The sequence below is a fragment of the Caulobacter vibrioides genome, from assembly GCF_002858865.1.
Taxonomy (GTDB): Bacteria; Pseudomonadota; Alphaproteobacteria; order Caulobacterales; family Caulobacteraceae; genus Caulobacter; species Caulobacter vibrioides.
Genome location: NZ_PJRR01000016.1, coordinates 164,449 through 216,317, shown reverse-complemented (window position 1 = coordinate 216,317; position 51,869 = coordinate 164,449). Strand labels below are relative to the sequence as shown.

At 66.8% G+C, this 51,869-nt stretch carries 63 protein-coding genes and 1 pseudogene (2 of these 64 only partly in view); 26 read left to right on the top strand and 38 right to left on the bottom strand.

Annotated elements, in window-relative coordinates:
• Both thiE and CVUC_RS13070 read left to right on the top strand, forming a co-directional pair.
• A protein-coding gene (gene thiE, locus CVUC_RS13075) for a thiamine phosphate synthase (RefSeq protein ID WP_096034349.1) crosses the window boundary here: on the top strand, nucleotides 1-408 show its 3' portion. The gene continues 237 nt to the left of window position 1, outside the view; only the last 408 of its 645 coding nucleotides appear in the window; its start codon lies beyond the left edge, outside the window; it ends in the stop codon at nucleotides 406-408.
• 88 nt (nucleotides 409-496) lie between these two features.
• Nucleotides 497-904 carry a hypothetical protein gene (locus tag CVUC_RS13070; protein WP_010921098.1) on the top strand — a complete coding sequence of 136 codons (408 nt, stop codon included), beginning with the start codon at nucleotides 497-499 and terminating at the stop codon, nucleotides 902-904.
• On the opposite strand, the gene CVUC_RS13065 is transcribed toward CVUC_RS13070, so the two are convergent.
• The 3 genes from CVUC_RS13065 to CVUC_RS13055 are packed head-to-tail and all read right to left on the bottom strand — an operon-like array spanning nucleotide 896 to nucleotide 2,759.
• Nucleotides 896-1,771 carry a sigma-70 family RNA polymerase sigma factor gene (locus CVUC_RS13065; protein ID WP_096034350.1) on the bottom strand — a complete coding sequence of 292 codons (876 nt, stop codon included), beginning with the start codon at nucleotides 1,769-1,771 and terminating at the stop codon, nucleotides 896-898. The two genes, CVUC_RS13070 and CVUC_RS13065, sit on opposite strands and share 9 nt — an antisense overlap.
• The gene (locus CVUC_RS13060; RefSeq protein ID WP_096034351.1) at nucleotides 1,768-2,307 is read right to left on the bottom strand and encodes a hypothetical protein; all 540 of its coding nucleotides are present in this window, start codon (nucleotides 2,305-2,307) and stop codon (nucleotides 1,768-1,770) included. Before CVUC_RS13060 ends, CVUC_RS13065 begins: the two co-directional genes overlap by 4 nt.
• Nucleotides 2,304-2,759 carry a hypothetical protein gene (locus CVUC_RS13055; RefSeq protein WP_096034352.1) on the bottom strand — a complete coding sequence of 152 codons (456 nt, stop codon included), beginning with the start codon at nucleotides 2,757-2,759 and terminating at the stop codon, nucleotides 2,304-2,306. Before CVUC_RS13055 ends, CVUC_RS13060 begins: the two co-directional genes overlap by 4 nt.
• A 171-nt stretch (nucleotides 2,760-2,930) precedes the next feature.
• On the opposite strand from CVUC_RS13055, the gene CVUC_RS13050 reads away from it, so the two are divergent.
• The 6 genes from CVUC_RS13050 to CVUC_RS13025 all read left to right on the top strand — a co-directional run bounded on the left by CVUC_RS13050 (nucleotide 2,931) and on the right by CVUC_RS13025 (nucleotide 9,222).
• Nucleotides 2,931-3,731: an inositol monophosphatase family protein gene (locus CVUC_RS13050; protein WP_164468229.1), complete on the top strand. Its 801-nt coding sequence runs from the start codon at nucleotides 2,931-2,933 to the stop codon at nucleotides 3,729-3,731.
• 155 nt (nucleotides 3,732-3,886) lie between these two features.
• Nucleotides 3,887-4,957 (top strand): glycerophosphodiester phosphodiesterase, encoded by a 1,071-nt coding sequence (locus tag CVUC_RS13045; RefSeq protein WP_096034353.1) that lies wholly within the window; start codon nucleotides 3,887-3,889, stop codon nucleotides 4,955-4,957.
• Between the two features lie 87 nt (nucleotides 4,958-5,044).
• Entirely contained in the window at nucleotides 5,045-6,346 is a 1,302-nt protein-coding gene (locus CVUC_RS13040; protein ID WP_164468230.1) for a hypothetical protein, read from the top strand.
• A gap of 26 nt (nucleotides 6,347-6,372) precedes the next feature.
• Complete coding sequence (locus CVUC_RS13035; protein WP_096034355.1) at nucleotides 6,373-7,500, top strand: helix-turn-helix domain-containing protein; 1,128 nt, start codon at nucleotides 6,373-6,375, stop codon at nucleotides 7,498-7,500.
• 122 nt (nucleotides 7,501-7,622) lie between these two features.
• Entirely contained in the window at nucleotides 7,623-8,405 is a 783-nt protein-coding gene (locus CVUC_RS13030) for a MipA/OmpV family protein (protein ID WP_096034356.1), read from the top strand.
• Between the two features lie 10 nt (nucleotides 8,406-8,415).
• On the top strand, nucleotides 8,416-9,222 hold the full coding sequence (locus tag CVUC_RS13025; RefSeq protein WP_205687777.1) for a CPBP family intramembrane glutamic endopeptidase: 807 nt from the start codon (nucleotides 8,416-8,418) through the stop codon (nucleotides 9,220-9,222).
• Nucleotides 9,223-9,226: 4 nt separating this feature from the next.
• Here CVUC_RS13025 and CVUC_RS13020 read toward each other — a convergent pair whose 3' ends face one another.
• Nucleotides 9,227-11,080, bottom strand: coding sequence for an ABC transporter ATP-binding protein/permease (locus CVUC_RS13020; RefSeq protein ID WP_164468231.1), 1,854 nt, complete (start codon nucleotides 11,078-11,080; stop codon nucleotides 9,227-9,229).
• Between the two features lie 124 nt (nucleotides 11,081-11,204).
• Here CVUC_RS13020 and rpmE point away from each other — a divergent pair, with 124 nt between their 5' ends.
• The gene (gene rpmE, locus CVUC_RS13015; protein ID WP_004616338.1) at nucleotides 11,205-11,435 is read left to right on the top strand and encodes a 50S ribosomal protein L31; all 231 of its coding nucleotides are present in this window, start codon (nucleotides 11,205-11,207) and stop codon (nucleotides 11,433-11,435) included.
• A gap of 104 nt (nucleotides 11,436-11,539) precedes the next feature.
• On the opposite strand, the pseudogene CVUC_RS20850 reads toward rpmE, so the two are convergent.
• Nucleotides 11,540-11,691: pseudogene (locus tag CVUC_RS20850) on the bottom strand (hypothetical protein).
• Nucleotides 11,663-12,151 carry a YcgN family cysteine cluster protein gene (locus tag CVUC_RS13010; RefSeq protein WP_096034359.1) on the bottom strand — a complete coding sequence of 163 codons (489 nt, stop codon included), beginning with the start codon at nucleotides 12,149-12,151 and terminating at the stop codon, nucleotides 11,663-11,665. Before CVUC_RS13010 ends, CVUC_RS20850 begins: the two are co-directional and overlap by 29 nt.
• 54 nt (nucleotides 12,152-12,205) lie before the next feature.
• Here CVUC_RS13010 and pbpC point away from each other — a divergent pair, with 54 nt between their 5' ends.
• Nucleotides 12,206-14,407 (top strand): multimodular transpeptidase-transglycosylase PbpC, encoded by a 2,202-nt coding sequence (gene pbpC, locus CVUC_RS13005; RefSeq protein ID WP_101685831.1) that lies wholly within the window; start codon nucleotides 12,206-12,208, stop codon nucleotides 14,405-14,407.
• A 202-nt stretch (nucleotides 14,408-14,609) separates the two neighbouring features.
• Here the strand turns inward: pbpC and CVUC_RS13000 are convergent, their stop codons facing one another.
• The 3 genes from CVUC_RS13000 to CVUC_RS12990 are packed head-to-tail and all read right to left on the bottom strand — an operon-like array spanning nucleotide 14,610 to nucleotide 17,033.
• On the bottom strand, nucleotides 14,610-15,323 hold the full coding sequence (locus CVUC_RS13000; protein WP_096034360.1) for an aspartate/glutamate racemase family protein: 714 nt from the start codon (nucleotides 15,321-15,323) through the stop codon (nucleotides 14,610-14,612).
• Nucleotides 15,324-15,372: 49 nt separating this feature from the next.
• Nucleotides 15,373-16,098: an ABC transporter permease gene (locus tag CVUC_RS12995; protein ID WP_096034361.1), complete on the bottom strand. Its 726-nt coding sequence runs from the start codon at nucleotides 16,096-16,098 to the stop codon at nucleotides 15,373-15,375.
• The gene (locus CVUC_RS12990; RefSeq protein ID WP_096034362.1) at nucleotides 16,098-17,033 is read right to left on the bottom strand and encodes an ABC transporter ATP-binding protein; all 936 of its coding nucleotides are present in this window, start codon (nucleotides 17,031-17,033) and stop codon (nucleotides 16,098-16,100) included. The genes CVUC_RS12995 and CVUC_RS12990 overlap by 1 nt, the downstream gene beginning before the upstream one ends.
• A gap of 100 nt (nucleotides 17,034-17,133) precedes the next feature.
• Here CVUC_RS12990 and CVUC_RS12985 point away from each other — a divergent pair, with 100 nt between their 5' ends.
• Nucleotides 17,134-17,634: a DUF2975 domain-containing protein gene (locus CVUC_RS12985; RefSeq protein ID WP_096034363.1), complete on the top strand. Its 501-nt coding sequence runs from the start codon at nucleotides 17,134-17,136 to the stop codon at nucleotides 17,632-17,634.
• Nucleotides 17,634-17,873 carry a helix-turn-helix domain-containing protein gene (locus tag CVUC_RS12980; RefSeq protein ID WP_096034364.1) on the top strand — a complete coding sequence of 80 codons (240 nt, stop codon included), beginning with the start codon at nucleotides 17,634-17,636 and terminating at the stop codon, nucleotides 17,871-17,873. The genes CVUC_RS12985 and CVUC_RS12980 overlap by 1 nt, the downstream gene beginning before the upstream one ends.
• Here CVUC_RS12980 and CVUC_RS12975 read toward each other — a convergent pair.
• Nucleotides 17,870-18,955, bottom strand: coding sequence for a 5-(carboxyamino)imidazole ribonucleotide synthase (locus CVUC_RS12975; protein ID WP_010921115.1), 1,086 nt, complete (start codon nucleotides 18,953-18,955; stop codon nucleotides 17,870-17,872). The two genes, CVUC_RS12980 and CVUC_RS12975, sit on opposite strands and share 4 nt — an antisense overlap.
• 5 nt (nucleotides 18,956-18,960) lie before the next feature.
• Entirely contained in the window at nucleotides 18,961-19,452 is a 492-nt protein-coding gene (purE, locus tag CVUC_RS12970; RefSeq protein WP_010921116.1) for a 5-(carboxyamino)imidazole ribonucleotide mutase, read from the bottom strand.
• A gap of 230 nt (nucleotides 19,453-19,682) precedes the next feature.
• Between purE and CVUC_RS12965 the strand changes: the two genes are divergently transcribed.
• From CVUC_RS12965 to CVUC_RS12955, 3 genes are all read left to right on the top strand, one after another.
• Nucleotides 19,683-20,396, top strand: a complete 714-nt coding sequence (locus CVUC_RS12965; protein WP_010921117.1) for a GGDEF domain-containing protein — start codon at nucleotides 19,683-19,685, stop codon at nucleotides 20,394-20,396.
• 142 nt (nucleotides 20,397-20,538) lie between these two features.
• Nucleotides 20,539-20,898 carry a response regulator gene (locus tag CVUC_RS12960; RefSeq protein ID WP_010921118.1) on the top strand — a complete coding sequence of 120 codons (360 nt, stop codon included), beginning with the start codon at nucleotides 20,539-20,541 and terminating at the stop codon, nucleotides 20,896-20,898.
• A 67-nt stretch (nucleotides 20,899-20,965) separates the two neighbouring features.
• The gene (locus CVUC_RS12955; protein WP_164468232.1) at nucleotides 20,966-22,690 is read left to right on the top strand and encodes a M61 family metallopeptidase; all 1,725 of its coding nucleotides are present in this window, start codon (nucleotides 20,966-20,968) and stop codon (nucleotides 22,688-22,690) included.
• A 29-nt stretch (nucleotides 22,691-22,719) separates the two neighbouring features.
• Here the strand turns inward: CVUC_RS12955 and CVUC_RS12950 are convergent, their stop codons facing one another.
• Genes CVUC_RS12950 through CVUC_RS12940 form a run of 3 tightly spaced genes read right to left on the bottom strand, consistent with a single transcriptional unit; the run spans nucleotide 22,720 to nucleotide 24,104 of the window.
• Nucleotides 22,720-22,950, bottom strand: coding sequence for a YdcH family protein (locus CVUC_RS12950; protein ID WP_024265933.1), 231 nt, complete (start codon nucleotides 22,948-22,950; stop codon nucleotides 22,720-22,722).
• A gap of 58 nt (nucleotides 22,951-23,008) precedes the next feature.
• A complete protein-coding gene (locus CVUC_RS12945) occupies nucleotides 23,009-23,560 on the bottom strand; it encodes a TIGR02444 family protein (RefSeq protein WP_096034365.1) in 552 nt (183 codons plus the stop codon).
• On the bottom strand, nucleotides 23,487-24,104 hold the full coding sequence (locus tag CVUC_RS12940; protein ID WP_096034366.1) for a UbiX family flavin prenyltransferase: 618 nt from the start codon (nucleotides 24,102-24,104) through the stop codon (nucleotides 23,487-23,489). Before CVUC_RS12940 ends, CVUC_RS12945 begins: the two co-directional genes overlap by 74 nt.
• Before the next feature lie 129 nt (nucleotides 24,105-24,233).
• Here CVUC_RS12940 and CVUC_RS12935 point away from each other — a divergent pair, with 129 nt between their 5' ends.
• Nucleotides 24,234-24,407 carry a YdcH family protein gene (locus CVUC_RS12935; RefSeq protein ID WP_024265934.1) on the top strand — a complete coding sequence of 58 codons (174 nt, stop codon included), beginning with the start codon at nucleotides 24,234-24,236 and terminating at the stop codon, nucleotides 24,405-24,407.
• 80 nt (nucleotides 24,408-24,487) lie between these two features.
• On the opposite strand, the gene CVUC_RS12930 is transcribed toward CVUC_RS12935, so the two are convergent.
• The 3 genes from CVUC_RS12930 to CVUC_RS12920 form a co-directional block, all read right to left on the bottom strand.
• The gene (locus tag CVUC_RS12930; protein ID WP_015923245.1) at nucleotides 24,488-25,201 is read right to left on the bottom strand and encodes a DUF1013 domain-containing protein; all 714 of its coding nucleotides are present in this window, start codon (nucleotides 25,199-25,201) and stop codon (nucleotides 24,488-24,490) included.
• Between the two features lie 164 nt (nucleotides 25,202-25,365).
• Nucleotides 25,366-26,166, bottom strand: coding sequence for a hypothetical protein (locus CVUC_RS19740; RefSeq protein WP_125469940.1), 801 nt, complete (start codon nucleotides 26,164-26,166; stop codon nucleotides 25,366-25,368).
• Between the two features lie 174 nt (nucleotides 26,167-26,340).
• The gene (locus CVUC_RS12920) at nucleotides 26,341-27,315 is read right to left on the bottom strand and encodes an NAD(P)H-quinone oxidoreductase (protein WP_096034368.1); all 975 of its coding nucleotides are present in this window, start codon (nucleotides 27,313-27,315) and stop codon (nucleotides 26,341-26,343) included.
• Between the two features lie 75 nt (nucleotides 27,316-27,390).
• Between CVUC_RS12920 and CVUC_RS12915 the strand changes: the two genes are divergently transcribed.
• Together CVUC_RS12915 and rcdA are read left to right on the top strand one after the other, a co-directional pair.
• Complete coding sequence (locus CVUC_RS12915; RefSeq protein ID WP_096034369.1) at nucleotides 27,391-27,597, top strand: DUF1192 domain-containing protein; 207 nt, start codon at nucleotides 27,391-27,393, stop codon at nucleotides 27,595-27,597.
• Between the two features lie 181 nt (nucleotides 27,598-27,778).
• Nucleotides 27,779-28,288 carry a protease adaptor protein RcdA gene (rcdA, locus tag CVUC_RS12910; RefSeq protein WP_010921127.1) on the top strand — a complete coding sequence of 170 codons (510 nt, stop codon included), beginning with the start codon at nucleotides 27,779-27,781 and terminating at the stop codon, nucleotides 28,286-28,288.
• 10 nt (nucleotides 28,289-28,298) lie between these two features.
• Here rcdA and CVUC_RS12905 read toward each other — a convergent pair whose 3' ends face one another.
• Nucleotides 28,299-28,976: a COQ9 family protein gene (locus CVUC_RS12905; protein WP_010921128.1), complete on the bottom strand. Its 678-nt coding sequence runs from the start codon at nucleotides 28,974-28,976 to the stop codon at nucleotides 28,299-28,301.
• A 181-nt stretch (nucleotides 28,977-29,157) separates the two neighbouring features.
• Between CVUC_RS12905 and rpsU the strand changes: the two genes are divergently transcribed.
• Nucleotides 29,158-29,391, top strand: a complete 234-nt coding sequence (gene rpsU / locus CVUC_RS12900; RefSeq protein ID WP_024265935.1) for a 30S ribosomal protein S21 — start codon at nucleotides 29,158-29,160, stop codon at nucleotides 29,389-29,391.
• Nucleotides 29,392-29,466: 75 nt separating this feature from the next.
• Here the strand turns inward: rpsU and CVUC_RS12895 are convergent, their stop codons facing one another.
• Genes CVUC_RS12895 through CVUC_RS12880 form a run of 4 tightly spaced genes read right to left on the bottom strand, consistent with a single transcriptional unit; the run spans nucleotide 29,467 to nucleotide 33,678 of the window.
• Nucleotides 29,467-30,897, bottom strand: coding sequence for an ABC transporter permease (locus CVUC_RS12895; protein ID WP_096034370.1), 1,431 nt, complete (start codon nucleotides 30,895-30,897; stop codon nucleotides 29,467-29,469).
• Nucleotides 30,894-31,811 (bottom strand): ABC transporter ATP-binding protein, encoded by a 918-nt coding sequence (locus CVUC_RS12890; protein WP_010921131.1) that lies wholly within the window; start codon nucleotides 31,809-31,811, stop codon nucleotides 30,894-30,896. The genes CVUC_RS12895 and CVUC_RS12890 overlap by 4 nt, the downstream gene beginning before the upstream one ends.
• A gap of 37 nt (nucleotides 31,812-31,848) precedes the next feature.
• Complete coding sequence (locus tag CVUC_RS12885) at nucleotides 31,849-32,805, bottom strand: alpha/beta fold hydrolase (RefSeq protein ID WP_096034371.1); 957 nt, start codon at nucleotides 32,803-32,805, stop codon at nucleotides 31,849-31,851.
• Nucleotides 32,806-32,865: 60 nt separating this feature from the next.
• Nucleotides 32,866-33,678: a M23 family metallopeptidase gene (locus CVUC_RS12880; RefSeq protein WP_096034372.1), complete on the bottom strand. Its 813-nt coding sequence runs from the start codon at nucleotides 33,676-33,678 to the stop codon at nucleotides 32,866-32,868.
• A gap of 346 nt (nucleotides 33,679-34,024) precedes the next feature.
• Here CVUC_RS12880 and CVUC_RS12875 point away from each other — a divergent pair, with 346 nt between their 5' ends.
• Nucleotides 34,025-34,378: a UrcA family protein gene (locus CVUC_RS12875; protein WP_024265937.1), complete on the top strand. Its 354-nt coding sequence runs from the start codon at nucleotides 34,025-34,027 to the stop codon at nucleotides 34,376-34,378.
• 139 nt (nucleotides 34,379-34,517) lie between these two features.
• Here CVUC_RS12875 and CVUC_RS12870 read toward each other — a convergent pair whose 3' ends face one another.
• The 7 genes from CVUC_RS12870 to CVUC_RS12840 all read right to left on the bottom strand — a co-directional run bounded on the left by CVUC_RS12870 (nucleotide 34,518) and on the right by CVUC_RS12840 (nucleotide 40,354).
• Nucleotides 34,518-35,936: an NAD(P)(+) transhydrogenase (Re/Si-specific) subunit beta gene (locus CVUC_RS12870; RefSeq protein ID WP_096034373.1), complete on the bottom strand. Its 1,419-nt coding sequence runs from the start codon at nucleotides 35,934-35,936 to the stop codon at nucleotides 34,518-34,520.
• Nucleotides 35,937-35,964: 28 nt separating this feature from the next.
• A complete protein-coding gene (locus CVUC_RS12865) occupies nucleotides 35,965-36,300 on the bottom strand; it encodes a proton-translocating transhydrogenase family protein (RefSeq protein WP_010921136.1) in 336 nt (111 codons plus the stop codon).
• Between the two features lie 25 nt (nucleotides 36,301-36,325).
• Entirely contained in the window at nucleotides 36,326-37,468 is a 1,143-nt protein-coding gene (locus CVUC_RS12860; protein ID WP_164468233.1) for a Re/Si-specific NAD(P)(+) transhydrogenase subunit alpha, read from the bottom strand.
• Between the two features lie 118 nt (nucleotides 37,469-37,586).
• The gene (locus tag CVUC_RS12855) at nucleotides 37,587-37,817 is read right to left on the bottom strand and encodes an aa3-type cytochrome c oxidase subunit IV (protein ID WP_010921138.1); all 231 of its coding nucleotides are present in this window, start codon (nucleotides 37,815-37,817) and stop codon (nucleotides 37,587-37,589) included.
• Nucleotides 37,818-37,880: 63 nt separating this feature from the next.
• Nucleotides 37,881-38,882: a glycosyltransferase family 9 protein gene (locus CVUC_RS12850; RefSeq protein WP_096034374.1), complete on the bottom strand. Its 1,002-nt coding sequence runs from the start codon at nucleotides 38,880-38,882 to the stop codon at nucleotides 37,881-37,883.
• 71 nt (nucleotides 38,883-38,953) lie between these two features.
• Nucleotides 38,954-39,877 carry an alpha/beta fold hydrolase gene (locus CVUC_RS12845; RefSeq protein ID WP_096034375.1) on the bottom strand — a complete coding sequence of 308 codons (924 nt, stop codon included), beginning with the start codon at nucleotides 39,875-39,877 and terminating at the stop codon, nucleotides 38,954-38,956.
• Nucleotides 39,878-39,880: 3 nt separating this feature from the next.
• Nucleotides 39,881-40,354 (bottom strand): PaaI family thioesterase, encoded by a 474-nt coding sequence (locus CVUC_RS12840; RefSeq protein ID WP_010921141.1) that lies wholly within the window; start codon nucleotides 40,352-40,354, stop codon nucleotides 39,881-39,883.
• A gap of 96 nt (nucleotides 40,355-40,450) precedes the next feature.
• On the opposite strand from CVUC_RS12840, the gene CVUC_RS12835 reads away from it, so the two are divergent.
• Both CVUC_RS12835 and CVUC_RS12830 read left to right on the top strand, forming a co-directional pair.
• Nucleotides 40,451-40,951: an RNA polymerase sigma factor gene (locus CVUC_RS12835; protein WP_096034376.1), complete on the top strand. Its 501-nt coding sequence runs from the start codon at nucleotides 40,451-40,453 to the stop codon at nucleotides 40,949-40,951.
• The gene (locus CVUC_RS12830) at nucleotides 40,941-41,540 is read left to right on the top strand and encodes a hypothetical protein (protein ID WP_096034377.1); all 600 of its coding nucleotides are present in this window, start codon (nucleotides 40,941-40,943) and stop codon (nucleotides 41,538-41,540) included. Before CVUC_RS12835 ends, CVUC_RS12830 begins: the two co-directional genes overlap by 11 nt.
• A 111-nt stretch (nucleotides 41,541-41,651) precedes the next feature.
• On the opposite strand, the gene CVUC_RS12825 is transcribed toward CVUC_RS12830, so the two are convergent.
• From CVUC_RS12825 to CVUC_RS12815, 3 genes are read right to left on the bottom strand one after another with little or no spacing between them, the layout of a single operon-like run.
• Nucleotides 41,652-43,007: an ABC1 kinase family protein gene (locus CVUC_RS12825; protein WP_096034378.1), complete on the bottom strand. Its 1,356-nt coding sequence runs from the start codon at nucleotides 43,005-43,007 to the stop codon at nucleotides 41,652-41,654.
• A gap of 6 nt (nucleotides 43,008-43,013) precedes the next feature.
• Nucleotides 43,014-44,804 (bottom strand): M3 family oligoendopeptidase, encoded by a 1,791-nt coding sequence (locus CVUC_RS12820; protein ID WP_096034379.1) that lies wholly within the window; start codon nucleotides 44,802-44,804, stop codon nucleotides 43,014-43,016.
• Nucleotides 44,805-44,845: 41 nt separating this feature from the next.
• Nucleotides 44,846-45,217 (bottom strand): MmcQ/YjbR family DNA-binding protein, encoded by a 372-nt coding sequence (locus CVUC_RS12815; RefSeq protein WP_096034380.1) that lies wholly within the window; start codon nucleotides 45,215-45,217, stop codon nucleotides 44,846-44,848.
• 151 nt (nucleotides 45,218-45,368) lie between these two features.
• On the opposite strand from CVUC_RS12815, the gene CVUC_RS12810 reads away from it, so the two are divergent.
• Nucleotides 45,369-46,835, top strand: a complete 1,467-nt coding sequence (locus CVUC_RS12810) for a sigma-54-dependent transcriptional regulator (RefSeq protein ID WP_096034381.1) — start codon at nucleotides 45,369-45,371, stop codon at nucleotides 46,833-46,835.
• Nucleotides 46,835-46,936, top strand: coding sequence for a hypothetical protein (locus tag CVUC_RS12805; protein ID WP_010921148.1), 102 nt, complete (start codon nucleotides 46,835-46,837; stop codon nucleotides 46,934-46,936). Before CVUC_RS12810 ends, CVUC_RS12805 begins: the two co-directional genes overlap by 1 nt.
• 29 nt (nucleotides 46,937-46,965) lie before the next feature.
• On the opposite strand, the gene CVUC_RS12800 is transcribed toward CVUC_RS12805, so the two are convergent.
• The 5 genes from CVUC_RS12800 to ykgO form a co-directional block, all read right to left on the bottom strand.
• On the bottom strand, nucleotides 46,966-47,430 hold the full coding sequence (locus tag CVUC_RS12800) for a hypothetical protein (RefSeq protein WP_164468234.1): 465 nt from the start codon (nucleotides 47,428-47,430) through the stop codon (nucleotides 46,966-46,968).
• A 296-nt stretch (nucleotides 47,431-47,726) separates the two neighbouring features.
• Complete coding sequence (locus CVUC_RS19905) at nucleotides 47,727-48,062, bottom strand: hypothetical protein (RefSeq protein ID WP_024265939.1); 336 nt, start codon at nucleotides 48,060-48,062, stop codon at nucleotides 47,727-47,729.
• Nucleotides 48,063-48,109: 47 nt separating this feature from the next.
• Nucleotides 48,110-48,379, bottom strand: a complete 270-nt coding sequence (locus CVUC_RS12790; protein WP_010921151.1) for a DUF2312 domain-containing protein — start codon at nucleotides 48,377-48,379, stop codon at nucleotides 48,110-48,112.
• A gap of 101 nt (nucleotides 48,380-48,480) precedes the next feature.
• A complete protein-coding gene (locus CVUC_RS12785) occupies nucleotides 48,481-49,098 on the bottom strand; it encodes an HAD family hydrolase (protein WP_096034384.1) in 618 nt (205 codons plus the stop codon).
• Complete coding sequence (gene ykgO, locus CVUC_RS12780) at nucleotides 49,098-49,223, bottom strand: type B 50S ribosomal protein L36 (RefSeq protein WP_004616427.1); 126 nt, start codon at nucleotides 49,221-49,223, stop codon at nucleotides 49,098-49,100. The genes CVUC_RS12785 and ykgO overlap by 1 nt, the downstream gene beginning before the upstream one ends.
• Before the next feature lie 209 nt (nucleotides 49,224-49,432).
• Here ykgO and CVUC_RS12775 point away from each other — a divergent pair, with 209 nt between their 5' ends.
• Nucleotides 49,433-50,734 (top strand): lytic murein transglycosylase, encoded by a 1,302-nt coding sequence (locus CVUC_RS12775; protein ID WP_096034385.1) that lies wholly within the window; start codon nucleotides 49,433-49,435, stop codon nucleotides 50,732-50,734.
• Here the strand turns inward: CVUC_RS12775 and CVUC_RS12770 are convergent.
• Nucleotides 50,724-51,569 carry an aldose 1-epimerase gene (locus CVUC_RS12770; protein WP_096034386.1) on the bottom strand — a complete coding sequence of 282 codons (846 nt, stop codon included), beginning with the start codon at nucleotides 51,567-51,569 and terminating at the stop codon, nucleotides 50,724-50,726. The genes CVUC_RS12775 and CVUC_RS12770 overlap by 11 nt on opposite strands.
• Nucleotides 51,570-51,687: 118 nt before the next feature.
• On the opposite strand from CVUC_RS12770, the gene CVUC_RS12765 reads away from it, so the two are divergent.
• Nucleotides 51,688-51,869 carry the start of a winged helix-turn-helix domain-containing protein gene (locus CVUC_RS12765; RefSeq protein ID WP_096034387.1) on the top strand. It continues 1,048 nt past the right edge of the window, so only the first 182 of its 1,230 coding nucleotides appear in the window; it begins with the start codon at nucleotides 51,688-51,690; its stop codon lies off the right edge, out of view.

Below are 51,869 nucleotides of genomic sequence, written 5' to 3'. Positions count from 1 at the left end.
CCCGTCGACGGCGTACATGTCGGCCAGTCCGACATGGCGTGCAGGGACGCTCGCAAGCTGATGGGCGATCGGATGGTGGGCGTCACCTGCCACGACAGCCGACACCTGGCGATGGAGGCCGCCGAGGCCGGCGCCGACTATGTCGCGTTCGGCGCCTTTTTCCCGACGAGCACCAAGGACGCGCCGACCCGGGCCGAGCCCGACATCCTGACCATCTGGCAGGAGACGATGGAAACGCCCTGTGTGGCCATCGGCGGCATCACCGTTGAGAACGCCTCAGGCCTCGCCACGGCCGGGGCCGACTTCCTGGCGGTTTCGGCCGGCGTCTGGTCGTACGCCCAGGGCCCCGACGCAGCGGTCGCCGCTCTGAACGCCGCGATCGCCGAGGGTCTGGCTGCGCGTAAGTAGTCCCGAATAACAACGGTATCTTGTGACGCGCCGCACATCGTCCTAGCGTCCGCCTCAGCGAACAAAAAAGCAGGGGGAGACGCAGATCATGAAGCGGCTCGTAGTGTGTTTGCTTGGCGTACCGATCCTGGCCCTCGCCACGGCCGCGATCGCGGAGAACTGGAAACTGGCTCCCGGCGAGACCAAGACCTATTACGACGAAGACTTCAGCCGGGTCGATCAATCGACCGGGCTTGTTGTCACCCGTATCGCCGAGGGCAAGGCCAACGGCCCCTATCGCAACTGGCCCGCCTCCAAGGGCCCCATTCTGATCTTCGCGCTCGACTGCGCGGCGGACAAATGGATGGACCTGGGCATGGACTTCGACGGCACAAAGGGCCTGCCCAAGGGCTGGCGCCAGGAAGCCAAGATCGACGACATCTCCGGCGCCGTGGGCAAGGCCGGCAAGCTGTTGTGCGAGGCCAAGGAGAGCCTTCCCAAGGTCGAGCTACCCTAGCCCAAGGGCCTGCGGATCCAGGTGGGCCAGCTTCTCGGGATTGCGAACGGTGTAGACGGCGACGATCCGTCCTGCATCGACCTCAAGCCCGACAGTCTGGAAAACAGAGCCGTCAACGGCCAGCACGAAGCCAGGCTGGCCGTTGACGCGCGCCAGCCTGACCACGGTGTCGGAGGGCGGCGGCCACTTGCGCCGAACGCCCAGGATCAAGGCGACCGCCTTGGCCAGCCCCCGGACAGGGTTCAGGTTCGCGCTGGCCAGGCCGCCGCCGTCGGCGTGCATGACGACGTCCTGCGCCAGCAGGTCGCGAAGCGCCGCCTCATCGCCCGTCATCACCGCCTCGAAAAAGGCGGCCGTCAGGCGACGCTCCTGATCGACGCTCGGCTGATGTCGCGGTCGGTCGCGGCGGACGTGTTCGCGCGCCCGCGAGGCCAGGCGCCGGCAGGCGGTCTCGCTGCGCCCCAGCGTGGCGGCGATCTCGGCGAAGGGCGTATCGAAAACGTCGTGCAGCAGAAACGCCGCGCGCTCCAGAGGCGTAAGACGCTCCAGCGCCAGCAGAAACGCCACGGATAGATCCGCGTCGCGGCCCGCGTCGAAATCAGGATCGACCACCGGCTCAGGCAGCCACTCGCCGACATATACCTCGCGTCGCGCCCGGGCGGACTTCAGGCGATCCAGCGCCAGGCGCGTGACCACCCGGCTGAGGAAGGCCGCAGGTTCCTGGACCTCAGAGACATCGACCCCACGCCAGCGCAGCCAGGCGTCCTGAACGACATCCTCGGCCTCGGCGCGCGATCCCAGCATACGGTACGCAAGGCCGGTCATAGCCCGCCGCCGCGTCTCGAAGATGGTCTCCGCGACCGTCATGTCCGAACCGTCACCAAATCGCCGCCGACCTGCACGCGGGAACAGGTCTTGCCGTGCCCCATCGCGTACTTGACCGTCGGATAGACCCGCGATGCGGCGATGGCGAGCGCGATCGCCGACAGCCCTTGCGGCCCCCAGCGCGCGAGCACCGCATCGCGTAGGGCGTCCGCGCGGTCCAGATCCTTGTCCAGCGACGCCTTTGCGAACTGATAGGCGAGCGCGGCGTCCGCGCCCATGCCCGCTATATCTCCCGCCAGCACAGCCCTGAGCACATCGGAAGGCGCCTGGTTTTCCTCGGCGATGCGCACGCCGATCTGCACGCACGGCCCACAATCCTCCGACAGCGTGGCGGCTAGGCCGGCGGCGGCCAAGGCCACCGGCGGCGCCCCCTCACGATAGCTCGCCAGCGTGCGCACGCTCTGCAAGGCCCAGAACGCCTTGGGGCTGGCCGCCAGAAGATCGTGCATATAGGCGCCGTCATAGTCGTAGCGCCCCTCGAAGCGCCGGAGCATCGTCGCCAGGATCATCCGGATCATTTCTGCTCCCCTTTCGAGGGTTGGAACGCGGCGATGGCGAGCCAGATCGTGGCCGCCGTCGGCAGAAACACGCCGGGGAAATCACGCGCCAGCAGCGGCCAGGGCGCGCCTGCGCCGCAGAAGGGCGTGACCAGATGGATCATCGCGTGAAGCCCTTGGAACGTCGCGGCGACCACCACCGCGCCAGCATGGCGGCGAAGGTTCCAGGCGCCCAGAGCCGTGGCGACGCCGCAGGCCAGATAGGCCGCGCCGACATCCCGAACGAAATGATCGTTGAACGGACCGGTGAGAACCACGCCCGGCACGGCCAGATACCAAGGGTAGGGCGCGGCGAGCATCACCGCGCCATTTCCCAGGAAAAGGACCGTCAACCCTATTGCGAAACTGCGTCTCATCGCCGTGCCTCCAGCCGATATGGGATACAGACGACGAAGGGGGGATCGATGTGACACGGCGGACGAAGATTTCCTGGGGCGGACCGTTAAGCCTGTTGAATCAACGGCGACTTGCCTTCGCGCCTGTGGACGACTAGGTTCCGCGCCCGTTCTTTCACACCGTCGACCTACCGCTCCGCCGCCGGACTTTCCGGCGGGCGTCGACGGCTTCTTGAGGATAGCCCGCCCGTGCCTACGCCCTCCGCCCTGCTGAACGTGATGATCGAAGCGGCTCGGAAGGCCGCCCGTGGCCTGGCTCGTGACTTCGGCGAAGTCACCGAACTGCAGGTCTCCAAGAAGGGCGCGGCGGACTTCGTCACCAACGCCGACATCAAGGCCGAACAGACCCTGTTCGAACTGCTGACCAAGGCCCGTCCCGGCTACGGCTTCCTGGGCGAAGAGCGCGGCATGGTCGAAGGCACCGACAAGACCCACACCTGGATCGTCGACCCGCTGGACGGCACCACCAACTTCATGCACGCCATCCCGCACTTTGCGGTGAACATCGCCTTGCAGCGCGAGGGCGAAGGCATCGTCGCCGGCGTCACCTACAACCCCATCACCAACGACCTGTTCTGGGTCGAAAAGGGCAAGGGCGCCTTCCTGGGCGCCGAAAAGCGCCTGCGCGTCGCCGCCCGCCGCCACCTGGACGAGGCGATCCTCGCCACCGGCGTGCCGTTCGCCGGCAAGCCGGGCCACGGCCAGTTCCTGAAGGAGCTGCACCAGGTCAGTCAGAAGGTCGCCGGCGTCCGTCGCTTCGGCGCGGCCTCGCTGGACCTGGCCTGGGTCGCCGCGGGTCGTTTCGACGCCTTCTGGGAGCGCAACCTCAACAGCTGGGACGTCGCGGCCGGCGTGCTGATGATCCAGGAGTCGGGCGGCAAGATCACCACGATCGACGAGAACGACCACGACGTCGTGCAGGGCAAGTCGATCCTGGCCAGCAACCAGGACCTCCACCCGCAGATCCTGGAACGTCTGCGGGCGGCGTAGAAACCTGTCATCCCGGGCGAAGCGCAACGCAGACCCGGGACCGCGACAGGCGTATAGGGTCCGACGGTCCCGGCTCGGCGCGCTTCGCGCTTGGCCGGGATGACAGTTTTCAAGGTCTAGCCAAACCGTCACATCCGCGCGCTAAATCGCGGGCCATGACCCTGCTGACCCGTCGCGCCCTGACCACCGCCGCCCTCGCCGGCACATTCATCCCGGGCCTGGCCCGCGCCCAGAGCCGCAAGCCGATCGTCATCGGCCACCGCGGCTGCAGCGGCGAGCGCCCCGAGCACACGGCCCTGGCCTATGAGCGGGCCATCGAGCAGGGCGCGGATTTCATTGAGCCGGATCTGGTCCCGACCAAGGACGGACACCTGGTCGCCCGCCACGAGAACGAGATCGGCGGTACGACCGACGTCGCCAGCCGTCCGGCGTTCGCCGCCCGCAAGACCACCAAGACGATCGACGGCGAGCAGATCACCGGCTGGTTCACCGAAGACTTCACGCTGGCCGAACTGAAGACCCTGCGGGCCCGTGAACGCCTGCCGCAGCTGCGCCCAGCCAGCGCCGCCTTTGACGGTCAGGCCCAGATCCCCACCTTCGAAGAAGTGTGGGCGATCGCTCAGGCGGGCTCCAAGCGGACGGGCCGCACGATCGGTGTCTATCCCGAGCTGAAGCACCCGACCTATTTCGCCGCGATCGGCCTGCCGACCGAGGCGCGCCTGGTGACCAAGCTGAAGGCGCTGGGCCTGAACTCGGCCACCGCCCCGGTGTTCGTGCAGTGCTTCGAGGTCGCCCCTCTGAAGCGACTGCGCGCCCTGACGTCGGCGCGCCTGGTGTTCCTGGTCGACGCGGAAGGCGGGCCGGCCGACCAGCCGGGCGTCAAGTACGCCGACCTGATCACCGCCCAGGGCCTGAAGGACGTCGCGGTCTATGCCGACGGCCTTGGCCCCAACTGGAAGCTCGTCGTGCCCCACGACGGTCAGGCTCTGGGTGCGCCGACCACCCTGGTCCGCGACGCGCACGCTGCCGGCCTGGCGGTGCACCCCTGGACCGTGCGCTCGGAGAACGCCTTCCTGCCGGTGAGCCTGCGCAAGGGCGACCCCGCCAGCCCAGGCTTCCTGGCCCAGCATGGCGACTCCGAGGCCGTGCTCAAGGCGCTCTATGCGGCGGGCGTCGACGGCGTGTTCAGCGACTTCCCGGCCCTGGCGGTCGCCGCGCGCGGCTGACGTCCGGCGGATCTCTACGGGCTCTTGCGCAAGCTAGGCGCGCCGGTGCAGCGTGCGCCCGCTTTGAAGTCGCATGCGAGAAACGCCATGAAGATCCGTCACGCCGCTTCTGCGGCCGCGCTTGCGGTCGCGCTTGTCTTTGGCGGGCCCACGCTGGCCTCGCCGGGCTCGGATCTCTTGGACCGTATCGCCGTCGACTTCGTGCGCATGACGCTGGAGGCCGGCGAGCGCGAGCCCGGCTATGTCGACGCCTATTACGGTCCGCGCGAATGGCAGGATTCCGCCAAGCTGGCGCCGCGCCCGGTGTCGGTGCTGCGCAAGGAGGCCGACCGCCTGCAGATGCTGCTGGCCAAGGTCCCCGACAAGGACCTGACCGCCGACCAGCGCCGCCGCAAGCTGTTCATGCGCGGTCAGCTGAAGGCGGCCCAGACGCGGCTGGCCATGATCGCCGGCGACAAGTTCAGCTTCGAAGACGAGGCCGAGGGTCTGTTCGGCGTGCGCCCGGTCCTGAAGCCGTTGAAGAGCTATGATCCCATCCTGGCGCGCCTCGAAAAGATCGTGCCCGGCAAGGGCGATCTGGCCGCCCGGGTCGACGCCTTCCAGAACCGGTATGTGATCCCGACCGACAAGGTCGATGCGGTCATGAAGGCCGGCATCGCCGCTTGCAAGGCCAAGACCGAAGAACACCTGAAGCTGCCGACGGGCGAGCGCTTTGACCTTGAGTTCGTCACCAAGAAGCCCTGGAGCGGCTACAACTGGTACAAGGGCGACGCCAAGAGCCTGATCCAGATCAACACCGACCTGCCGATCTATATCAGCCGCGCCTTGGACCTGGGCTGCCACGAGGGCTATCCCGGCCACCACGTCCTGAACGCGCTGCTCGAACAGAAGCTGACCAAGGAGAAGGGCTGGGTCGAGTTCAGCGTCTATCCGCTGTATTCGCCGCAGTCATTCATCGCCGAAGGCTCGGCCAATTTCGGCATCGAGCTGGCCTTCCCCGGCAAGAGCAAGACCGCCTTTGAGCAGGAAAGGCTCTACCCGCTGGCGGGCCTGGATCCGAAGACCGCGCAGGCCTTCGACGCGCTGCAGCAGGCCAAGGCGGCGCTCTCCAGCAGCGGCAACACCGTCGCGGCCCTCTACCTGTCTGGCAGGATGACCAAGGAACAGGCTGTCCAGGCGCTGATGAAATACAGCCTCTATTCGCGCGGCGGGGCCGAGAAGCGGGTCTCGTTCATCGAGACCTATCGCTCGTACGTCATCAACTACAACATCGGCCAGGACATGGTCCGCGCGCACGTCCTTCGCGCCGGCAAGACCGATGACGCCCGCTGGAAGGCCATGGAGCGCCTGCTCAGCGAACCGACGACGCCGGCGGATTTGGCGAGATAGGCCTCGCAACAGCAAGAGGCATCGTGATGACGTTCGACGCTCCGGCGCTGATCCTATCGTCCGCGACGGCGGCCATCGGCCTGTTTGCAGCGGCGCAGCTGGGTCTGCGGCGCGACTGGCGGACTGCACCGGCAACGGCGCTGGCGATGTTCCTGCTGCTGAGCGGTCTGTCGGGAATCGACCTGCTGTTGGACCGCACCGGGATCTATGCCGCCCATCCGTGGACGACCGGCATTCTGTGGGCGCTCTCGCTGTTCCAGGGACCGTCAATCCTGGCCTATGTGCTGGCTATGACCGGCGAACCGGAGCGCTGGACGCAGGTCCGCGTCTGGCGGATCGCTTGGCCGGCCGGGGTCGCGGCTTTGCTGGCGTCGCCGTTCTTCCTGCTGCCCGCCCCGACGCGACTGGCGGTCTACAGTGGCGCCGGGGTGGGGACGGACGTGCTGGCCGGCGCGCTCCAGCTCATCTTCGTCGCGCTGTTCCTGGGGGTCACCCTGGGTTACCTGGCCGCCGCCCTGGTGGTGCTCAGCCAGCACGTGCGGCGCGTGCGAGACCTTTTCTCGAACCTGGAGGATCGGACGCTGAGCTGGCTGCGAGCGCTGGTGCTGCTGATGCTGACAGCTTGGGCCTGGGGCGCGGTCAAGTCAGTGCTGGCGATCGGAGCGAATGCTTCCTGGCTGGACGTCGCCGCCGCCGCCGTCGAACTGGGCTGGACCGCCGCCATTGGCCTCTTCGGCCTGTCGCAGAAGCCGATCTATAGCCAGGAAACTGAGACGCCCAACGTCCTGCCACCGGCCGAGAAGTACGCCCGCTCGGCGCTACCCGAGGCCCGCCAGGTCGAGATCGCGGCCAGGCTGGAGCAGGCCATGCGCGCCGAGCAGCTGTATCGCGATCCGCTGCTGTCGCTGAGCGCCCTGGCCGGCCGCGTGGCGATCACGCCCAATCACCTGTCCCAGACTCTGAACGATCACCTGGGCCAGAGCTTCTTCGATTACGTCAATCGCTGGCGGGTCGAAGACGCGGTGGGGCGGATCAAGGCCTCGGACGAACCGATCCTGGCCATCGCCTACGACGTGGGCTTCAACTCGCGCTCCACCTTCAACGCCGCCGTCAAGAAGCACACCGGACAGCCGCCCAGCGCCTTCCGGCCCTGATCGCGCGACGTCCGAACCGTCAGGCTCGGAAGCGCTGAGGCTTCGAGCCTACCCGTCCGGACGACGGCGAGCGGCCGCCCCTTCATGACCGTGACTGTCCTGCTCATTGCACGAGAACAGTCATGATCCGCTATTTCGCTATCGCCGCCTGCGCCCTGGTCCTCACGCCCTTCGCGGCGCGGGCCCAGGAGGCCGAACAGCCGCCCGAACGCCTCTTCCTGCTGGGGGCCGGCGTCTACGCAACCACCAACCCCTACGCCTCCGCCAAGAAGAAGACCCAGACCGGCGCGCTGCCGCTGTTCGTCTATCAGACGCAGCGCTTTACCGCCGACCTGTCGGGCCTGGCGGTCACCGCCTGGAGTAACGACCATTTCAAGCTGGAAGGCCGAGTCGCGCCGCGCTTCCAACTGGTCGATCCCAAGGACACGCGAGACTTTTCCTTCCTACAACGCGACGCTGGCGTTGATCTGGGCGGACGGCTCAGCGCCGCCGCGGGCCCCGCCACGCTGAGTTTGGAATATCTGCGCGATGTCACGGACCAGGCCAAGGGTCAGGAAATCAACCTGGATCTCGCCTTCTCTGCCAGCCCGCTGGAAAAGCTATCGGTCGATGTCGTCGCCGGCGTTTCATGGAAGGACGAGAAGCTCGCCACCTGGCTCTACGGCCTGCGCGAGACCGAAGTCGGCAAGCTGCGCGCCTTCGAGTACGGCCGCACAGCCAGGGCCGCGTCGGGTGGTGTGTTGGTCCCCTCGCTGGGCGTCCAGGCCCGCTACCAAGTCACCGACCGCCTCTTCGTGATCGCCGCCGCCGAGGTGGAACTCTTCGACAACGACATCACCGATAGCCCGCTGATGGCCAAGGACCATGCCAGCAGCGGCTTTGTCTCTGTGGTCCGTCGGTTCTAGGGCCAACGCCATGCGATCGCCCTTCGTGCCGATGTACTTTCCCGCCCGCTTCGCCCGGCCTGCGACCCTCGCGTGGGACAGCTTCAAAATTCTTCTGATCTGGGCTGCGGCGACGGGGCCGATGGCCATCCTCGTATGGGGCGTCGCGCCGCAACTGATCAGATCCGACGATCCAATGCCTGGCCTGGTCTTCTGGCGATTGGTTGTCGCCGGAATGGTCTGGCAGCTGGTCCTGTCGCTGCTCATCCTAAAGCTGGAGGGCGTCCCATTCCGCCCCTATACCCTGGCGCGGCGGCTTTGGCTGACAAGCCCGATCTGGCGACCGAGCGGAAAGCCGATGGTGCTGGCCTTCCTGTTGGTCCCAGCCTTCGTCGCGCTGGGCTTCGTCGGCGATGATCTGGTGACGCGCCTCTTCCAGGCCACGCCGATCGGGCTGCATCTGCTGGAGATGGCCCCAGCCTACGCCGACATAAGAACCCTTGATGTTCCGGCCGCGAGCGGTCGTTGGGACATCTTGGGTTTGGCGCTCGTCTCAAGCCTCTTCAACTACCTGCTCGGCGAGGCGCTACTCTTCCACGGGGTGCTGCTGCCGCGCATGGAGAAGGCTTGGGGTCGATGGGCCTGGCTCGGCAACGGCCTCCTCTTCGCCGCCTACCACGCCCACAAGTTCTGGCTGATGCCGGGCCTTGTCATCAGTTGCCTGTGTTACAGCCTTCCCGCCCAGGCGTTCCGGAGCAACTGGCTGGCCGTGCTCATCCACGGACTCGAGGGCGTTGTCTTGATCGTCGCGGTCACCGCGGTGATCCTTCAACCGTGACCCCTTAGGCCGCCTCGACCCCGAACTGCAGGCGGGCCAGGCGGGCGTACAGGCCGCCCTTGGCGAAGAGTTCGGCGTGGGCGCCCTGCTCGACGACGCGGCCCTCTTCCATGACCACGATGCGGTCGGCCTTGAGCACGGTGGCCAGGCGGTGGGCGATGACCAGGGTGGTGCGGCCTTCCATGGCCGTGGCCAGGGCCTGCTGCACCAGTTGTTCGCTCTCGGCGTCGAGAGCGCTGGTGGCCTCGTCCAGCAAGAGGATCGGGGCCTCGCGCACCAGGGCGCGGGCGATCGCCAGGCGCTGGCGCTGGCCGCCCGACAAGGTCTTGGCGCGCTCGCCGACCGGGGTGTCGAAGCCCTCGGGCAGGGCCGAGAGGAAGCCGGTGGCCTGGGCCGCGTCGGCGGCGGCGCGCACCTGCTCGTCGGTCGCGTCGGGGCGGCCAAAGCGGATGTTGTCCATCGCCGACCCCGAGAACAGCGGCGAGTCCTGGGCGACCAGAGCCATGCGGGCGCGGACCTCGGCGGGTTCGGCGTCGCGCAGGTTCACGCCGTCCAGAAGGATGCAACCGCTCTGGGGATCATAGAAGCGCAGGAGAAGCCGCAGGACGGTGCTCTTGCCCGCGCCTGAGGGGCCGACCAGGGCCACGGTCTCACCGGGCTTCACCCGAAGATCAAAGCCGTTCAAAGCAGGCAGATCGGGCCGTCCCGGATAGGCGAAGACGACGTTCTCGAAGGCGATCTCGCCCTGCGCCGGAACCGGCAGGGTCTTGGGCTGCGGCGGCGCGGCGATGTCGGGCTTGGCGTTGAGCAGCTCGGAGATACGGTCCATGGCGCCCGAGGCCTTCTGGACGTCGCCCCAGACCTCGCCCAGAGCGCCGATCGAGCCGGCGGCCATCACCGCCAGCATGGCGAACTGGGCCAGGGTGCCGCCGGTCATCTCGCCGGCCAGCACCAGACGCGCGCCGGTCCACAAGAGCAGGGTGATCCCGCCGAAGGCCAGGGTGATGACCATCGCGGTCATGGTGGCGCGCGTGGTGATCCGGCGGACCGAGGCCTTGTAGGCCGCCTCCACCGCCGCGCCGAACCGCCCCGACGAGGCCGACTCGCGCCCGAAGGCCTGCACGGTCTCCAGCGCGTCCAGGCTCTCGCCGGCATAGCCCACCGCATCGGCGAACCTGTCCTGAGCCGTCACCGTCAGCTTGCGCACGCGGCGGCCGACCAGGAACATCGGCGCCAGGATCACCGGCACCATCAGCACGATGAAGCCCGCCAGCTTGGGCGAGACCACCGCCATGGCGGTCAGCCCGCCGATCAGGTTGAGGATGTTGCGCAGGGCGATCGAGATCGACGCCCCGACCAACTGCTCGACCAGCGCCACGTCCGTCGTCAGTCGCGACAGAACCTCGCCCGTCCGCGTCTTCAGGAAATAGGGCTGATCCAGGCTCAGCGTATGGCCATAGAGCTTGCGTCGAAGGTCGGCCACCACGCGCTCGCCCAGCCGGGTGATGAAGAAAAACCGCAGCGCCGTGGCCAAGGCCAGCACCAGGGCGACCGCGCCCAGGCCGACAAAGGCGCTGTTGATCGCCGCGTCCTGTCCCTTGGAAAAGCCGTGGTCGATCACGTTCTTGAACGCGTAGGTCAGTCCCAGGGTCGCGGCCGTCGAGAACAGCAGGAAGAAGCCGGCCGCCAGTCCATCACCCTTGTGGGCGATGACGAACGGCAACAGGTGGGCTAGGGGACGAATGTCCTTACGGCGCGGCCGACGGGCCCCGGCCTCGGTCATGCCCTGGACCAGTTCGGCTCCCGCGCCGGGGCGACCTTCGACCTTCTGGTCGCCGCTGTTCGCGTCAGTCATCAACAGTCCCTTGCCAAAATCGCGCGGGTTCTTTATAGCCGCGCGTCTTCGAGGGCCACCCCGCGCGTGCGCGAGATGGCGCTTACCCCATTCTCACTCGCCGGCTTAGTCGGTCTGGATCGCCGCCATGAAACAAGACATTCACCCCGACTACCACTTCATCACCGTCACCCTGACCGACGGTTCGAGCTACAAGACCCGCTCGACCTACGGCAAGGAAGGCGCGAATCTGGCGCTCGACATCGATCCGCGCACCCATCCGGCGTGGACCGGCGGCAACGCCCAGCTGATGGACCGCGGCGGTCGCGTCTCGCGCTTCAACGCCAAGTTCGCCGGCTTCACCGGCAAGAAGGCCTAAGCACCCTTCTCGCCGTAAGGGCGACGAGAGGCCGGCTCCGCGTTTGCGGGCCGGCCTTTTTCGTGTCTGGAGGCCAAGGTAACGCGCCCCCTCCGTCACGCCGCCTATCGGCGCCGCGCCACCTCCCCCGCAAGCGGGGCAGGAGGTTTGCGGTGATCTTTCTCCTGCCCCGTGAAACGGGGGAGGTGGCGCGATGCGGATACGCATCGCGACGGAGGGGGCGTCCCCTAGATCTCCTCCGGCTCGTAGAGATCATCCCCGCGATCCCGCATCAGATCGGTCGCCACGAAATCCATCGCATCCTCAGCGTCTTTGAAGCTGAGCTCCGACACCGTCTGGTTGCGGATGGAGATCCCCGCTTTGTGCGTGCTCTCCGGATCGCCGGTCACCAGCGGGTGCCACAGCGGCAGGTCCTTGCCCTCGTGCAGCCGGCGATAGGCGCAGGAGGGCGGCATCCACGCCAGGTCCTCGATATTGTACGGCGTCAGCTTGATGCAGTCAGGCACCGTCTTCTTGCGGTTCGGATAGTCCTTGCAGCGGCAAAGGCGCTCGTCGAACAGCTGGCAGTGCACCCGCGTGGGGATGATTTCGCCGGTATCTTCGTCTTCGAAGCGAACCAGGCAGCAAAGACCGCAGCCGTCGCATAGGCTCTCCCACTCGGGGACGGTCATTTCGGCGAGCGTCTTCGTCTGCCAGAAAGGTTTGCGTGGCGTCATGACGCCGTCCTAAACCCGATTTATCCGGCGACCAAACAGAGCCTGACGCAAACCGTGAACGACTGGACGCTGCCGCCCTACAAGTTCGACGACGGGAAGAGTCCCGGAGAGCCGCCGAAGCCCGGTCCGGCCTCGGCGAGCGATGGCGTCTCGCAAGATCCCTGGGCGCCGCAAGGGCCTGATCCGTTCCGCCTGTCTAGCGACGCCGCGACACCTCCGCCGCCGCCTGAGCCCCCGCCAGAGGAGCCTTTCCGCGCCGACCTCAAGCACGCTGCGGCCAAGAAGAAGGCCCGCAAGTGGGGCTGGGTGTGGGGGACGCTGCTGGTCGGCTTCCTGCTCGCCGTCCTGAGCGTCGCCGGCGGCGGCGCCTATGTCTGGTTCAAGTACCTGAAGGACACCCCCGCCCTGCCCTCACGCGAGGCGCTGTTTGCGGTGAACCGGGCGCCGGGCATTCGCTTCGAGGACCGCAACGGGCAGGTGATCGCCACCCGGGGTCCGCGCTATGGCCAGCGCATCACCCTGGGCACGGTGCCCAACTATGTGCCCATGGCGTTCCTGGCGGCCGAGGACCGGCGCTTCTACCAGCACGGCGCCATCGACGTGCAAGGCATCGCCCGGGCGGCCTGGATCAACTGGCGCGCCGGCAGGACCCGCCAGGGCGCCTCGACCCTGACCCAGCAACTGGCCAAGGGCCTGTTCCTGACCCCCGACCGGGTCGTGAAGCGCAAGCTTCAGGAGATGCTGCTGGCCTACAAGCTGGAGCAGATTCTCACCAAGGACGAGATCCTCGAGCTCTATCTGAACCGTATCTATTTCGGCGCGGGCACCTATGGGATCGACGGCGCGTCCCAGACCTATTTCGGCAAGCCCGCCAGCCAGCTCACCCTGTCGGAAGCCGCCCTGCTGGCCAGCCTGCCCAAGGCCCCGTCGCGCCTGGCCCTGACCCGCGACATGGAGCGGGCCCTGGCCCGTTCGCGCCTGATCCTGGCGAACATGCGCAAGGAAGGCTGGATCACGCCCGAGCAGGAAAGCCGCGCGCTCGACGACACGCCGCGCCTGTCGCCGATGGCGCTGCAGGACGAGGGCGACTACGGCTGGGTGCTCGACTACGCCACCGCCGAGGCGGTGAAGATCGCCGGTCAGAACGCGCCGGACCTAGTGGTGCGCCTGACGATCGACCCCTTGCTCCAGAGCGAGGGCGCCGAGGTCGTCCGCCAGACCATGGCCACCGAAACCACCCGCTCAGGCGCCAGCCAGGCGGCCCTCTTGTCGCTGTCGGCCGATGGGGCCATCCGCGCCATGGTCGGCGGGACCGACTATTCGGAAAGCCCGTTCAACCGCGCCGTCCAGGCCAAGCGCCAGCCGGGCTCGACCTTCAAGCCCTTTGTCTACGCCGCCGCCGTCGAGAAGGGCGTGCTGCCGACCGATATGCGGGTCGACGAGCCCGTCAAGTTCGGGACATGGGAGCCCGAGAACTACAGCGGCGGCTATCGCGGCCCGATGACCGTCGAAGACGCGCTGGTCACCTCGATCAACACAGTCGCCGTCAAGCTGGGCCAGGAAGTCGGCGGTCCGGCGATCGGCGACCTCGTCCGCCGCTTCGGCATCACCAGCCTGCCGCCCTCGCCCGACCTGTCGGTGGCGCTGGGCTCGTATGAGGTGAACCTCTTGCAGATCACCTCGGGCTTCCAGGTGTTCCAGCAAGGCGGGCTCCGGATCGAGCCCTATGTGATCGAGTCGATCACCACCCAGGGCGGGCAACAGATCTTCCAGCACCAGCCGCCGCAGGGCGAGCGTCGCGTCTACGACGTCGCCCACGCCAGCATGATGGTGAAGATGATGAAGAAGGTCGTCACCCAAGGCACCGCCCAGCGCGCAGCCTTCGGTCGCCCGGTCGCGGGCAAGACCGGCACCAGCCAAAACTGGCGCGACGCCTGGTTCGTCGGCTTCACGCCCGACTATGTGACCGGCGTCTGGGTCGGAAACGACGACGAAAAGCCGATGAACAAGGTGGTCGGCGGCGACATTCCCGCCAGCATCTGGCGGCGCTTCATGATGACCGCGCATCAGACCCTGGCGGTGCGCGACTTCGAGTGGTTGCTGCCCGACCCCGCCCCGCAGAGCGAGCCGGATCCGCGCAACGGCTTCTACGAGACGCTGTCGGCAGAGTTCTCGCGCGCGGCCTCGGAACTGGAAGCGCCGCCGCCCGCAGCGCCCGCGCCGGGGCAGCCGGCCCAGGACAACCTGCCCTACTAGGGTCTGGACTCAATTGCGGAGACGAAAGAACCAGATACCGCAAAGACTAGATCTCTCGTCATCCCGGAAGCCTCGCAGAGGCTATCCGGGACCCAGGGGCCGGCGCATTGCGGTCGCCCCTGGGTCCCGGCGCTACAGCCCGCAAGCGGGCTTCCGGCCGGGATGACGACAGAAAATGACTCCAGCGGATTGAGTACGGACCCTAACGCGCGGGAGGGCCCAGCGCCCGCTCGACCGCGGCCATCGCATGCAGGGTGGTGGTGTCGAACACAGGAACCGGGCTGTCCGCCTGCGAGACCAGCAGCATGATCTCGGTGCAGCCCAGGATGATCGCCTCGGCGCCCCGGTCCACCAACCGCGCGATCACCGCCCTGTAGGCCTCGCGCGAGGCGTCCAGAACGCGACCCGCGACCAGTTCCTCATAGATGATCCGGTGAACGGTCGCGCGGTCGTCCGCATCCGGCGTCAGGACGGAAAGGCCGTGCTTCTTCTCAAGACGCCCACGATAGAAGTCGTGCTCCATCGTAAAGGCCGTGCCCAGCAGGCCCACGGTCGAGAGCCCCGCCGCCTTGATCGCCTCGCCGGTCGGATCGGCGATGTGCAGCAGCGGGATATGCACCGCCGCCTCGATCTCGTCGGCCTCGCGATGCATGGTGTTGGTGCACAGCACCAGGAAATCCGCGCCGCCCGCCTCCAGCGCCCGCGCCGCATCGGCCAGGCGGCGCGACAGTTCAGGCCAGCGCCCGGCGTGCTGCAGCTGCTCGATCTCGGCGAAGTCGAACGACCACATCAGGGTCCGCGCCGAGGCCACGCCGCCCAACCGCGCACGGACAGCCTCATTGATCAGTCGATAGTACTGGGCCGAGCTTTCCCAGCTCATCCCGCCGATCAGTCCGATCAAGGCCTGTTCGCTCATCGCGCGCTCCGCGTCATCCGTGCGCAGCGCTCTAGCAGTCTCGCGCGCGCTACAGAACCTCTCGCCGCGACAGATGGATGATCGCCGCGATCAGGACCAGCAGCCCAAGGCCGCCCCCTAGCGCCAGGGCCGTCTCGATGCGCCAAGCGTCACGCGCCATCATGTTGACCGGCATCTGCCAGGGGAAGAACACCCCCTGCTTGGCCGCAGTGGCGACCACGGAGAAGAAGGTCCCGCCGATGCCGAGCGCCAGGGCCGGCACGAAACTGGCGAACCGCAAGGCCGTCCACAGCTGGATGGCGATCATCAATGTCGCCGCCGCCAGGACCTTGGCCAGCAGCACGGCATGCTTGGCCAGGTCCGGCGCGCCGGCAGGCATGACGGCCGGCTTGATCGTCCCCGCCAGGGTGACCGCGCCCCAGGTGAAGATCAGGTTCAGCACGCTCATCGCCGCGACGAGAGCCACCACGCAGACAGCCTTGGCGGCATAGAGCTTCCATCGCGCCACCGGCAGGGCGCGCAGGTGATCCCAACTGCGCGGCGCGTGCTCCATCTGGGCGACCAGGGCGGTGAGAGCCGTCACGCTCATCGGCAGCATGAAGAAGGCCCAGACCATGCCCGACATCTGCAGGCACATCTCCCACGGCGGCGCCTTCTTGCCCCGCAGCAGGTTGAAGAACAGGAAGATGGCGATCAGCGTCGGCGCGGCGACGGCCAGCAGGGCCGCCAGCGAACGGTTCAGCTTGCGGAGTTCGACGGACAGGACGGCGAGCATCAGGCGGCCTCGGCTTGCGATGAGCGGGATGCGGCCGCGCCGCGATAGATGTCTTCGAGCGAGCGCGGCTTGGGTCCCACGGCGAACACCGGCGCGCCGCCCGCGACCAGCACGCGGACCAGCTCGGCCGCAGCCTGGTCGAGGTCCTGGCCCGGCCGAGGCGCCACGGAAAGACCGCCCTCGAAGGCGACCGGCGAATAGCCGCCGGCCAGCAGCGCCTGGACCGCGCGCGCGTCATCGCCCGTCCGCAGCAGGATCTCAGGGGCCAGATCGGCTTTCAGCCGTGAAAGCTCGCCCTCAAGAACCAATCGACCGTCATTGACCACACCGACATGGGTCGCGGTCTGCTCGATCTCGCCCAGCAAGTGGCTGGACAGCAGGACGGTCGCGCCCGTGCGGTCTGGCAGGCTTCTGAGGAACCGGCGCATGTCGGCGATGCCGTCGGGATCGAGGCCGTTGGTCGGCTCGTCCAGCACCAGGATCGGCGGCGCGCCCAGCATGGCCCGCGCCAGACCCAGGCGCTGGCGCATGCCCAGCGAGTAGCCGCCCACCTTGCGGTCGGCGTCCGCGCGCATCTCCACGACGTCCAGCACGCGGTCGATCTCGCTGTTCCGCAAGCCGATCAGCGTGGCGGTCAGCCCAAGGTTCTCGCGGCCCGTCAGATTGCCATAGAAGCCGTGCGCCTCCAGCAGCGCCCCGACCTGCCGGGCCGCGCCGATGCGGTCGCGGGCGACGTCGATCCCGTTGATCCTCGCGGTCCCGGCGCTGGGCCGGATCAGGCCCAGGATCATCTTCAGGGTCGTGGTCTTGCCCGCGCCGTTGCGGCCCAGAAAGCCATAGACCACCCGCTCCGGCACGGTCATCGACAGATCATCGACCGCACGGCGTTGGCCGAAGCGACGGGAAAGCCCTTGGGTCTCGATGGCGGCGGACATCGGCGGCGCTCGTGAAATTTAAGTTAGAGATAAAGTTGCGGAAGCCCGACCTTTAAGTCAAGATTAAAGACGAGACAGACTCCAGACCCGACAGCCAACCATGAGCCAGACCGAAATCCTCGCCTTCCGCCGACGCTGCCGCCAGTTCCGCTGGCTGGCGATGTTCATGGTGATCAGCGTCGGACTCCTGATGGCGTTGATGGCCTGGATAGCCCCCACGCTCATCGCCCTGATCAAGGGTCGCCCCTTGCAACTGGGCTCCATGGCGGCGATGACCGTCTGGAACCTGCCGGTCGCCTGCTATCTGTTCGCGGTCTGGACAATCGGGACCACGCTCGGCGAGCTCGCCAACGGCCGCATGATCCAAGCGGCCCTCCCGCCGGCCCTGCGAAGGGTCGGTGTCGCCCTGGGGCTTGGCGGTCTGACCAGCGTCTTCGTTGTCAGCAACCTTATGCGGCTGATCGGGCAAGCCAAGGGCGGCTACCTGCACTTCGACGTGGCTGCGATGACGCTCGGCATGATCGGCGGCGCCCTGTTCCTGCTGGGGCGGGTCATGGACCAGGCGCTGGCGGCGCAGGCTGAACTCGACGAGATGATCTGATGCCCGTCCGCGTCACCCTGGACGCCCTGATCGTCGCCAAGGGCCTGAAAGCCCGCGACCTGGCGGCGGAGGTCGGGCTGAGCGAAACCCAGCTGTCGCTGTTCCGCTCGGGCAAGGTGCGCGGCATCCGCTTCCGCACCCTGGCCCGCCTCTGCGCGGCCCTGGACTGCAAGCCAGGCGACCTTCTGGACTATGACTTCAACGCCGACGACCTAAGCAGCCCGGACGAAGCGGACTAGTCCCGCAGCGACCGCAGCCGATTGACGTGGCCCATCTTGCGGCCGGGGCGCGCCTCGCCCTTGCCGTAGAGGTGGACGCGGGTCTCGGGCTCGGCGGCCAGCTTCTTCCAGGCGTCGACATCGGCGCCCAGAAGATTGGTCATCTCAACATGATGGTGAGGCGCGGTGGGGCCCAGCGGCCAGCCGGCGACGGCGCGGATGTGCTGCTCGAACTGGTCGACCTCGCAGCCGTCCTGGGTCCAGTGGCCGGTGTTGTGGACGCGCGGCGCGAACTCGTTGACCAGCAGCTTGCCGCCGGAAAGCTCGAACAGCTCGACGCCGATGACGCCCACATAGTCCAGCGCGGTGAGGATCTTGGCGACGATCGACTCGGCCTGATCGCGCGTTGCGGGGGTGATCTTGGCCGGCGCCACGGTGCGGCGCAGGACGCCGCCCTCGTGGTGGTTCTCGGAAACCGGATAGCAGGCGATCTCGCCGTCGCGGCCGCGCGCGGCGATCACCGACAGTTCACGGCCAAAGTCGGCGGGGGCCTCCAGGATCGCCGGCTGTCGGCCGATCTTGTCAAAGGCCGCCTCGGCGTCGCTGACCTTCTGGATCCAGGCTTGGCCCTTGCCGTCATAGCCCTCACGGCGGGTCTTCAGCAGGGAGGGGGCGCCGATGCGGGCCACGGCGTCGGCGAGGCTCTGGCTGTCGTGGACGGCGGCGAACGCCACGGTGGGCACGCCGATCTCGGCCATGAAGGTCTTTTCGGCCACACGGTCCTGGGCGGCGGCCAGCGCCTTGGCCCCCGGCGAGACCATGGCCCCCAGAGCCGTCAGCTCCGACACCGTATCGGCCGGGACGTTCTCGAACTCATAGGTGACGACGTCGCAGGCCTCGGCGAGGCGCTTGAGGGCCCAGCGATCGTCATAGGCCGCGACGATCTGGCGAGCGGCGACCCGGCCGGCGGGCGAGCCTTCCTCGGGGTCCTGGATCACGACGTCGAAGCCCAGGCGCGCGGCGGCCAGGGCCAGCATGCGGCCTAGCTGTCCCCCGCCGAGGACGCCGATGGTGGAACCGGGAACCAGGGGGAACGAAGCCATTTCGATCAGTCCTCGACGCTTTCGGCGACGCTTTCGGTTTGGGCGGCGCGGAAGGCCGCCAGGCGTCCAGCCAGCGCTGTATCGGAGAGGGCCAGGATCTGGGCCGCGAGCAGTCCGGCGTTCTTGGCGCCGGCCTCGCCGATCGCCAGGGTGGCGACAGGAACGCCCCCCGGCATCTGCACGATCGAAAGCAGGCTATCGAGGCCCGACAGGGCCTTGGACTGCACCGGCACGCCCAGCACCGGCAGGTTGGTCATCGAGGCGGCCATGCCCGGCAAGTGCGCCGCGCCGCCGGCGCCGGCGATGATCACCTTGTAACCGGCCTTCTCGGCGCCCGTCGCGAAGTCGAACAGGCGCTGGGGCGTCCGGTGCGCCGAGACCACCTTGGCCTCCCAAGCGACGCCCAGATTGTCCAGCGCGTCGGCGGCGCCCTTCATGGTCGGCCAGTCCGAGCGGCTGCCCATGATGATAGCGACGGGAGGCGTGGTCGAAGGCATCGGCGTCGTCCCTTGAACTCGGCGGCGGCGGATGAAAGCCGCCCCGTATGCGGGCCGCCCTCGGTGCGCAAGCCCAAAACGACACAAGAGCGTTCAAGTTGAGCGTCGCAAGCCTGCTCGATGACCCGCTCAGCCATCCATCCCCTGCGACTCTTCGGCGCCCCGATTGCGCCGAACGCCGTTCCCGTTAACCATGGTAAAGCTGTGCAATTCGATTCCCCCGTAAGGCCATGAAAATCTCAGGCGCCCGGACCGAACCCTTCGCCGCCATCCGCAAGCGTGCGTTGGCCCGCGCCGGCGCGCAGGTCGCCGCGCGCGAAGTGTCCGCGCCTGATAGCGCCGCCTTCCTGGGCCTGACCGAGGCCGACCTGACGCCCAAGGTCGTCGAAGCCCTTCAGACGCTCATGGGCGAGATCGAGGACCTGCGAAACGAGGTCTCGGTGCTGAAGCTGCGGCTGAACGAGGCGCAGGGACTGGCGGATATGGACGTCCTGACGCCGGTTCTGAACCGGCGGGCGTTCTTGCGCGAGCTGAAGCGCGTCGCCGCCTTCGCCCAACGCTACGGTTCGCCGGCCAGCGTGGTCTTCTTCGACCTGGACGGCTTCAAGAGCGTCAACGACCGCTTCGGCCACGCCGCCGGCGACGAGGCCCTCAAGGCCGTCGCCAAGCGGTTACAGGCCAATGTGCGCGAAAGCGACATCGTCGGCCGCATGGGTGGTGACGAGTTCGCCGTGCTGCTGGCGCAGGCTGACAAGGAAACGGCCTTGGCCAAGGCTCAGAGTCTGGCCGAAGCTGTCCGAGCAGAACCCGTGGAGTTCGGCGAATGGTCGGCTCCGCTGCACATCTCGTTCGGCGTGCGCGAAATTGAGCCTGGGGCCGATCCGGAAGCAGCCCTCGCCGAAGCGGATGCGGCGATGTTCCTGCGCAAGCGCAGGAGCGCTTGATCGCCCCAGGCCGCCACCCATGGCGCCCAACCATGGGCACGACAACCGCGAGTTATGCGACCTTATCGCACGGGGACTCATTCTGCGTCGCCGCGCTAATGAACTTCATCGTTTGTTAAGTATGAGCGCGGGACCCTAGGGCATGCAGCGCATCCTGATCGCCGAAGACGATCCGGTTCTGTCGATGATCTATGAGATCACTCTGACGGAAGCTGGATTCGACGTCCTGCTCTGCAGCGACGGCCAAGAGGCGTTTGAGGCGCTGTCGACCTTTGGCCCCGATCTGGTGATCACCGACTACACCATGCCGCGCTTGAGCGGCGGCGACCTGATCAGAGCGGTGCGCCGCACGCTGCCCGGCGCGGTCACCCTGATGGCCTCGGCGGTGGATCCGCGCCTCTTGAAGGATGACCAGCATGCGGATGCGCGGCTGGAAAAGCCGATCACCCCTGGACGTCTTCTGCAGACGGTGCGCGCGCTGGAAAGCCGCCACGCAGCGTGACAGAACTTTAAGCTGACCCCGACCACTTCGCGCCCCTAGGATGTGATGCGTTTTTGGGGAGCTCACCATGACCAGCGCTCGCTCATCGGCGGTTCTGGCCGCCTTGGCGCTGACCTGCGCCTGGACGGCGGACGTCCAGGCGGCCGCGTCCAGGCCGAACCTCAACGTCTATCGTCTTGCGCCCTTGCTGGAGGATGGGAAGGTTCGCGCCGTTTCGGTGACGATCACCTTGCCCGCCGACGCCGATGGCGAGACCCGTTTGCGATTGCCCGCCGAATGGGGCGGCGGTGAGCGTCTTTGGCGATTTCTGCAGGACCCCGCCGTGACGGGTGGTCAGCTTTCGAAGTCCGACGAAAAGACGTGGGTGATCACCTCCAAGCCCAGGGCGCCGCTCACGGTTCGCTATCGGGTGGTCAGCGCCTATGACGGTCCGCCACCGCCGGACGGCCCTAACTATGGCCAGCCCATCATTGGCCCGGACGGCTTCTACCTGATCGGCCATACGATCTTCGCGACCCCTGAGGGCCGAGAGACCGACCAGGCCCGGTTCGCCTGGGACGCCGCCGGCTCGTCGCTGCGGCTGGCCACGGACCTGTCGCCGCTCGAGACCGCGCCCGCGTCGATCGAACGCCTCGGCTCCAGCGTCCTGATGGCCTATCCTGATCTGGTCGAGGCGCGGCGAGACGTCGGCGGCGCGCCGCTGACCGTGGCTATGCGCGGACAGTTCAGTTTCACAGCCGAGGCGTTCGCGGATATGGCGGCGCGCTCGATCGGCGCCGTTCGCGCCTTCTGGGGCGACGGCAAAGCGCCGTTTCTGATCACCCTCGCCGGCCAGCCCGCACCGCAAGGCTGGACCTCCTATCGCGGCACAGGGCTGGACGACGCCTTTGCGGTGATCTCCACCCAGAACACCAAGCTCGAAGACTACCGGCTCTTTCTGACGCACGAGTACCTCCACACCTGGAACGCGGAACGACTTGGCGGCGCCATAGAGGGACCGCGGGAGCCGGCCGGCTACTGGTTCAGCGAGGGCTTCACCGACTACTACGCCCGCCGATTGGCCCTGCGGTCAGGTCTTGTGGATCTGGAAACCTTCGCCGCCGCCTGGAACGAAGCGCTGGAGGCCTATGCGACGTCATCGGCGATCGGCGCGAACAACGACCAGATCATCGCCAGGTTCTGGAGCGACAAGGCCGTCCAGAAGCTGCCCTATCAACGCGGCGCGCAACTTGCCGTGCTGATGGACAGCAGGCTGAAAGCGAAGGGCGGGCTGGACCGCGTCATGCTGGCCATGCGCGATCAGGCGGCCAGACAGCGGGGCGCCAACCGCCGCATTCCTGCGCCAGAGGCCCTGGTCCCTGTCGCCCGAAACCTGACCGGCGTCGACCTGACGCCCGAAATCGATCGCTTCGTCACGCGGGGCGAGCGGATCCTGCTGCCGCCCGGCGCTTTCGGCGGCTGCCTGACGGTCGAGACCCTGACACGACCCACCTACTGGCTGGGCCTTGATCTCACCGAGACCGGCAAGGGTCGGATGATCGCCGGTGTCGATCCGGCTGGGCCGGCCTACGCGGCGGGCCTTCGCAACGGCATGAAGTATCTTGGTCGACAGGGCGGCAAGCCGGGCGACAGCACCGTCGAGATCGGCCTGGCGATCGAGGAGAATGGCAAGCCCCGGCTGGTCCGGTTCCTGCCCAAGGGGCCGGGCGAGGTCACCGTGCAACGGATCAAGGTTCCGACGACGCTTACGCCCGACGCGCGAACCGCCTGCGTGAAGGCCGTCGCCGGCTAGAGGGCTCTAAATGAGCCCAAGGGCTCCCGTCAGGCGATGATGTCTGGCGTCAGCAGGTCTTCCAGACGGCCGATTTCATCTTTCAGGGCCAGCTTCTTCCGCTTCAGACGCGCGATCTGCAGCATGTCAGGCTGAAAGCGCTCTTCGAGCGCGCGGATCGAGTCGTCGAGGTCCTTGTGGTCCTCGCGCAGGTCGGCGAGGCGACGTTCGATCGCGATGTCGGTATCTTCCGACGGATCATCGTCGTTCATGGACGTCATCTCGATAGGGCCCCTTGGAGGGTCATAGATAGCAAAGGCTGACAGGCGGTAAAGGCGCTCAGCCGTGCGCCGTCTGCAGCGCCTGGGCCAGTCTCTCCAAAGCTGCGCGGCGAGGCGGATCGCCGGAAGCTTCTGCGGCGGCCACCAGGCCCTCGACAAGGCTCGCAGGAGCCGTAGGCGGCCCCGCAAGCGCCTCGAGGCTCTCCATCAGCACCCGCTCGCCCTGCAGTTCCACGGCCTTCACCGCGTCGCGGAAGGCTTCCTTGCCGATCTCGTCGACAGGGGGCCTCGGCGGCTTCAGCGCGCGTCGCACGCCGCGCAAAGGCGCGCCGACATCCCGGTCCCAGCCGCGCATCACCCCGGCGGCGATTTTCAAGTCAGCCGCCCTGCCCTGTTCCGCCATCCAGGCGGCCCAGAGCAGATAGGGCACGTTCTGACCGTGGGCGTCCTGCAGATGCAGGCACGCCTCTGCGACAGGTTGACGCGCATAGGCGTCCAGCGCCCAGTCCCAAAGCCCCTTGTTCGCGCCCACGACGTTAACCTTCCGCCTTGCCGGTGATGGTCTCCAGGTCCTCGCCCCATCGCTTGACGGGTCGCCAGGAGAGGCCAAAAAGATCGAGCACCCGCCCCACGGACTGGTCGACCATCTCCTCGATCGAAGACGGTTTGGCGTAGAACGCCGGCAGCGGTGGCGCAATCACCGCGCCCATCTCGGCCAGGCTGGTCATGGTGCGCAGGTGGCCCAGATGGAACGGTGTCTCGCGCACCATAAGCACCAGGGTTCGACGCTCCTTCAAGACCACGTCGGCCGCGCGGGTCAGCAGCGAAGACGTTACGCCCGTTGCGATTTCGCTCATCGTACGGACTGAACAGGGCGCAATGAGCATGCCCAGCGTGCGGAAAGAACCCGACGCGATCGAGGCTCCGACATCCGCCGCACGATGCACGACATCGGCCTTGGCGTTCACGTCCGAAACCGAAAGCCCGGTCTCCTGGGCCAGGGTCAAGGCGGCGGACTTGGACATCACCAGATGACTCTCGACGCCCAGATCCCGGCAGGCGTCGAGCGCGCGAAGCCCGTAGGCCACGCCGGAAGCGCCCGTTATGCCCACCACAAGTCGCGAGCGATCAGCGTTTTTCGAACCGTCCGACATGGTGAATTTTCGTCCGTCTTGGGAGCAAGCCGCGCCACGTCAAGCGGGGCCGATTGCAATCATATGTGATCTGACAGCAACGCACAGCGGGTGTTCACTTTCGTCTCCACCAGCAAGGAGCCGAGAGCCATGGCCATCGAATCCCGTATCCGCGAGCTTGGGTCCCGTCACGAGAACCTCGACCGCAAGATCCAGGAGGAGACCAATCGACCCGGTAGCGACGGAACGGCGCTCAGGGAGCTTAAGCGGCGGAAACTTCGACTGAAGGAAGAGATCGAGGGCCTAAAGGCCCGAATGCACTAGCTGCTAGAGGCAGCCGAAAAACGAGAGGCCCCGTTCCGGCAAGGAACGGGGCCTCTGCTTTTTCTGCGACGCGCCGAGGCCTAGTCCTCGTCTTCCTCGTCGACATAGCCCGTGGACTTGCCGAACACGTCCTCGGCCTTGAGATCGCCGCGGGGCGCGCGGAAGTCTTCTTCTTCTTCCTCGACCTCCGGCTCGAACTGACCGGCTTCCGAAGCCGGACGCAGGGTCGGGTCTTCCGGCACGATGCCCTTCTTCAGGTCGTCCTTGGCCTTCTTCTCGGCGGCCTTCTTGACGAGGGCGTCGAGTTCCAGCTGACCAACCAGACCCAGGGTCACCGGATCGACCGGCTTGATGTTGGCGGCGTTCCAGTGCGTACGGGCGCGAACCTGCTCGATCGTGGCCTTGGTGGTGCCCAGGATCTTCGAGATCTGGGCGTCGGTCACTTCGGGGTGGTGACGCAGGAACCAGGCGATGGCGTCCGGTCGGTCCTGGCGGCGCGACACGGGCGTGTAACGCGGGGCCTTCTTGGCCGGCTTCAGCAGCTCGGCGTGGCGGCTGACCAGCGCCTTCATGCGATAGTCGGGATTGGCCTGAGCGCGGTCCAGCTCTTCGCGATTCAGTTGCCCGTTGCCGATCGGGTCTGCGCCGCGGATGTCACGCGCCACTTCGCCATCGGCGATGCCCCGCACTTCCAGCGGGTGCAGGCCGCAGAAATCGGCGATCTGCTCGAAGCTGAGCGAGGTGTTGTCCACCAACCAGACGGCGGTCGCCTTGGGCATCAGGATGTCGGACATGCGGTCCTCCAGAAATGACGGCGCCCGGCCTTTCGGCCGGGCGGGATGTTGTAAACGCTATAATGCGGTTCTCGGAAAAAGGGAACGGGGACTATGGCCCGACCGTCCCATTCTGTTGCGCTACCAAGGCCTTGAGGACGTCGGCGTCCCAGGACGTGGCGCTTCTATGGACCGAAGCTCCACCCTCTTGACCACTTATAGCTAAATCTCGACTCGAAGGTGTAAAACGACTCTGCAGCGTGGATCTGACTGATATGCTGCGCTCCGTCTGGATCTAGGTGCGTGATCACCTTGAAGCGCCCCCCGCCCTCGGCAGAGGCAAAATCGAATCCAGCTTGCGTGACCCCACGCATCACCCTCAAAAATGCTTCTAAAGCCTGCGCGGCGAATGCCTGTGGCTGCCGCGCCTGAAGAACCATAATTACAGCGAAAAGGAGAACCACCACTCGACGCCGCCGCTCAATGATAAACCCATCGACGTGCTCGCACTTCGGAATGCCACGATCCTGTGCATATAGAACCAGATTTCTTATATTGGCCGCCTCCGCTATATAATCCCTGATACTTTTCGCCCCCTTCTCATTTGCCCAATTCATTAGATCTTCTTCGAAGGTATGTATTTCAGCGTCATCGGAACCGATCTTACTGGATCGTATAGTCATATTAAGAGGCTCGTCGGGAGAGAGAAAATCGCCCTCTTTCGCACCTTGGATGTTCAAGGCCTTGGCAGATATAGACACATCAACCCTTGCCTCTACGGAAAACTTCAGAGTAATCCTCGGCTTAGGAACCCCGCTCTCACCAAACAATTTTCCGATAACTTCAATAAATGGCATCCACGCGGATTTTTGATTGTGATCATGCGGCAAAAGCTTTTCTGATAACGGATACCCGCGATGCTTTAAAGCAAACATCAGAGCGGTCGCGGCCTCCTCCTCAGCAGTAATCGCGCGAAATACAGCCATTTCGGGATCAAGATCCCGTAACAACCAAGCCCTCTTCAAACACTTTATAGAATTTCTGGCGCACTGCTTCGGGCGCCCGCTTAAGAGCTCAATAGCCCTTATAAGATTTGGCAAATAGTCGCCTAGCGGAAGTCCCTCATTCGCTTCGCTTTCACTCGCCACTGCCCCCTCCATTCAGACCGTCAGCACCACCTTACCCACATGCTCCCCGGCCTCGAGGTGAGCGTGAGCTGAGGCCGCGTCAGCAAGCGGGAAGGTCGCGTCGATGATGGGCTTCAGCTTGCCGGCCGCCACCCAGGGCCAGACGACGCGCTCGACCTCGGCGGCCAGGCGCGCCTTCTCGTCGGCCGAGCGGGGGCGCAGGGTCGAGCCGGTGATCACCGCCCGCTTCTGCATGATCTTCATCACCGGAACCTCCAGCGTCGAGCCGCCCAGGCTGGCGATGTAGACAATGCGGCCGCCGACATTGAGGGCGTCGAGGTTCTTCTCGAAATAGCTGGCGCCGACCATGTCGAGGATCACGTCCGCGCCGCCGGCGGCCTTCACGACCTCCGCGAAGTCCTCGGCCTTGGTGTCGACGGCGATATCGGCGCCGAGGTCCAGCGCCTTGGCCTTCTTGTCGGCGCCGCGCCCCGTGGCGATCACCTTGGCGCCGGCGGCCTTGGCCATGGCGATCGCAGTTGTTCCGATTCCGGACGTTCCACCGTGAACCAGCAGCGTCTCGCCGGCCTTCAAGGCGCCATGCTCGAACACATTGGCGAAGACGGTGAACACGGTCTCGGGCAGGGCGGCGGCCTGGACGAGGTCCAGATCCCCCGGAATCGGCAGCGCATGGCGGGCGTCGACCACGGCGTACTCGGCGTATCCGCCGCCACCGAGCAGGGCGCAAACCTTGTCGCCCGCCTTCCAGCGGCCCGCGCCGACCACGACCTCACCGGCCACTTCAAGGCCCAGGGTGGCGGGCGCGCCGGGCGGCGGCGGGTAAAAACCCATGCGCTGCAGGAGGTCGGGGCGATTCACGCCGGCCGCCGCCATCTTGATCAGGATCTCGCCGGGTCCCGGCATGGGACGATCCAGCCGCGTTGCGTGCAGCGCCTGCGCCGGCCCCTTGCCGCCTTCAATCGCGATCGCCGTCATCGTCTCGGCCATGCCGGGCTCCTTCGTGGTGCTTGCCTTGCGGCCTAGGTAGGCGTCAGATGTCTGACGGAAAAGGGAGAAAAGCCCATGTTCGAGGAGCCTGCGGAAGCCCGCGCCTTCAGCGGACGCGCCTTGAACGAGGCGACCCACGAGGACCTGGAAGTCTACGGCGTCGCGGAACTGGAGGAGCGCATCGCGGCCTTGCAGGCCGAGATCGAACGCACCAAAGCCCAACTGGCCAAGAAAAAGGCGGGTCGCGATGCGGCCAATGCGCTGTTTGGTCGCCTAGACTAACGGTTCCTTTAAGGTTTCGGTGAGGTTACTGGCGGCTTAAGGCGGCTTTCGCCTTTAGGGGTTAGTAGGTCGGTTCGAAAGGGCGGGTCGCGAAACGGGACGGTTGGCTCTGGCACGGGCGTTGCAGTTCAGTCGCCAAGCGAGACGTCCTCGCGGCCTTTCGAAGGGGCATTGAGTAGCTATGACCGAAGTGAACGCGTTCGCGGACACGCCTTGGCGCGCTGGAGTGATCCAGGATTTCGCGCGATCGGAACTGTTCGACCGGACGTTCGAGGAAGGCATGCAACTGGTCGAAGAGACCGCCGCCTATCTCGACGGGGCCGGACGCCATGACAGCAAGGTCCTCTCTCGCAACGCCGCCCTGGGCTACGCCACCGAAAGCATGCGCCTGACTACGCGCCTGATGCAGGTCGCCTCCTGGCTTTTGGTGCAGCGCGCCGTACGTGAAGGCGAGATGCCGCCGGAAGCCGCCTGCGCTGAAGCCTATCGCCTGGCCGAAGAGGCCCCGGCCGATGGTCCGGCCGTCGAGGAACTGCCGTTTGGCCTGATGAACCTGCTGCAGCGCTCCGAGCGCCTGTACGAGCGCGTCCGCCACCTGGACCGCCGCATGTATGTCGAGTCGCCGAACGAAGAAGCGCCGCGTCCGGTTCAGAACCAGCTCGATCGCTTGACGGCGGCGTTCGGAGGCTAAGGCCCCGCCCCTACTTGCCGAACCGCATCCGGGCCAGCGCGGAGACCATCTCGCTGGCCAGGTCCATCGGCTTCAGGCCCGCCTTCCACTTCTCGAACGCCATCACGTTGTCGATGCGCGCGTCCAGGTGCGACAGCGCCGAGGCGCGGCCCGACGCCATGTCGACGGCGAGGGTGGAGATCAGGATCCCCGACAGGATCGCCCGCTTGGAGTAGTGGTTCTCGTCGGTGGCGGTGTCTCCGGCCCAGCGCCAGATGGCGTCCGCCGATTCCCAGGTGAGCCGCAACGCCAACGCCAGGTTGGTCGGAAACGCCAGGAAGGCCGCCAGCGGCCGCAGCACGTCGGCGTTCTCCTGCGCCGCGTCGAGCCGGGCCACCACGCCTTCACGGATTCGCTGGCGGATTTTCAGAGCCGCGACATCAAAGGCCTGCAGGCGCGCCAAAGCGGCCGCGTCATGGCGTCGCGACAAAAGAGCGGCGAGGTCCCGTGCGCCCTCAGGCAGCAGCAGCTGGCCTTCAGCCTCGGAAAGTCCCGCCGCAGACAGGGCGCGACTGACAAGTCCGTTGTTCCAGCCGGCCTTGGGCGCGAGGCGCAAGGCCTCGTCCAGAACGCGCTGTTCAGCCTGATCGGCCCAGTTTGCGCCAGCTTGATCGGAAGCTTGGCCGGAGGTGTCGACGGTTTCGCTCATGAATCCGAGTCTACACCGTGGTTTAGGCCGCGTCGCGCATGGACAGCGGCCGTTGGCTCTGCTATCAGCCCCGCCTCATCGCCTGGAAGCACCCCTTCCGGGGCACTGGTTTTATTCGCCCGCCCGGCCCCTCAAGAGGGACTTGGGAATTTTGGTCGGGCTGTCGAATGGAGAGATACCCCTGGTCCAGATTTTCGTCCGCGACAACAACGTCGATCAGGCCCTGAAGGCTCTGAAGAAGAAGATGCAACGCGAAGGCTCGTTCCGCGAAATGAAGCGGCACGTGCATTATGAAAAGCCGTCGGAAAAGCGCGCGCGCCAAAAGGCCGAAGCCGTCCGTCGCGCCCGCAAGCTGGCCCGCAAGCGCGCTCAGCGCGAAGGTCTGCTGCCGATGCCGAAGAAGCCGGGCCGGTAAGACCCGCTCTTCTTCACATCGCTGAAGATTTCGAAGGCCGCGCGGCGATCCGCGCGGCCTTCGTCGTTTTCGGACCTACCCCGCCTGCTTGCGGGTGATCCGACCGACCAGGGTCTTAAGGTCGATCTTCCCGGTCGCCAGCGCGCCGACGTGGAAGGCGCGGGTCGAGAACGCCACCAGCGCGACGGTCGTCACGATCATCAAGACCGTGGTGCCGATGATCTGGATCAGCGGCGGGTCTCCGGCGATCCGCACCGGCATCAGGAACGGCGTGAAGGGCGGGATCCAGGACAGGGTCGAGAGAATCGGCGAGTCCGGCGAGCGGATCGCCTGGCTCATGAAGATGATCGGGATCGACATCACCAGGATGATGGGCCCAAGCAGGGTCTGGGCGTCGCGCTGTGTCTCGCAGAACGCGCCGACGCCGGCGAAAAGCGCGGCGTACATCAGGTAGCCCCCGACGAGGTAAACGCCGAAATAGAGCAGCAGGCCCTTGCCCAGCAGCACGGCGACGAGATCGCCGGCGAGGCCCGGCGCGAAGTTGATCAAGGCCACCCAGCCGGCCATCGCCCAGACGCCCATGACCGTCAGGGTCAGCCCGGCGACCCCCAGGATCTTGCCGCCCATGATCTCGGGCACCGAGGCCGAGGACAGCAGGACCTCCAGGATCTTGCTCGATTTCTCCTCGATCACGCTGTTCAGCAGGATGCTGGCCCCAGTCATGACCATCGACCACAGCAGGAAGCCGGCGGCGAGGCCCACAAAGGTCGGCAGGCGATCCCGCAGCGCGACCTTCGCGCCGGAGGCGGCCTTGGGTGAGAGGCTGTTGAAGGTAGGCTTCAGGGCGTCGGCTTCGCTCAGAGTCTGGGCCGAAACGCCGGCTCGGGCCAGGGCCCGCTCGCGCATGATCTCGCTGACGGTCTGGCGCAGATCGCCCTCCAGCACCGGCGCAGCGAGGTTGCGGCTCCAAAGATCCAGGGTCACGTCCGCGTCCCGGCCGCTGACGATCAGCACCGAATCCAGACGTTTCTCGGCGACCTCACGGCGGGCGATCGCGCCGGCTTCGGCCGGGGTCTTGGCGGCCAGGGCCTGGGCCGGGGGCGGCAGTACGATCGCGTCGACCTTGGGCGCCTTGAAGCGCGCGGCGGCTGTCGGATTGAAGCGCGCCAGGGCTTCGCGCCCTGCGGCCTCCCCGCCTTCAAGCTGCGCCTTCCGGACCGCTTCCTGCGCCTCGGGTCCCGCCGCCGATAGCGCCGCCGCGCGAAGGGCTCGCGAAGTGGCGCGATCCTGGTCCTCGGCCATGGCCTTGGCGATGGCGGGCGCGAACGCCTGATCGGTCAGGTCAATAATGGCCAGCCGCTCGGGCTTGGCCGACTTCATCATCATCAGCGGCGCGGTGCTGCTGATCCCCATGACCAGCGGCAAGGCGATGATCGACAGCCAGAAGCCCACGGTGCGGACATAGGCCAGGTACTCCCGGCGCGCGATCTTCAGCAGACGGCTCATGCCTGGCCTCCCGTCAGCACAATGAAGGCGTCATGCAGGGTGGGCTCCTTGAGCTCGAACCGCCTGAGCGAAAGATCACGGGCGAAAGCCGCCTTGAGCGCATCCTGCCCGGTGCTCGATTCCGGCAACCGCGCCACATGACGCCACCCCCCATCCGGCAGGGGCTCCGACGTCATCTCGCCAAGACCGGGCAAGGCGGCGACCTCCTCGGCGGAAAGGTCGCCTTCCAGCACGAGCACCCGCGGCGCCGCCCGTCTCGCGGTCACGACATCGCCGTCGAACACCTTCTGCCCCCGCGCCATCAAGACGACCTTGTCGCAGAGCCGCTCGGCGTGCTGCATCACGTGGGTCGAGAACAGCACGGTGGCGCCGCGCGCCGCGATCTCGCGGATCATCGTCTCCAGCGCCTGCTGGTTGACCGGGTCCAGCCCCGAGAAGGGCTCATCCAGCACCACCAGTTCCGGTTCGTGCGCCAGCGCCGACAGAAGCTGGACCTTCTGGGCCATGCCCTTGGAGAGATCCTTGATCGGCCGCTTCATCGCAAAGCCAAGGCCCTGAGCCTCCAGCAGGGCCTGGGCCCGCTTGCGGCCCTCGGCTTCGGGCACGCCCTTCAAGCCGGCGAAGAAGGCGATCGCGTCGATCGGCGTCATGCGCTTGTAGAGGCCGCGCTCCTCGGGGAGAAAGCCGATCCGGTCGCGAACCCTTGTCGCGTCCTCGGCGCCCAGCACCGATATCCGCCCTGCGGAGGGCGGCAGCAGGCCCAGGATCATGCGGAGCGTGGATGTCTTGCCCGCGCCGTTGGGGCCCAGGAAGCCCGTGATCCGCCCGGCAGGGACCTCGAAACTGACATTCCGCACGGCATGGAAGTCATCGTAGGTCTTGCTGACCCCTTCCAGGGTGACGGCGCTGACCATGAGACGGCTCCCGAATCGCTCCTACGCTCTGGTTGTATCAGCCCTTTCCGCGAGCGTCGGCCACGAAGGCGATGGCTCGGACGATGCGGTCGGCGAAGCGTCGTCCGATCAGCAGCTGGTGCGTCGCCGCCTCCACATGGTCGACATAGCCATGGGTCGCGCGGCGAGCGGGGGCGGCCTGCATCCCCTTTCGGAGTTCACGGCCCGCGACGGGCCCTGCGGTCACCACCGCGATCGGCCAGTTGGGGTCGAACTGCGGCTGGGCGGCGGCCTGGGTCGAGGCCTCGGCCCACAGGCCCACCTCCTCGGCGGCCGTGCGGTTATGACGGCCGTCGGCGAAGGCCCAGCTCTTCTCGGCCTTGGCCGCCGGCGGCAGATCGATCTTGTCGCCGAGGCGCGTATGGATCAGCGGCTTGTAGAGCCCGATCGAAGCGCCGAAAGCGGCCCACTTCGACACGCGGGCGAAGGTCTTGATGAAGCCCTGCATCGACGGATTGAGCGCCGCTTCAGGCGTCGCCGCATCGACCAGAACCAGACCCGCAATCTTGTCGGGGTGACGGCCGGCGTACTCGCGCAGGCGCAGGCCGGCCATCGAGTGTCCGACCAGAACGTAGGGACCCGGTTCGCCGGACGCGGCCACCAGCTTCTCGAAGTCGGAGACGATGGCCAGGCCATCTCGAGGACTGGGACCTTTCGGAGAGAAGCCCATGCCGGCGCGGTCATAGGCGCACGATCGCCAGCCTTCAGCCGCGAGCGCCTCCTGCGCTGCGCCCCAGTCGGCGGCGAAGCCAAACGCACCGGCTTCGAGCCAGACGACCGGTCGATCGCTGCTGGGCCCTTCACAAACCAGGCGCAGCACGCGCCCCGGCTCGATCTCGACCATCTTGCCGCGAATTTGTGGGGCGCCCGTCGCGCTCATCACGCCGCCCGCCGCGATGTAGAAGATGAGGACAAGGGCAAGGCCCGCGACGCCACGACCGACAAACTGGATCATGGCGTTCAATGTAATGGCGGTTGGCGAACGGTCGAGACCGTCGATGGTCGGTTTCGAATTTTAAATAGCGGCTTCCGCCGAACTCAGCGCCGTCGAGGCGGCGGGCGCCGGAACTGTGGACACCGGAATGGCCGCCTTGGCTCGTCCGGTCTTCAAACGCGCCAATTGAACCTTCTCCTTGGCGGGCTTGGTCACGCCGGGCGGCCAGCGCGAGACCGTAGCCTTGTGGACTTTTCGCGAGACGCGGCCGGCCGCACGCAAGGGCAGATCATCGGCCTCGGCGAAGGTTCGCCCCAGGAAGAAGCTGGGATTGAGCGGCTTGTCACCCTTCCGGATCTCGAAATGGAGATGCGAGCCCGAGGACCGTCCGGAATTGCCGACGAAGGCGACAATGTCGCCTCGCCGCAAATAGGCGCCGCGCTTCACGCTACGGGCAGGACGGGCCAGATGAGCGTACAGGGTCGACAGACCGCCCTTGTGCACCACGAGGACGTAGCGGCCATAGGTGGCGCTGACCCCGGTGGCCTTTACGACGCCAGGGGCCGCGACCTTCACGGCTGCGCCGGCGGGCGCTGCGATATCAACGCCCTGGTGGAGCCGACCGCTTTCCTCCCACGGCATCTGTCTCAAGCCGAAGGGCGAATTGATGACCCGCCCCGGCAAGGGTGCGTCAAAGGCGAAGGCCGGGGGCGGCGCCTGGACCTCGGGCTCCGGTGCGGGTTGCGCCACCGCAGGGATCGCCGAGCTGGTCGGCGCGCGCGCAATCCACTCGCTCATCGCGACCGCGCCGTTCAACGCGGTCGCCATCGCAGCGATACCCAGCATCGAGAAGAGCGCGACGCGCAAGTGCTGCGGCGATAGCGCCAAGCTCATAGAGACCAAAACCACTTCCTCTTCGACGCCCGGTCAGTCGCCAGGACCGCGTCTGGACGGTTTTGCTCTCATACTTGACCTTTCGGGATGGTGAATCGACGGCGTGCATGAATGTCGCATCGGGCGGAACGGGGCGTCGATTAACCCTTTACAAACCATATACTCAAACGACCCAAGCAATACGGTCACAAAAACTTCAAACATTACAGACTGTTTAGAATATTAAAGCCCCGTAATTCTCTTAATTACGCGTCATGACTGAGGTGTAACGAGACTTCGCGAGAACCCGAATGTATCCAATATTCATCGGCGCAGCGAACAGCGCCCAGCCAGAGGGATACTTCAAATGCGCAAGTTCATCATGAGCCTGACCACCGTCGCCACCCTGAGCCTCGCCGCCGTGCCGGTCCTGGGCCTGACGCAAGCCGCCAACGCCTCCGAGAGCGACCCGCGCGTGAGCATTGCAGTGTCTGACCTGAACCTGTCGAACCCCGCCCAGGCCGCCTTGTTCAAGGCCCGCGTCCAGCAAGCTGGCGAGACGCTCTGCCGCGCGAAGCTGCGCAACAACACCCTGGATATGTCGTTCGGCCAGTGCCGCGTGGAAGTCCAACGCGAAGCCGAGCGCCAACTGTCCAAGCCCCAGCGCAAGGCCCTGATCCAGGCAAAGCGGGCCACGACGGTCGAGCTCGCCGCGCAGTGATCGCAAAGGCGACCGCCACACCCCACTCCCCGCCCCACGACAGAGGCCCCAGGTAACCCTGGGGCCTCTGCTTATGGAGCGCGCACGAAAAAGGCCCCGGCGTCATCGCCGGGGCCTTCGTCGTTCCAGGGGCGAGGCGTCAAAGCCCCTTCAGGATCCCCTCGACCATCTTCTTGGCGTCGCCGAACAACATCATCGTGTTGTCGCGGAAGAAGAGCTCGTTCTCGACGCCCGCATAGCCCGAGGCCATGCCGCGCTTGACGAAGAGCACCGTGCGGGCCTTCTCAACGTCCAGGATCGGCATGCCGAAGATGGCGCTGGTCGGGTCGGTCTTGGCCGCCGGGTTGGTGACGTCGTTGGCGCCGATCACGAAGGCGACGTCCGCCGTCGAGAACTCGCTATTGATGTCCTCCAGCTCGAAGACCTCGTCATAGGGCACGTTGGCCTCGGCCAGCAGCACGTTCATGTGGCCCGGCATCCGACCCGCGACGGGGTGGATGGCGTACTTCACCTCGACGCCCTCCTCCTTCAGCTTGTCGGCCATTTCGCGCAAGGCGTGCTGAGCCTGGGAGACGGCCATGCCGTAACCCGGGACGATGATCACCTTGCTGGCGTTCTTCATGATGAAGGCCGCGTCGTCGGCCGAGCCCTGCTTGACGGGGCGCGTCTCGACCTTGCCGCCGGGGCCAGCGGCCGCGGCGTCGGCGCCGAAGCCGCCCAGAATCACCGAGACGAACGAGCGGTTCATGCCCTTGCACATGATGTAGGACAGGATCGCGCCCGACGAACCGACCAGCGCGCCGGTGATGATCAGGGTGGTGTTTTCCAGCGTGAAGCCCAGGGCCGCCGCCGCCCAGCCGGAATAGCTGTTCAGCATCGACACCACGACAGGCATGTCCGCGCCGCCGATCGGGATGATCAGGGTGACGCCGATCAGCAGCGACAGGGCGAAGATGCCCCAGAAGGCCCAGATCGCCGAACCGCCGCTGGCGACCAGCACCACGATCAGGGCCACAATGGCGACCGCGATGATGATGTTCAGCAGGTGACGCGCCGGCAGCAGGATCGGAGCCCCGCCCATGTTGCCGTTCAGCTTGGCGAAGGCGATGACCGAACCGGTGAAGGTGATGGCGCCGATGGCCAGACCCAGCGACAGCTCAATCAGGCTGGCGCCGTGGATGGCGCCGTCTTCGCCCACGATGCCATAGGCTCCGGGTGTGTAGATGGCGGCCACGGCCACCAGACAGGCGGCCATGCCGACCAGGCTGTGGAAGGCGGCGACCAGTTGCGGCATCGAGGTCATGGCGACCCTGCGAGCGATCACCGCACCGACCGCGCCCCCGACGGCGACGCCGCCAAGGATCAGACCCAGAGTAACGGCATCCAGAGCGCCTTGGCTCCAGAGCGTGGCCAGGGTGGTGCCGACAGCGATGGCCATGCCGATCATGCCGTTACGGTTGCCCGTCTGGCTGGTCACCGGGCTGGACAGGCCGCGAAGGGCGAGGATGAAAAGCACCCCGGAGACGAGGTACAGGATGGCGGCGAGATTGGCGTTCATTGGACTGGTTCCCCCTGCTCTCGCCCGCTCACTTCTTCTCTTTCTTCTTGTACATCGCCAGCATGCGCTGGGTGACCAAGAAGCCGCCGAAGATGTTGACCGCCGCAAAGGCCGCAGCGATCGCGCCGGCCCCCTTGGAGATCCAGGTGGAGCCGGAGACAGCGCCGCCGGCCAGGTCTGAGTTGGCGCCGTGGGCGGCGGCGGCCAGAAGGGCGCCGACGATGATCACGGACGAAATGGCGTTGGTCACGGCCATCAGCGGCGTGTGCAGCGCGGGCGTCACGCTCCAGACGACGTAGTAGCCGACGAAGATGGCGAGCACGAAGATCGCCAGACGGAACACGGTGGGGTCGACGGCTTCCATGGGAGCCTCCCTTTCGATTCTGGAGTTAGGCGGTCTTCAGGTTCGGATGGACGATCGCGCCGTCACGGGTGACGACAGCGGCCTGCAGGATCTCGTCCTCGAAATTGGGGGCGAAAGCGCCCTCCTTGTTCGTGAACAGCGACGACAGGGCGAAGAGGTTGCGGGCGTAGAGCGCGCTGGCGTCGGCGGCGATGCGGCCCGGCAGGTTGGCGTGACCCAGGATCTTGGCGCCATTGGCGGTCACGACCGTCTCGTTGAGCTTGGCGCCCTCGACATTGCCGCCCTGCTCGATCGCCAGATCGACCAGGATCGAGCCTGGCTTCATCGACGCGACCTGGGCGGCGCTGACCAGCTTCGGCGCGGGGCGGCCCGGGATCAGGGCCGTAGTGATGACGATGTCCTGCTTGGCGATGTGGCTGGAGACCAGCTCGGCCTGCTTGGCCTGGTATTCCTTGGACATTTCCTTGGCGTAGCCGCCGGCGGTCTGGGCGTTCTTGAACTCTTCGTCCTCGACGGCCAGGAACTTGGCGCCCAGCGACTCGACCTGCTCCTTGGTGGCCGGACGCACGTCGGTGGCGGTCACGACGGCGCCGAGGCGGCGGGCCGTGGCGATGGCCTGAAGGCCGGCGACGCCCACGCCCATGATGAACACCTTGGCCGCGGCGACGGTGCCGGCGGCGGTCATCATCATCGGCAGGGCCTTGCCATAGGCCTCGGCGCCTTCGATCACCGCGCGATAGCCGGCCAGGTTGGCCTGGCTGGACAGCATGTCCATCACCTGCGCGCGGGTGATGCGCGGGATGAACTCCATGGCGATCGCCGTCACGCCGGCCTTGGCCAGCGCGTCCAGCGTTTCCTTGTCCTGATACGGATTGAGCGCTGCGGCGACGATCGCGCCCTTTTTGAGCGCCGCGATCTCGGCCGACTCAGGCGCGCGCACCTTGAAGAGGACGTCGGCGTCCTTGAGCGCGTCCTTGGCGGTCTTGGCGATCTTGGCGCCCGCCGCCTCGTAGTCGGCGTCCGGATAGGACGCGGCCGTCCCAGCTCCAGCCTGGATCACAACCGAGAACCCGGCGGCGCCGAGTTTCTTGACCGTTTCAGGCGTAGCCGCGACCCGCGTTTCGTCGGCGCGGGTCTCTTTCGTGACGGCGATGACGGCCATCGGCATTCCCCTCCCCAGAGCGGTGTTACCTCACCAGCATGAGGGGCTCTGTAGGGGATAGTCTTGCCTCTTGTCGAGGCATGACGTGCACGTCAGGGAAAAATTCTACCGATGGCCACCGGTGTCAGTGGCTTTGCGTGGGCTTTTCCTTCAGGAGCACCACACCCAGCACCAGCAGGACGATCGAGGCGATAGCGCTACCAATGAAACCCGCCGACGTGCAGAACAGCAGGGTGAAGAAGAGCAGCAGGACCGAAATGGCCAGCGAGCCCCACTTGGTCATCTTGCCGAACGCGTCGTAGGTGGCAGCTTGTTCTTGGATGTCCATTTCACCGCGGTGATAGTCGCCGGCCATGTGTCGTCCTCAACAGGAAAAGAAAAAGTCTAGTTCGCCCGATACAACGCGGGCGACGAAGGCTCAAGCGCGCGCATCGCCCCAGTGCTCGTCGACAAAGCGGGTGCGGACGGCCGCGACCGCCTCTTCGACGGAGATATCGGCGATCCGCCCCTGTCCACCATCCAGTCGCGACAGCCACCGCGAGTAGGCCGGCACCGGCGCGGTGCCCATCAATCCCACACACGGCGTCCCCACGGCCGCCGCGACGTTCAGAGCCCCGGAGTCGTTGCCCAGGAAGCCGGCGGACAGCGAGATCAAGGCGGCCGACTGGTCCAGCGGCAGGTCACAGGCGACTACGGCGGTCGTCAGATCACCGATTGCGGCCTTGGCGCGCTCGGCTTCGTGCGGACCTCCGACCCAGAACACCGTCCCGAAAAGGTCTGACACACGCCGGGCGGTCTCGGCGAAGCGGTCCGACGGCCAGGTGCGAGCCGGCTCGCTGGCCCCGATCCCGAGACAAAGCCACGGCCCGGGCCGGTCGGCATAGCGCTTCTTAACGGCCTCCAGCGCGTCGGGGTCCAGCTTCAGCGACGGCTCGCGACTGGTCACGACAAGACCATGCGCTTTTTCGAAGGCCTCCAGCTTCTCGATACGGTGCGCCGGGCGCATGGCCTTGGGCAGGAAGGGCCCCGTCGTCAGAAAGCGCTCCTGGCTGTGGCCCAGGCCAAAGCCACGTCGCTCAGGCACGCCCGCCAGGGCCGCAGCGATGGCGGGGCGGTCGATCTTCTCCAGGATCCAGACCGCGCGCGGCCTCTCCGCCCGGCAGATTCGATGGAAGTCGAGCGCCTCGCGCACGCCCTTGAGGCGATCCTTGTAGTGAGGCGCGTAAAGCACCCGCGCGACCGACGGCTCAGCCTTGAGCACCTCTGAGGCCCGGCTCGACGGCCGAGCGACCAGCACAACCTTGCCCTCCGGGAGCGCGGCCGCGATCGCGCGCATCGTCGGCAAGTGCCACATCAGGTCGCCGATCCCGCGATCAGGCGCGTAGACGAGAACGGGGCCCTGGAACGTCGATGCGGACAAGTCGGTCGGTCTCTCGGCGGCTTGCTCCGCGATTAGCGGGCACGGGGCGCCTTGTCACCCGCCGCGATGCGTCAAGGCCAGTTCGCCAGCAGGCCGCGCAATCCCGCGACGCAGGCCAGGGGCTGATCCACCATGACATGATGGTCGGCGTCGGGGATAGCGAGCTTGAGCACGCCTTCGGGCATGCGTCCGACCATGTAGTTCAGCGTCTCGTCGGTCATCAGATTGGAGCGTTCCCCCCAGGCCAGGGCGGTGGGGCAGGCGATCTCGGGCAACAGATCGCCCAGGTCCGGCATCTTGAAGTTTCGCCACAGGTCCGGATCGAACTTCCAGGTCCAGCCCTCGGCGGTCTCCTTCAGCGAACGCCTGGCGATGAAGTCGGCGATATAGAGGTTCTCGCACGGTTGCGGCGGCGCCAGCCGGAACCGGGTCAGGGCCTCTTCAAGAGTCGCATAAACCGGCGCGCCCTTGCCGGATCGGGGCGGCGGCCCCTTCCAGCGCTTCTCCGGCGGCTGGATGGTGGTGTCGAGCAGGATGGCGCCCCGCAGGCGTTCGGCGTGTCGCGCGGCGCAATAGAGGGTCGGAAAGCCTCCGAACGAGTGACCCACGACAAGCGGCTTGACGCCGCCCGCCTCGAGCTGCGCCGCCTCCACGGCCGCGAAGATCTCGGTGGCGAACAGTTCGGCGCTGTAGGCGGGGCGCCAGTCGCTGCCGCCCATGCCCGACCACGAGATCGCCGCCACCCGCCAGTCCTTGGCGAAGAACGGCGCGATGAAGCTCCACCAATCCGCGTGGGCGCCATTGCCGTGCAGCAGCAGAAGGCCGGGCTTGCCCACCTCGCCCCAGGTCAGGAGCTCGATATTCGCCCCCTCCACCGTGATCGTCGTACGCTCGGGGACTTGGGCGATGGCGGCGTCGAACCAGGCGGGCGCCGGCGGCGGCGCGCCCTGGAAGGGCGCCAGCAGCGAGGCCGTCGCGGCTTGATCGTCGGCCATGACCTAAGCCTCTTCCTTGTAGGCCAGCTCGCCGGGACGCGGCTTGCGCGCGCTCAGCGCCTTGAAGACGCCGGTGCCGGTGATCAGCGTCCGCTCGCCGGCCCAGATGCGGCCGCGAACCGTGAACAGCATGTCCTCTTCACTGATCAGCTCGCCTTCGCCCTCGACCCAGTCGCCCAGCTTGGCGCCCGAGAGGAAGTCGCACATGAGCCGGACCGTGACCCAGCTGTAGGACTTCTGCAGCGAGATGATCCGCCCCCAGGCCATGTCGGCGAAGCTCATCAGCATGCCGCCATGGCAGTTGCCCAGGCCGTTGGTGTGATGCTCCTCGACCCGAAAGGCCAGGCGCGCCTGGCCTGGACCCTCGCGGTGCTCGAACAGCGGCCCGATCTGGCGGCCAAAGCCGCGCGACCAGTTCAGCTGGGAAAAGCCTTCGGGAATCGCCGCTGTCTGGGCGTCTGTCAGGTCGTCGGACATGGAGGCAGGCTAACAAGCGTTTGAAAAAAGGAAAGCCTTCCGTAAGGACGCGGGTCTGGCCGGCATCTAACCTCTCGAACACGGGGGGGGGATGGGTTGAGCCGAGACCACGACAACTTCGCCGACTGGCTGGCGCCGCATCTGCCGATGCTGCACCGGACGGCGCGGGCGTTCGCGGAGGCGCCGGATCAGCACGACCTGCTGCAAGAGCTGACCGTGGCGCTGTGGCGGGCGCGCCCCAGCTTTCGCGCGGAGAGCGCGGCCGGGACCTTCGCCCACCGCGTGGCCCACAACGCCGCCCTGACCTGGAAGCGAGGCGAGGTCCGCCGGCGACTGCGCGGCGTGGTGGTCGAGGCGGAGCTTCTGACGCGCGACGCCGGGACTGATCCGCAAGGCGCTCTGCTGGAACGGCTCTACGCCGCGATCCGCCGGCTACCGCCGGTCGAGCGCTCGTTGATCCTGCTGTCGCTGGACGGGGTCGGCTATGCCGAGATCGCCCGCCTGCACGGCCTGTCAGAAACCAATGTCGGGGCGCGTCTGACCAGAATCCGCCAGCGCGTCTCCAGCCTCGTGGAGGGATCCGACGATGGAGTTTGAAACCCTGCAAGCCGCCTGGCGCTCTCCGGCCAACACGCCGGACGACAAGGCTCAGGCCTATCTGATGGAGGAACTGATGCACATGCTGAAGGCGCGCCGCCGGGGCGAACGGCTGCTCTTCGCGATCCCGGTTACGGCCATGACCATCTTCTCGATCATCGCCGCCCAGGCCATCGCGTCGGGCCGCATGGACGTGGGCCAGGAGTGGGGGGCCGTGGTGATGATGGGTGTCTGCTGGCTCATGTTCGCCGCGGTGCTGATCGCCGGGTTGATGCTGCGAAACCGGAAGACGGCTGGAGGCTCGCCGATGCGCGACACCCTGGAGGCCATGCTGGCCGCCAACCGCCGGGCGCGAGCGAACGTGCGGATCTTCTGGATGATGCTGCCCGTGTTCATGGCGCCGATGGTCGTCGCAGTTGGGCAGTTGCAGGACGTCGGCAAGGCCAGCGAGCGCGACGGCTGGCAGATGCTGTTCGTGTTCGGCGTGGCCCTGGTGGCCAGCGTGGGCTGGAATACCGGCCGCTATCACTGGGTGATGAAGCCCGAGCAACGGCGGCTAGAGGCGTTGCTGAAAGAATACGAAGCCTAAAACCTCGTCATCCCGGGCGGCGAAGCCGACCCGGGACCCAGGGGTTAGCGGCAATGCGGTTGCCCATGGGTCCCGGCTCTCCGCTTCGCTGCGGCCGGGATGACGATGAAATTATAACCCGACGAAGCTCAACGCCTTCGCCTGCCGCTCGGCCACGGCCTCTTCCGAGAAGCCTTCGAGCGAGGCCTCGAACATCCGCCGCCAGTTATGCCGCGCGCCCAGGTGCAGGAACGCTGCGCCCAGGCCGATGGCGGCGCGGTCCATGAACACGAACTCACGCGGAATGGTCACGCCGCCGACGGCCTTCAGGGCCTGACGCACCTTGAAGGCCTCGCGTCGGCCATACTCGCCCGGCGGAACGTCGTCGGCCACCGTGCGCTCCCGGTCGTCCAGCAGCGGGCCATAGATGAACCGCGCCCAGACGTTCAGCGCATCGACCAGGGGATCGCTCAGCCCCTGGAAGCCCCAGCTACGATAGGCCTCGACCTGTTCGGAGCGGTCGTCATTGGCGAGGGCTCGGTAGAGCCGTACGACGCCGGCGACGAACTTCGGCGGGAAGATCCGGATGCAGCCGAAATCGAGCAGATTGAGATGGGCGGCGCCCTCCCCGGCGAACGTGTAGTTCCCCAGGTGCGGATCGCCATGGATGATCCCCAGATGGGTCATGGGGCTCCACCACGCCTCGAACAGCAGGGCCGCGATCCGGTCGCGCACGGCCTGCGGCGCGCTCTTGAAGGTCAGCAGGCCCTGGCCGTCCAGCCAGGTCATCGACAGCAGCCGCCCGGTGGAAAGCTCCAGCACGGGCTCTGGCGTGCGGATGTCCGCGCGATCGGCGAAGAAGTTGGCGTAGACCGCCATCAGCCTGGCCTCGCGAGCGTAGTCGAGTTCCTCACGCAGACGGTCGCCGATCTCGACAATGGCCTCTGACGGGTCGAGCGCGCCGTCCATGCGCTTGATCAGCGCGATCAGCGCGCGCAGTTGGCCAAGATCGCTTTCGACGGCGCTCTGCATGTCCGGATACTGCAGTTTCACCGCCAGGGCGCGTCCGTCATGGGCGACGGCGCGGTGCACCTGGCCCAGAGACGCGGCGGCGGCGGCCTCGGGCTCGAAGCTCGTAAACCGCGCCTGCCAATCGGCGCCCAGCTCGGCCGCCATCCGCCGGCGCACGAACGGCCAGCCCATGGCCGGAGCGTTGGTCTGCAGCTCGGCCAGCTCCTTGGCGAACTCCGGCGGCAGCAGGTCCGGCACCGTGGCGAACATCTGGGCCGCCTTCATCAGCGGCCCCTTCAGCCCGCCCAGCGCCGCCTTCAACGCCTTGGCGTTACGGGCGTCGGCCTCGTCGCCGCCGAACACACGGTTTGCGCCGTAAGACACGGCCGCGCCCGACAAGCCGGCGCCCACCTTGGCGAAGCGGGAAAGCCGGCCGGTCAGGCGGTCGCGTTCGGGGTCGCGGGCGTCGTCGGCCATGTCACCTCACACCAGGGATTCAAACTCGTCGACCAGCCGCTCCAGCTGCGCGCAGCCGGCGGCCCAGAAGGCTTTCTCACGCGGGTTCAGGCCGAACGGCGCCAGGGCCTCGACATAGGTCTTGGTTCCGCCGGCCGCCAGCAGTTGCTCATAAAGCGGCGCGAAGCGCTCGGGATCTTCGCGACGCTTCTCCATCAGGCCGCGCACCAGCAGGTCCCCGAAGGCGTAGGCGTAGACATAGAACGGGGCGTGGCAGAAGTGGCTGACATAGGCCCAGTAGTGCTCGTAACCCGCATTCAGCTTCACCGCGGGCCCGAGGCTTTCGCCCATGACCTCAAGCCACAGGGCACCGATCTGGTCGGGCGAGAGCTCGCCATCCTGGCGCGCCTCGTGGAAGCGACGCTCGAAGCGGTGGAACGCGATCTGCCGGACGACGGTATTGAGTCCGTCCTCAATCTTGCCGGCTAGCAAACCCTTGCGGTCCTCGGGGCTGGCCTCGGCGAGCAGGCGGTTGAAAACTAGGCCCTCACCGAAGATCGACGCCGTCTCGGCCAGAGTCAGGGGCGTATCGGCCAGCAGGGTGCCCAGCGGCTGGCACAGGGTCTGATGGACGGCGTGACCCAGCTCGTGGGCCAGGGTCAGCACGTCCCTGCGCTCGCCCATATAGTTCATGAACACGAACGGATGGCGGTCGGCCGTCACCGGATGGGCGAAAGCACCCGACTGCTTGCCCGGACGCGGCATCGCGTCGATCCAGGGCTTGTCGAAGAAGACGCGCGCGGCGTCAGCGAACTTGGGCGCCAGATCCTGGAAGCTCTCCAGAACCATGCTCTTGGCCTCGTCCCAGGCGTAGGCGCGCGGGGCGGCGGCGGTCAGGGGCGCATTGCGGTCCCAGTAGTCCAGCGTCGCGACGCCCATCACCTTGGCCTTCAGGGCGTAGTAGCGATGCGACAGGCGCGGATAGGCCTCGACCACCGCCTGCTCCAGGGCGTCGACCGCGTCGGCGTCGACCTCGTTGGCCAGGTGCCGCGACTGGGCGGGCGTCTCGTAGCGCCGCCAGCGGTCCTCGACCTGCTTTTCGAAGGCCAGGGTGTTCAGCACCAGCGCTTGCGTCGACGCGCGCGCCTCCAGCGCCGCGGCCAGACCGTCGGCGGCGGCCTTGCGGCGCTCGACGCTCGGATCGGACATGCGGTTGAGGGCTTCAGCCAGGGTCAGGGTATCATCGCCCACCTGCGCCGTCAGCTTGGCCAGGGTTTCGTCGTAGAGCCGCACCCAGTTGGCGACCGCCGGGGCCTTGTCGACGATGAAGCGCTCCAGCTCGGGCGACAGCTCGTGCGGCCGCGACAGGCGCACGCGACGCAGCCAGGGGGCCCAGCGCGCCGCGTCGGGATGCGCCTGAAGCGCCTTGGCGATCTCGCTGTCCTCTAGCTGGTTCAGCTCGAGCGTGAAGAACAGGCTCTCGGCGGCGATCTGAGACGAGCGGGCCCGAAGGTCGCCCTCGAACTTGGCCCAGGCCGGATCATCGCGTGCGACGGAGGCCGCGAGGGCCGCGTAGGCGCCGACACCCCACAGGCCGTTGGTGGCCTGCTCATACAGCGTGATCCCGCGATCCAGCAGCACGCCCAGGCGCTCAGGCTCCTTGCGGGCCTCCAGGAACATCCCCTCCAAAGACGCCAGCTCGTCATTGGCGGCCTTGGCGGCGGCCAGATCGGTCTCGATGCGGGGGTCGTCGCGGCCGACATAAAGATCGGCCAGGTTCCATTCGGGCGGGGCGGCGGGCTTGAAGGGCGCGTTCATGGATCAGCAGATAGGCCTCCGCCCCCCGCCCGCGCAATGCGTCAAAGGTGCGGATGGCGTTTCTTGACGGCAGTGGGCGCGACGGTCTTCCACGCGCCGCGCAGCAGGCCGTCCAGTTCCTCGGCCTCGATCGCCTCCAGCCGAACCAGCACCGCCGGATAGGTCCGATAGTGGTCGTCGGTGAAGAACCGCTCCGGCGCGGCCTCCAGCAGCATCGCCTTGGTCTCCTTGGCGCAGCGGACGGCCAGCACGCCGGGAACCAGCACGCGCGCGGCCTTAGGGTCGGGCCTGGCCAGATAGCTCCAGGCCATCGCCTTACCGCCGACATCGAAGTTCGCGTAACCGGTTTCGCCGACACCGCCTAAGACCTCGGGCAACGCCAGGGCAAGCTTGGCCGCGCCTTCCATGTCCATACCACCCGTTCCCCGCGTAAGACCCTGTTAAGCCTAAGTCTTAAGGTTCGCGACACCTCTCCGAAAGCCGGTGTTTACCCGCGACCTGTATCACTCTGAACCAACAAGAGCCCTGCTCCACGTGGGCATGGCCGGTTCTGGTGGATGTCCAATGACCAAAACGGTCCTTGTCGTCGATGACGACCCGACACAACGTCGGTTGATTCAAGCGGTGCTCGAGCGCGACGGGTTCGCGGTCTCGCACGCGGAAGGCGGCGACGCGGCGATCGCGCACCTGACGTCCGGCGCGCCCGCCGATGTCATCCTGCTGGATCTCGTCATGCCTGGCCTCAACGGTCAGGACGCCCTGAAGGAAATGCGCGCCCGCGGCTTCAACCAGCCCGTGATCGTGCTGACGGCCAGCGGTGGCGTCGACACCGTGGTCAAGGCCATGCAGGCCGGCGCCTGCGACTTCTTCATCAAGCCCGCCTCGCCCGAGCGGATCACCGTGTCGATCCGCAACGCCCTGTCGATGGGCGACCTCAAGGGCGAGGTCGAGCGGCTGACCAAGCGCGCGGGCGGCAAGACCACCTTCGCGGACCTGATCGGCGCCTCGCCGGTCATGACCATGGTCAAGCGCATGGGCGAGCGGGCCGCCAAGAGCGGTATCCCGGTGCTGATCACCGGCGAAAGCGGCGTCGGCAAGGAGCTGATCGCCCGCGCCGTCCACGGCTCTTCCGACCGCGCCGGCAAGCCGTTTGTCGCGGTCAACTGCGGCGCGATCCCCGAGAACCTCGTGGAGTCGATCCTGTTCGGCCACGAGAAGGGCTCGTTCACCGGCGCCACCGACAAGCATCTGGGCAAGTTCAAGGAGGCCGACGGCGGCACCCTGTTCCTCGATGAGGTCGGCGAGCTGCCGCTCGACATGCAGGTCAAGCTGCTGCGCGCCCTGCAGGAGGGCGAGATCGACCCGATCGGCTCCAAGCGCTCGATCAAGGTCGATGTCCGGATCGTGTCGGCGACCAATCGCGATCTGCAGCAGGCCGTTTCGGGCGGCCGGTTCCGCGAAGACCTGTTTTATCGCCTGAACGTGTTCCCGATCGAGGCGCCGTCCCTGCGCGAGCGTCGCGAGGACATCCCGGCCCTCGTCGAGGCGTTCATCCGCCGGTTCAACGTCGAAGAAGGCAAGCGCGTGATCGGCGCCTCGCCCGAGACGATGCAACTGCTGACCAGCTTCGACTGGCCCGGCAATGTGCGGCAACTGGAAAACACCGTCTATCGCGCCATCGTGCTGGCCGATGCGCCCTATCTGCAGCCGTTCGACTTCCCGGCGATCTCGGGCCTGGCCGCGCCGATCGAGGCCGTGTCGATCGCGCCCTCGCCGCCGCCTGCAGCCCTGTTGCAAGCCACGCATGCGGCGATGGCCGCCGCCGTCGCAGAGGCGCCTGTGCGCATCCTCGACGATCGCGGTCACCTGCGGACCCTGGAGGAGATCGAGCGCGACCTCATCCAGCATGCGATCGACGTCTATGCCGGCCACATGAGCGAGGTCGCGCGGCGTCTGGGCATCGGTCGCTCGACCCTCTATCGCAAGGTTCGCGAGCAGGGCATCGAAGTCGACATGAAGGAAGCGGGCTGATGAGCCCGCTGATCCTCCGCCCCCTGTCGCGCGAGCAGCGCCTGAAGGCACTGCTCAAGCCCGCGCGCGCCGCCGCGAAACCCGTTCTTCGCAGAAGCTAAGCAGCCGGTTGCTTCCGGCCGCCGGCGCTTCAGTGTCCCGACGCGGCGAGCAGTTCGGATCGCGCTTCGTCCTTGTCGGACGGCTCCTCGACCCTGACCCAGCCCGCGCCGGAGCGCCTGACCAAGCCCTCGATCTCGAGCGGCTCCAGGACACGTCCAACAAGGGCGGGCGTGATGGGCCGACTCCACCGGTGATCCAGTTGGCGGGCGATTTCCGCCTCGGTCAGACCCGGCGCCTGCGCCAGGGTCATCAAGATCATGTCGCGTGTCGAACGCCCGCGACGTCCGCGCTTGTTCGGCGCGGGCGGAGCGAAGGCGGGCGCCTCCCCTGACGTCAGCCGCTCGGCCATGCCGGCCTGGGTCAGCGCATCCAGCGCCAAGACGATTGCTCTGAGTTCGCTCTCGAACGGCGCTTGCGCGCGTCGCTGAGCCTCAACCATGCGGGTCTCCAGCTCCGCCTTGCGGCGCAGCAGATATTGGTAGGTCGTCGCCATTGTCCTTATTTCCGCGAAGCCGTGGAGCTCGCTCGGCGCCCCCTGCGGACTTTCGTCCGCGCGCCTTGAGCTGGAGTCGCTGCCCGCCGGCGACTCGGAACCCCACAACGTGAAACCGTTAACTCTTTACAATTGTTCACATTTTCGCGGCGCGCGGTTAACAAGACCCTAACGCAGTTCGCGGAACGGCAGTTTTTGGTAAGCCTTTGGGACAAAAATCCCAGATTGTGAGTCCACAGGGGCCGCACGGGAAAAGTGCGCCACGAAATCCTACCTGCCGGAAATCGCAGGTCGGTTCAATCCTCGTCTTCCGGCGCCGTCGCGGGGGGTGCGCCCCGCCGGCCAAAGCCCTTGCCGCGCTTCAGGGGCTTTTTCTCGCCCTTGGCCTTGCGGGCGATCTCCTTGAGCTTGATGGTCTGATTTCCGGAGAGGGCCTGACCTCGGGCCCCCTTCTCGGGGTCGGCGAACGCTCGACCATACGTCTCGACCCGTTGGGCGACGCTGGTGAGAAACTCACCCTCCCATTCGGAAAGCTCCACGCCGGATTTCTCGGCCGCGCGGCGGGCGCGCTTCAAGGCGTTCAGCGCGGCCCGCTTGGCTTGTTCCTTGGGATCCGGCGGCTTGGCGCGCATGGTCAGGACTTATCCCGCACGCCACGCGCCGACGCACGCTGAAAAACCTAGATCTCGCCGATCGCCGACAGATAGAGGTCGAGGATCGCGTCTTCTTCCTGGCGCTTGGCCCGGTCCTGCTTGCGGATACGGACCACCTTCTTGAGCACCTTGACGTCGAAGCCGTTGCCCTTGGCCTCGGCGTAGACTTCCTTGATCTGCTCCATGATCTCGGCCTTCTCGACCTCCAGGCGCTCGACGCGCTCGATGATCGACTTCAGCTGACCCTGGGCGGTCGAGTTCAGGACGTCGGTGTGGGGAATGGCGTCGTCGGCCATGGGGGCGTCTCGCGAAAGGCAGGAATTCAGGAGGCGCGGAACCTAGTTCGAAGGCGCGTCGCTGGGAAGCGCGATTCCGCGTCTGGCCGGCCGATCCTCGCCTAAAGCAAACCCTGGCTGGCGACCGCCTCGCGCAAGGCGGCCGGGTCGGTAAAGTGATGCGTGTGAAAGCCCATCTCGGCGGCCGCGGCGATGTTGGCGGCGCTGTCGTCGATGAAGAGCAGATCATCGGCCGCCAGGCCGGTGCGCTCCAGAACGATCTCGTAGATGCGGCGATGAGGCTTGATCACGCCTTCGTCGCCCGACACCACAGCATCACGGAAATGACCGAAGTGTGCGGGGGACTTAGCCTGGACGATCGGCCACTTGCTCTGGGGCATGTTCGTCAGCGCGAACTGCGGCGTCTCGCGCGCCGCCAGCGCTTCGATGACGGAGACCGTCTCGGGAATCGGCCCGGAGAGCATCTCGTCAAAGCGCTCATCCCAGGCGCGGATCTCCGCCGCGTGCTCCGGAAAACGGGCGATCAGCGGCGCGGCGTTGTCGGCGAAAGACACGCCGCGATCATGCTCGACATGCCAGTCCAGGGTGCAGACATGCGAAAGGAACCGGTCGAGATCGGCCGGTTCCTTGAAGATCTTCGCATACAGTGCGCGGGGGTCCCAGCGCACGATGACATTGCCGACATCCCAGAGAACGGCTCTGGGACGCGAGCGCGTCATCAGCCTTGCTTGGCCTTGAAGCGCGGGTCGGTCTTGTTGATGATGTAGATCACGCCCTTGCGGCGGACCATCTTGCAGTCGCGGTGGCGACCCTTCAGCGACTTCAGCGAGCTGCGAACCTTCATGACCGTCTCTGTCTGTACTCAGCGGAGAGGTTCGGGCGCGCACAAGACGACGGCCGGAACGTCCGGGTGTTTCGGAGGCGGTGCGTATAGTCAGGACGCGGGCCGGAGTCAATGCGCTCCTGGGCGTTTCGCGGCGCAGGGCGGGAACTTCACCCGTCTGGCGCGCTTGTGATTGAAGCTTTCCCGCGAACCCCGGTAGCTTCCTTCGCATGGCCATCGATCGTCGCGTCTTTCTTGTTCTTCTGCTCGCCGGCTGCGCGGACACCTCACCGCAAGGGCCGCTGACCGCCATCAGCCCTGCGCCGCCGCCTGCGCCCGCGCCTCAAACGACCGTCGCTCCCGCGCCCACGCCGCAGACACCGGTGCCTGCAGGCGAACTGGCCTTCGACACCTGGATGCAGGATTTCCGTGGCCGAGCCATCGCGGCGGGACTGTCGCCCGACCTTCTGGACCGCGAGCTGGGCGGGGTGATTCCCGATCCCAGAGTGATCAGTCTCGACAGCCGCCAGCCGGAGTTCTCCAAGCCCGTCGGCGACTATATCCGCGGCGTGATCAGCGAGGACCGCGTCGCGATCGGCCGCAGCAAGCGCGATCAGCTAGACTTCCTCTCACAGATCGAGTCCCGGTACGGCGTGCCGGGTGACATCCTGCTGGCGGTGTGGGCCATGGAGTCCGCGTTCGGGCAGCTGCAAGGCAATTTCGACGTGGTCCGCTCGATGGTCAGCCTTGCCGCCGACGGCCGTCGACGGGCCTGGGCCGAGGGCGAACTGATCGCCGCCCTGAAGATCATCGACTCCGGCGAGGTCACGCGCGCCCAGCTGAAAGGCTCGTGGGCCGGCGCCATGGGCCAGACCCAGTTCATTCCGACGAGCTTCAGGGCCACAGCCGTGGACTTCGACGGCGACGGCCGCCGCGACATCTGGGGCTCGGACGCCGACGCCCTGGCCTCGGCCGCCAATCTGCTGGTGCGCGGCGGCTGGAAGCGGAACGTCGGCTGGGCCAGGGAGGTCATCCTGCCGCCAGGCTTCGACTACTCGGTCACTGAGGGCCCCAGGGAAATCCCGGCCTGGTGGGAAGCCCGCGGCGTGCGCCGCGCGGATGGCCTGCCTTGGACCGCTCAGGACGCGGCGTCGCCCGCCATGCTGATCCTGCCGGCCGGCGCGACGGGACCGGCGTTCCTCGCCCTGCCCAATCATTTTGCGATCAGGACCTACAACAACTCCACGTCCTATGCGCTGGGCATCGGCCTGCTGGCCGACCGGTTCGCCGGCGGCGCGCCGCCGATCACGCCCTGGCCGGTGGAGACCCCGCTGTCGATGTCGGATCGCATGGCCGCCCAGATCGCCCTGGCGCGCGTCGGTTTCAATCCCGGCCCCGCCGACGGTGTGATCGGCGCCGGCACGCGACGGGCGCTGCGCGCCTGGCAGCAGAGCCAGCAATTGCCCGCCGACGGCTACCTGTCCAACGACATGGTCGCGCGGCTGAAGGCCCAGGCCGGGATCAGCCCGTAGCGATCTCCATCCAGATCGACCGGCGCTCGCCCGGACGCAGCGTGACCATTCCCGTTTCGCCCTCCCCAAAGGGGTTGGGGCGGCTCGCACAGGGCTCCACGCAGTAGTAGTCCTCGCCGGGCGGCGCATAGACGTGCAGCCATGCGCAGTCGGGCGACGCTGTGATGACGGTGTCCGGCCGGCCGGGCGCGCTCAGCACCGCGCGCTGGTTCCAGCCCGTGTAGCAGTGATCGATCAGCGCATGTCCGGCCACGGGCGCGCCGACAGCCCAGTCGGGTCCCCAGCGGCCGGCGTGGCGCACAGTCGGCAGGACGTCCTCGTCGATGAGCCAGACGCCATCGTTCTGCGCCGCCAGGCGCTCGCCCGGCCGGGCCGTAAAATAGGGGTGGAAGCCAAGCCCGGCGGGCATGTCCTCCTCCCCGGTATTGATGACGGTCAGGGTCACGCGAAAGCCGGTCTCGCTCAGCGTGAAGGCCTGCTCCGCGCGATAGGCCCAGGGCCAGTCGCCGGCGGGATGCTCGAACACCAGCAAGGCGCGGTCGGTCTCGATCGCTTCCACCGCCCAGGGCATGCGCCAGCCCTGGCCGTGCAGAGGGTGGGGATGGCCCTCCAGGTTCGGCGGCAAGGTCACCGACGTTCCTCGCCACTCAAACCGCCCGTTCGGAATCCGATTGCAGAACGGAACCAGCGGAAAGTTCGCGGTCAGCAAGGCGTCGTCGACCTGCGGCGCCGTAGGCCGCAAGACCTCGCGCCCATCGACGGTGAACGCCGCCACGGCCCCACCGACCTCGGGCGCAAACACCAAGCGGGCTCCGCCCTTCTCAATGGCGACCATTTTGCGCTCTCCCAGAACCTATCGCGGCATCGGTAGGGGCGTTCGACGCCGAGGCCAAGCCTCATGGTAGCGGTCTCACCACCTTGCGCGGCCGTCAGGGCCAAGCTCAACTGGGGCCATGCTCGAAACCCTCTCCGCCCCCGAGGCGCGCCGAATTGCGCTGGCGGCGCAGGGCTTCGGACGCCCCCGGCCCGCACAACCTGGGAAGCGTCACCTGCTCTCGACGATCCAGGCGCTCGGCGTCGTCCAGATCGACTCGGTCAATGTGGTCTCGCGCTCCCATTATCTGCCGTTCTTCTC

Coding starts and splice junctions, on each gene's coding strand:
- CVUC_RS12990 (WP_096034362.1), bottom strand. CDS start 17,033: ATGTCCGCCGCCATCGAGACCCAAGGGCTTTCCCGTCGCTTCGGCCAA.
- CVUC_RS12805 (WP_010921148.1), top strand. CDS start 46,835: ATGAGCCCGCTGATCCTCCGCCCCCTGTCGCGCGAGCAGCGCCTGAAG.
- CVUC_RS12855 (WP_010921138.1), bottom strand. CDS start 37,817: ATGGCCGGCGACTATCACCGCGGTGAAATGGACATCCAAGAACAAGCT.
- ykgO (WP_004616427.1), bottom strand. CDS start 49,223: ATGAAGGTTCGCAGCTCGCTGAAGTCGCTGAAGGGTCGCCACCGCGAC.
- CVUC_RS12845 (WP_096034375.1), bottom strand. CDS start 39,877: ATGGCCGACGATCAAGCCGCGACGGCCTCGCTGCTGGCGCCCTTCCAG.
- CVUC_RS12880 (WP_096034372.1), bottom strand. CDS start 33,678: ATGAGCTTGGCGCTATCGCCGCAGCACTTGCGCGTCGCGCTCTTCTCG.
- CVUC_RS12810 (WP_096034381.1), top strand. CDS start 45,369: ATGACCAAAACGGTCCTTGTCGTCGATGACGACCCGACACAACGTCGG.
- CVUC_RS12915 (WP_096034369.1), top strand. CDS start 27,391: ATGTTCGAGGAGCCTGCGGAAGCCCGCGCCTTCAGCGGACGCGCCTTG.
- CVUC_RS12790 (WP_010921151.1), bottom strand. CDS start 48,379: ATGGCCGACGACGCCATTCCCCACACCGACGTCCTGAACTCGACCGCC.
- CVUC_RS12875 (WP_024265937.1), top strand. CDS start 34,025: ATGCGCAAGTTCATCATGAGCCTGACCACCGTCGCCACCCTGAGCCTC.
- CVUC_RS12870 (WP_096034373.1), bottom strand. CDS start 35,936: ATGAACGCCAATCTCGCCGCCATCCTGTACCTCGTCTCCGGGGTGCTT.
- CVUC_RS12935 (WP_024265934.1), top strand. CDS start 24,234: ATGGCCATCGAATCCCGTATCCGCGAGCTTGGGTCCCGTCACGAGAAC.
- CVUC_RS12885 (WP_096034371.1), bottom strand. CDS start 32,805: ATGATCCAGTTTGTCGGTCGTGGCGTCGCGGGCCTTGCCCTTGTCCTC.
- CVUC_RS13065 (WP_096034350.1), bottom strand. CDS start 1,771: ATGACGGTCGCGGAGACCATCTTCGAGACGCGGCGGCGGGCTATGACC.
- CVUC_RS12985 (WP_096034363.1), top strand. CDS start 17,134: ATGAGCCAGACCGAAATCCTCGCCTTCCGCCGACGCTGCCGCCAGTTC.
- CVUC_RS19905 (WP_024265939.1), bottom strand. CDS start 48,062: ATGCGCGCCAAGCCGCCGGATCCCAAGGAACAAGCCAAGCGGGCCGCG.
- CVUC_RS13070 (WP_010921098.1), top strand. CDS start 497: ATGAAGCGGCTCGTAGTGTGTTTGCTTGGCGTACCGATCCTGGCCCTC.
- CVUC_RS13045 (WP_096034353.1), top strand. CDS start 3,887: ATGACCCTGCTGACCCGTCGCGCCCTGACCACCGCCGCCCTCGCCGGC.
- CVUC_RS12890 (WP_010921131.1), bottom strand. CDS start 31,811: ATGGTCAGCGCCGTCACCCTGGAAGGGGTCAGCAAGACCTACGATGAC.
- CVUC_RS12830 (WP_096034377.1), top strand. CDS start 40,941: ATGGAGTTTGAAACCCTGCAAGCCGCCTGGCGCTCTCCGGCCAACACG.
- CVUC_RS13060 (WP_096034351.1), bottom strand. CDS start 2,307: ATGATCCGGATGATCCTGGCGACGATGCTCCGGCGCTTCGAGGGGCGC.
- CVUC_RS12815 (WP_096034380.1), bottom strand. CDS start 45,217: ATGGACATGGAAGGCGCGGCCAAGCTTGCCCTGGCGTTGCCCGAGGTC.
- CVUC_RS13040 (WP_164468230.1), top strand. CDS start 5,045: ATGAAGATCCGTCACGCCGCTTCTGCGGCCGCGCTTGCGGTCGCGCTT.
- CVUC_RS12960 (WP_010921118.1), top strand. CDS start 20,539: ATGCAGCGCATCCTGATCGCCGAAGACGATCCGGTTCTGTCGATGATC.
- CVUC_RS12775 (WP_096034385.1), top strand. CDS start 49,433: ATGGCCATCGATCGTCGCGTCTTTCTTGTTCTTCTGCTCGCCGGCTGC.
- CVUC_RS12950 (WP_024265933.1), bottom strand. CDS start 22,950: ATGACGTCCATGAACGACGATGATCCGTCGGAAGATACCGACATCGCG.
- CVUC_RS12860 (WP_164468233.1), bottom strand. CDS start 37,468: ATGCCGATGGCCGTCATCGCCGTCACGAAAGAGACCCGCGCCGACGAA.
- CVUC_RS12955 (WP_164468232.1), top strand. CDS start 20,966: ATGACCAGCGCTCGCTCATCGGCGGTTCTGGCCGCCTTGGCGCTGACC.
- CVUC_RS19740 (WP_125469940.1), bottom strand. CDS start 26,166: ATGGCTGTATTTCGCGCGATTACTGCTGAGGAGGAGGCCGCGACCGCT.
- CVUC_RS13025 (WP_205687777.1), top strand. CDS start 8,416: ATGCGATCGCCCTTCGTGCCGATGTACTTTCCCGCCCGCTTCGCCCGG.
- CVUC_RS12770 (WP_096034386.1), bottom strand. CDS start 51,569: ATGGTCGCCATTGAGAAGGGCGGAGCCCGCTTGGTGTTTGCGCCCGAG.
- CVUC_RS12995 (WP_096034361.1), bottom strand. CDS start 16,098: ATGCTCGCCGTCCTGTCCGTCGAACTCCGCAAGCTGAACCGTTCGCTG.
- rpmE (WP_004616338.1), top strand. CDS start 11,205: ATGAAACAAGACATTCACCCCGACTACCACTTCATCACCGTCACCCTG.
- CVUC_RS12825 (WP_096034378.1), bottom strand. CDS start 43,007: ATGGCCGACGACGCCCGCGACCCCGAACGCGACCGCCTGACCGGCCGG.
- CVUC_RS12930 (WP_015923245.1), bottom strand. CDS start 25,201: ATGTCCGACATCCTGATGCCCAAGGCGACCGCCGTCTGGTTGGTGGAC.
- CVUC_RS12940 (WP_096034366.1), bottom strand. CDS start 24,104: ATGTCGGACGGTTCGAAAAACGCTGATCGCTCGCGACTTGTGGTGGGC.
- purE (WP_010921116.1), bottom strand. CDS start 19,452: ATGCCTTCGACCACGCCTCCCGTCGCTATCATCATGGGCAGCCGCTCG.
- CVUC_RS12800 (WP_164468234.1), bottom strand. CDS start 47,430: ATGGCGACGACCTACCAATATCTGCTGCGCCGCAAGGCGGAGCTGGAG.
- CVUC_RS12865 (WP_010921136.1), bottom strand. CDS start 36,300: ATGGAAGCCGTCGACCCCACCGTGTTCCGTCTGGCGATCTTCGTGCTC.
- CVUC_RS13000 (WP_096034360.1), bottom strand. CDS start 15,323: ATGAGCGAACAGGCCTTGATCGGACTGATCGGCGGGATGAGCTGGGAA.
- CVUC_RS12965 (WP_010921117.1), top strand. CDS start 19,683: ATGAAAATCTCAGGCGCCCGGACCGAACCCTTCGCCGCCATCCGCAAG.
- CVUC_RS12895 (WP_096034370.1), bottom strand. CDS start 30,897: ATGAGCCGTCTGCTGAAGATCGCGCGCCGGGAGTACCTGGCCTATGTC.
- CVUC_RS12905 (WP_010921128.1), bottom strand. CDS start 28,976: ATGAGCGAAACCGTCGACACCTCCGGCCAAGCTTCCGATCAAGCTGGC.
- CVUC_RS12785 (WP_096034384.1), bottom strand. CDS start 49,098: ATGACGCGCTCGCGTCCCAGAGCCGTTCTCTGGGATGTCGGCAATGTC.
- CVUC_RS13030 (WP_096034356.1), top strand. CDS start 7,623: ATGATCCGCTATTTCGCTATCGCCGCCTGCGCCCTGGTCCTCACGCCC.
- CVUC_RS13010 (WP_096034359.1), bottom strand. CDS start 12,151: ATGACGCCACGCAAACCTTTCTGGCAGACGAAGACGCTCGCCGAAATG.
- CVUC_RS12975 (WP_010921115.1), bottom strand. CDS start 18,955: ATGGCTTCGTTCCCCCTGGTTCCCGGTTCCACCATCGGCGTCCTCGGC.
- CVUC_RS12840 (WP_010921141.1), bottom strand. CDS start 40,354: ATGTCCGACGACCTGACAGACGCCCAGACAGCGGCGATTCCCGAAGGC.
- CVUC_RS12920 (WP_096034368.1), bottom strand. CDS start 27,315: ATGGCCGAGACGATGACGGCGATCGCGATTGAAGGCGGCAAGGGGCCG.
- CVUC_RS12980 (WP_096034364.1), top strand. CDS start 17,634: ATGCCCGTCCGCGTCACCCTGGACGCCCTGATCGTCGCCAAGGGCCTG.
- CVUC_RS13035 (WP_096034355.1), top strand. CDS start 6,373: ATGACGTTCGACGCTCCGGCGCTGATCCTATCGTCCGCGACGGCGGCC.
- CVUC_RS12820 (WP_096034379.1), bottom strand. CDS start 44,804: ATGAACGCGCCCTTCAAGCCCGCCGCCCCGCCCGAATGGAACCTGGCC.
- rcdA (WP_010921127.1), top strand. CDS start 27,779: ATGACCGAAGTGAACGCGTTCGCGGACACGCCTTGGCGCGCTGGAGTG.